The organism is Streptococcus sp. LYSM12, from assembly GCF_004569635.1.
Taxonomy (GTDB): domain Bacteria; phylum Bacillota; class Bacilli; order Lactobacillales; family Streptococcaceae; genus Streptococcus.
Map to the genome: position 1 here is coordinate 1 of NZ_SPOZ01000019.1, position 54,691 is coordinate 54,691.

A 54,691-nucleotide genomic window follows, 5' to 3' on the forward strand; every position below is an offset into this window, starting at 1 on the left:
AGCAGGGGCATAGAATTTTACCACTTCCTCCGTACTCACCTGAGTACAATCCCATCGAGAAAACATGGGCTCACATCAAAAAACACCTCAGAAAAGTATTGCCAAATGCCCATACTTTCATTGAGGCTCTTTTGGCCTGTTCTTGTTTCAGTTGATTATAATAAAAGATAAACTAAATGACTATAAAACAAAAAGGAGCAGCAGTTCATTGCCAACCTTCAACGTCATGATAGCCATTGAAGCAAGCAGCCACTGCGTCAAGGTCATTCGGTTCATAAAGTTAGAAAGCTGGACTTTGTGCTTAGCCTCAGCTCTCTACTGACAAACATCTAAAAATTGGTGTGAAAGCACACACTTCATTAAACTCTTTAGAAAGTTGCATCTAGGCTATTTCTAATACTCATTTAAAATCAAAATTAGCATTTCTTACTACTTCCTTAAGTTGTGCGGACGGATACGGAGTTTCATTCCTAATTTTCGAGCTAAAGGTTTTGAAAATCCCGTCCTCAGCCACAAGGTATTTATTGCCGAGGATTACCACTACGGCGGAAGTAGCCTTTTAGCTCACTACGTTCGCTTTCCCTTGAAAATTAGTTTAAAAATTCTCTATTTTTGAAATTAGTTAAGTATAAGAGTTTTTTTATTCTGAGTGGATTAGAAAAAGGTTGGAGAAAATTGTCCAAAATGGACTTTTTCTTCAACCTTTTTTGGTCTTGATTAACGGGATGATGTCGGTGCAATGACTTCAGCCCCGCCCATATATGGACGAAGGACTTCTGGGATAGTGACAGAACCGTCTTCATTTTGATAGTTTTCAAGGATAGCGGCTACTGTACGTCCTATGGCAAGTCCTGATCCATTCAAGGTATGGAGGAGTTTCACCTTACCGTCTGCTTCATCGCGGTAGCGGATTTGGGCACGGCGTGCTTGGAAGTCTTCTGTATTAGAACAACTAGAGATTTCACGATAGCTATTTTGGGCAGGAATCCAGACTTCTAAATCGTAGGTTTTGGCCGCAGAGAAGCCCATGTCGCCTGTACAAAGAGCAAGAACACGATAAGGAAGTCCCAATTTTTGAAGAATGTTTTCCGCATTAGCTGTCATCTTCTCTAATTCTTCGTAAGATTTTTCTGGTTTGGCAAATTTGACCATTTCAACCTTGTGGAATTGGTGCAAGCGAATTAACCCCCGGGTATCACGACCAGCAGATCCAGCTTCTGAACGGAAAGAGGGACTGAGGGCTGTAAAGTAGATTGGCAAGTCTTTACCGTCTAAAATCTCGTCGCGGTAGTAGTTGGTGAGGGGGACTTCAGCTGTTGGAATGAGAACAAAGTTTGTACCAGCTATCTCAAAAGTATCTTCCTTGAACTTTGGATATTGCCCTGTTCCAAACATGGATTCATGGTTGACCATGTAAGGAGTGATGACTTCTTGATAGCCCTCTGCGATATGTTCATCTAGCATAAAGTTGTAGAGGGCACGTTCCAAGCGAGCACCGAGATTTTTGTAGAAAAGGAAGCGAGCACCAGTTACTTTTGCCCCGCGTTCCCAGTCGAGAATCCCTAAATCTTCCCCAAGATCCCAGTGGGCTTTTGGCTCAAAGTCAAAGTCACGCGGTGTACCCCAACGGCGAACTTCTACATTTTCTTCTTCATCTGTACCAACGGGTACGCTATCATGTGGTGTATTTGGCAAGATGATAAGAATGGCCTGTAATTTCTCGTCAATAGTAAGGAGTTCAGCGTCCAATTCTTTAATGGTTGCAGAGAGTTCCTGCATGGCAGCAATCTTGTCATCTGCATTTTCCTTGTTGCGTTTTGCTTGGGCAATTTCGGCTGAAACGGTGTTGCGTTCTGCTTTTAATTCCTCTACCTTTACCAGAATCTCACGGCGTTTTATATCTAATTCTTTGATATTTATAAGGGGTTCGGTAGCTACACCACGGCTTGCAAGTTGCGCTGCAATTTTATCAAAATCTGCTCGAATACGTTTGATATCTAACATACTTTCCTCCTATAAAAAACGCACCCATGAATCTGTTGGAGTGACAAGAGCCACGGTTCCATCCAACTTCACATGAGTGCACTTAGTTCTGTATAAAAATGTGATAAACGGTAGAATTTCATACCATTTGCCTACCTGCTCGCAACGACCGCAGACTCTCTGAAAGACGCTTGATATTACTTATCCGTTGCGACTATTATACTCGATTTTTTATTTTTTTGCAAATAGATTTTTGAAAAATTGACCGATTGTTTGTAATAATGTCGGTAATTTTACGACTTTTTGATTGCCGAGATGTTCTCTGGCTTCTTTTAAAATCTTCCCGGAATCCTTGGAAGCAAAGAGGAATTTTCCGCTGTCTGTAAAGACTTGGAAATGCCGACTGATATGGTTGCCAGAAACATTGGCACCAATCTTTTGAACATTCTCCCAAGGAATTTGAATGTAATCTTCGACATTGGCATCTGCATAAAATTCCAAAGCCTTGTCACCAATGAGAAACTTTCCGACCTTGCCTCCCATTCCTAAGTAAGAAACCCCGCTTGTTTGTAAATCAACGGTTTTATTTTGTGATTGTACCATAGCCTATCCTTTACTGTTGTTCTCCTTATACTCGTCAAACATCCGCTTTTCGGCTATGATAGTTTTCCTATGTCGTTCCTCGTCTTGCCTAGCTCTCTATAGTGATGTCTGCGATGCGTTATCTAGTACTAAATTGAACCTGAAAGACTATCATAGCTTATCTTGCGGAACTGTTGAGAAAAGTAACTGTTTTCTTGTCTATTTTGAAATAGTTAGTGACTATTTCAACTATCTACGGCTCCGTTGTCTCCTTTTCATCAATCTGCTAACAATGAAGAGGTTGATGTGAATGAACGGTCTTCGAAATGAAGTAGCACACGGGTAGAGTCTTATTCTATCATAAAAAGAAGGTCGAAACCTTCTTTTTGAGAATATGTATTCACAAGTGACTTACTTTGATTTAGGACATCGCTTTTCGATACTTATGAGCACTTTTTTAAAGCATGGGTTGGTTACTTTTAAAAAACGAACGATGAGTAGCGGAAAATCAGACTTGAATCAAAGTGTTGAACTGTAGATACAGATTCTTACATGATACCTGCTACACGAGCAAGGATGCCCACGATAAAGAGTCCAATGATGATGGTAATTGGAGAAACTTTTTTCTTCAACAACCACATACATAAGAAGGTAAGGAGCAGGTTCATAAGACCTGGGATTAAGCCGTTCAAGTTATCTTGGAAAGTTGTGATTTTAGTAGGAGTTTGTGAAAGTCCTTGTCCAACTTGTTCAAAAGCTTGACGGATGCCCTCGCTACCGTTTGCTAGTTTATCCCAGTGGATGTAAGCCTCTTTTGCAAGGGGTACTTCTGATACGTTGAACGTAAAGTTGATGGATACCCAACGTTGTGCCAAGACAGCAAGGATGAACATACCAAGGATAGAAGCACCTTTAGTGATGTCTTGGAGGATACCACCTGACATGTCTTTTGTAATTTCAGAACCAGCCTTGTAGCCAATTTCTTGTGTGTACCATAAGAATGCCATACGGATAAGGTTCCATGCTACGAAGAAGATGATTGGACCAAGGATATTTCCTGAAAGGGCAAGTGAAGCTCCAAGAGAACCAAGAATTGGACGAACAGTAAACCAGAAGACAGGATCACCGATACCAGCAAGAGGCCCCATCATACCGATTTTTACCCCTTGGATAGCTGCGTCATCGATTTCTGCGCCATTTGCACGCTCTTCTTCAAGGGCAAGTGTTACCCCAAGGATAGGAGCAGCCACGTATGGGTGTGTATTAAAGAATTCCATGTGGCGTTTTAGAGCTGCTGCTTGGTCTTCTTTTTTGGTATAGAGTTTTTTAAGAGCAGGTACTAACGAGTAGGCCCAACCCAAGTTTTGCATACGCTCGTAGTTCCAAGAAGCTTGAAGGAATTGAGAACGCCACCATACTTTTTTACGGTCGTTTACGGAAAGTTGTAGTTTTTCTGACATTGTAAATCTCCCTTCTTAGTAGTCTTCTAGGATATCGCCGATTGGGTCATTAGAGGTAGCACCTCCGCCACCATTTCCACCTGTTTTTGAAAGGTGAAGATAGATAAGGGCGATTGAAACACCAAGGGCACCAAATCCAATCAAGGTAATTTGTGTTACGGCAGCAAGTACGAAACCAATCGCAAAAAATGGCCATACTTCGCGTGTTGCCATCATATTGATAACCATGGCAAAACCAACGGCAACAACCATTCCACCACCGACTTGCATACCACCTTTGAGCCATTCAGGCATGAGTTCAAGCATTGCTTGTACAGACTCAGCAGGAATTGCAAGAAGAAGGGCAGCAGGGACAGCGATACGAAGTCCTTGAAGAGAAAGAGCGATTAAGTGGTAGCGCTCAAGAGCAGCGAAATTGCCTTTCTCAGCGGCAGCATCAGCCCCGTGTACAAGAGCGACAGAAGCTGTACGAACAAGCATTGTAAGGAAAAGTCCAGCAATCGCTAGAGGAATAGCAATCCCTTGAGCGACACTGATTGCAGCTGGTGAGAAGTCACCACCTTTAATCAAGATGATAGCCGCAGCAACAGAAGCAAGAGCAGCATCTGGTGCAACAGCAGCTCCGATGTTCGCCCAACCAAGAGCGAGTAATTGAAGCGTACCACCTAGCATAACGCCAGCAGTAAGGTTACCTGTTACAAGACCGATGAGAGTACATGCAACAATTGGTTGGTGAAATTGGAATTGGTCGAGAATTCCTTCCATACCAGCAAGGAATGCGACTAAAACGACCAAAATCATTGAAATGAATGACATGATAGATCCTTTCTTTTTATAACTATACGATAGAGTAGAGATAGAAACGATTGTTTCTACTTCTTTGTGTATGTGGATTGATTTGTTCTTGCAACCAGAGGAGGCTTTCAAGTTGTGATAGGCAACAGCTCGTATGTTTCATCTGATTTGTAGCAATCAATCGTATCACTGTTCTGATTTAGAAATTAGTGAGGCACATTTGCTTTGTTGATTAAGTCAAACAAGTCTTTCTTCGCGTCATTTGGTACTTTACGAACGTCAAATTCAACACCTAAGTCGCGCAATTTTTCAAAGGTTGCGACATCTTCTTTGTCCATAGAAAGTACGTTGTTGATCATGGTTTTACCAGTTGAGTGAGCCATTGATCCAACATTCAGGGTCGTGATTGGCACACCACCTTCAATTGCACGAAGTGCATCTTGAGGTGTTTCAAACAAGATAAGAGCATGTGTATTTCCAAAGCGAGGATCTTTTGCAACATCAATCAATTTCTGAATTGGTACGACATTTGCTTTCACGTTTCCTGGTGCAGCCTGCTTGATCAATTCCTTACGAAGCGCATCAGCAGCTACTGAGTCAGATGCAACGATGATACGGTCTGCTTTTGAGTCTGGTGTCCAAGCGGTTGCGACTTGACCGTGTAAGAGACGCGTGTCAATACGAGCAAGGTTGATTTTTAATTTCCCATCTCCGATGACCGTTCCCTCAGGAATAGCAGCTTGAGCTTTCTCAGCTTGTGGTGCAACAGCTGTTTCTTCCACAGGGTTCAATTCTTCTGGAAGGGCTTTGATTCCGTCTTTTGATTCTTTGATGATGTTGGCAGCAACAGCAGCAACGCCTGCATTTGCATCCATCATTCGTTCAGTGTAGGCTTGAATTAACATTGGCAAGTTCAAACCAGTAATGATAGCGAATGTACGGTCTGGGTTTTCTCCCATTATGCGACTTGCTTGGTTGAATGGTGAACCGCTCCACAAGTCAGCTAGAATTAAGATCTCGTCATCCGCATCAAAAGTTGCCACAGCATTGTTGAATTTGGCGTATAAATCATCTGGCCCCTCGCTTGGCATAAAAGTTACAACTTGAACTTTTTCTTGTTCGCCAAAAATCATTGAACCAGATTGATGAATACCAGCGGCAAATTCACCATGGCTTGCAATAATGATTCCGATACTCATTATGTTTCCTCCTAAAAATTTTGATAGCCAGCAAAATGGCTCTCTCTTTGTAGTGCCTGCCTATCTAGATACTAACTCTCAGTTTGTTTGTCTGGCTAAAGTTCTCCATGTTGCTGTCTATTGAGACAACATTTTAGAACTGTTTTATTATAAAACGTTTTCAAGTTTTCTGTCAAGTAAATATATGCTGTCTATGAGTAAATTTTGTGGAAAAGTTTCTGAAATTGGTCTATACATTTGCATCATAATTTACAAAAATGTCCGATAAATAAAGAATTTTTCTACCCCTCACTATTCGAAAATAAAGATGATAGAAAAATGTATCGTCCGATTGCGTTGAGCCATAAAAACAGCTTCCTCCCAAAGCAGAAGTTACACAGTCTAGTCTAAAAATAGCTTTTGAAGCTCTTTTGCTACTCCGTCTTCCTCATTGGTATAGTCTGTCAGACAGTCAGCGTAGGGGAGGAGAGTATCACTGGCATTTTTCATGGCATATCCCTTACTTGCTAGAGAGAGCATTTGGATGTCATTGTGCTCATCACCAAAGGCAATTAGGTCTGTGGCTTCCATACGGTAGTGGTCCAGCAAATAAGTGAGGGCAGAAGCCTTGGTCACACCTTTGGCACAGGTTTCAAGGATATTGAGTGGTCCTCCCCAGGTGTTGATTTCCAGTTCACCATTGAAATACCGATTGATATCGTCTGCTAGGGCGTATTTGTCATGTGCGCGTGTCTGCATCAAAATGGAGTGTGGATCTGATGTAATCCGTTCAGGCTTCATCAAGGTGTCAGGAGTGATTTGCTCAACACCTAAGAGGGCAGGGCTAAAGTTTTCCAAATAATTTTGGGTGATGAAAAACTTATTTTTATATTCTCCTGCAATAAAGTCTGCTTCAAATCGTTCTTCTTCTTTTAGAAAGTCCATTAAATACTGCTTATCGATAAGGATGTTTTGTTCCCACTCCCAGTTTTGGTCAGGAATATGGATGAGTGAACCATTGAAGTTAATCATGGGGGTAGAGAGTCCTAGTTCCTTATAATAATTGTAGGCCATGCGGTAGGGTCTACCGGTTGCGATAATGATAGTATGGCCAGCTTCTTGAACCTTACGAATCGTTTCAATCGTGTAGGTGCTTAATTGGCTATCTTTGTTTAATAAGGTGCCGTCTAAATCAAGGGCAATCATCTTTTTCGTCATACGTGCTTCACTCCTTTTTTCGTAAACGCATACGTTTAAGTATAGCAGAATCAGCAAGGTTTCGCAAAGTGTAGTTAGAATAGGTTGGCTGTGTTTTTATTGTAAGAATGTGAGGTAGCATTTGTTATCCTAGGGTTGGTTCGACTCGATTGAGTTGAAAAATGTCAGATGAGGGAACTGCATTTTTCTAATGTGTCATCTACCGTGTGTAGCCATTCATATTTTCCAAACGCCTTGACTCTGAGGAAAAGCGCTTCATCTCGTTATATTTTAGAGCTTGACAGAGTCCTTACCTGACTTGTAAAATAGTGGTAAATCAGTCTTTAAGTTAGAGGATGAGATTGGGCAGAAATTCTTGAAATAACCAACAGGCTTGCCAGCGAGTGAGTTAAGTGATGGATTGTCAGTCTTTTCTGCTAAGAGTAGTCACTATCATCTGGTTATAAAATAGAGATTTTCCTCAATCTCTTTATGTTCAATCTCCTACAGTTTTCTATTATATATAGTCTTTTAGCATGAGGCAACGAGCTGCAGGCTGTACCTAGAGTAGGTCAAAGCGAGTGAACGAAGTCATAAAAGATAGACGAAATGACTATATGAAAGTCAGTGCTGAGCCTAGATACTAGGGAGCAAGGGACTGTGTAGACTTGCATCTAGAAGTAATAGAGGAAGATGATTAAGGCGTCGACATCGCAGTTGGGTTCTCTCTTTTTTCTTGTTTTTGCACCAGGCTAAGATAGTCAAGTCAAGAAATGGAGATTGAATGGAGAGTGTCTGAAATTTGTGGTACAATACAATAGCTTGTTAACAATTTAGTAAGGGGAGTATGGAATGAACCATCGAAATTATGGACTCGATTTACTTCGATTCGTTTTAATGTTTATGGTATGTGTATTGCACGTACTAGGACAAGGTGGAATTTTAGAGGCACTGACCGCAGGCTCTTTAAGACATAAAGTTTTTTGGTTATTGGAAATCAGTTCGTACTGTGCAGTTGATTCTTTTGCAATGATAAGCGGCTATACTGCACAGAATCGGAAACAGAGATATGAGAAAATAGTATCTATGTGGTTTCAAGCATTCTTTTACTCCTTTGTTCTCACGATCTTCCTCTCTCTTTTGGGGATAGGAGGAGGATTGGGAATAATCGATATTAAACGCAGTGTCTTTCTGGTTACTTTTGGAACTTTTTGGTATTTTACGGCTTTCGTTGTTTTATTTTTTGCAATGCCACTTCTAAATAAATTTCTATTTTCAATCGATGAAGTGCAAAGTAAGAGAGCATTTCTTGTTCTTATATTCTTGTTTTCAGTGATGGGAAGCTTCGGAGATCCATTTAAGTCACAAATTGGATATTCTGCCATTTGGTTGCTGGTGCTCTATTGTATTGGTGTTCTGATGAAGAGAGTGCATGTGTTTGCACAGAAAAGTTCACTATTTCTTATGATAGTATGGGGATGTTGCATCTTTATCACTTGGTTTACCTATATCAAGAAAGGCGATGTATTCTACGTTAGCTATATTTCCCCTACAATTGTATTATCAGGTATGATAATGGTTATCCTCTTTTCTAGACTCCGACTCAATTCCCGTATTGCTACAGTGGTTTCAAAACTATCTCCGTATGCTTTTGGTATTTATTTGTTTCAATCTAATCCAGTTATTTGGAATACTATCCTTAAAGGAGCTACTGCATTCGTTGTGAATGAAAGGCTTGTTGTTGGGATTTTGTATGTATTCTTTTTTGCATTTTTGATATTTATTTCAGGATTATTTGTAGAGATGATGAGGAGTAAGATTGATAGCTGGTTGAATATCCCATTATTGAGTCAAAAGATTGTGTATGTGTTCGATAAACTGCTGTTACGGTTATTTCGATTCTTCGTATAAGCTCAACTTCAAATAAAACGATGGTCTTAAGGTAGAATGACGTCCAACTTAGCAAGCTTAGTTGGACTGTTTATTTATATGGCAAGTATTGGGGAATCTTCAGCTATATAGTCTTTTTGTTTGCCTAGTACTAAAAATAAACTAAAGGGCTATACTATTCTTACTAAGGAGGTTCTTTTCATAATCATCCAGTTTTTTGGGAGGGGATAGGAAGCCCATGTATACAAACTTCAAGCATGTCATTTGTTTACAGTACGTTGTTGGAATTCTGAACTAGTAGACATATAATCGAACTGGTAGGGAAATAAGGAAAATTCGGACCTTTCCCTATAAAACGATAGGTTTGTATGAGAAAATCAGTGACTTCAGGAACTTTAGGGTTGAAAAGTGAATGTTTTTGGGTTATAATGTGTATATTGTTCGTAAATAAAGGAGATTTTTTTAAAATGGACAAATTTTTTGGTCTAAAAGAACATGGAACGACTGTTTCAACGGAAATCGTGGCAGGTTTGACGACTTTCTTTGCCATGTCTTATATTTTATTTGTTAACCCAAGTATACTGAGCGTTGCGGGTATGCCCTCGCAAGCGGTATTTTTAGCCACCATTATCGCAAGTACCGTGTCAACCCTTATCATGGGCTTGTTTGCCAATGTCCCTTATGCCTTGGCACCAGGGATGGGTTTAAATGCTTTTTTTACTTATACAGTAGTTATCGGACTCAGCTTTAGTTGGCAGGAAGCCTTAGCCATGGTTTTCCTCTGCGGTTTGTTTAACATTTTTATTACAGTTACCAAGGTTCGTAAGAGCATTATCAAGGCGATTCCGATTAGTTTACAGCATGCTATCGGTGGTGGTATCGGAGTTTTTGTTGCCTACCTTGGTTTTAAAAATGCGAATCTTATTACCTTTTTGACATCAGGTTCTGATATTATGACAGTGAATGGAGTAGCTCCTGCAGATGCAACAGCAGATACTTTCTCAAACGGGGTCTTTTCAGTCCTAGCAGGTGGAGGAGTAGTTCCAGCTATTTCAACCTTTACAGATCCAAGTGTTCTCTTGACTCTTTTTGGTTTAATTCTAACCGCTATTTTGGTTATTAAAAATGTCCGCGGTGGTATCTTGATTGGAATTGTGGCAACAACGCTTGCCGGTATACCAGCAGGAGTGGTTGATGTTTCTTCTATTAACTTTGCAGAAAATCATATTGGAAGTGCCTTTGCAGAGCTAGGGACCACTTTCCTTGCAGCCTTTGGAGGGATGTCATCACTCTTTAGCGATACGGAGCGTCTGCCATTGGTACTCATGACGATTTTTGCTTTCAGCTTGTCTGATACCTTTGACACACTTGGTACCTTTATCGGAACAGGTCGTAAGACAGGAATCTTCTCAGCAGAAGATGAAGTGGCACTTGAAAATGGTAAAGGCTTCAACTCAAAAATGGATAAGGCTCTGTTTGCCGATGCTATTGGTACCTCTATCGGTGCGATTTTTGGAACATCAAATACAACGACTTATGTTGAATCTGCTGCTGGTATTTCAGCAGGTGGACGAACAGGCTTGACGGCAGTGACGACAGCTATTTTGTTCTTGCTTTCTATCCTTATTTTACCGTTTGTTGGTATTGTACCTGCAGCAGCGACGGCTCCAGCCTTGATCATCGTTGGGGTTATGATGGTTTCTTCATTCCTTGATGTGGATTGGAGCAACTTTGAGGATGCGCTACCAGCTTTCTTTGCGGCTTTCTTCATGGCACTTTGTTTTTCTATCTCATACGGAATTGCAGCAGCCTTTATCTTTTACTGCTTGGTCAAAGTCTCAACAGGCAAGGCAAAAGAGATTCACCCAATTCTTTGGGGAGCAACAGCTTTGTTCATTCTGAACTTTATCATCTTGGCTATTCTTTAATTGGGTATTTTTGAACCATAGACAGGGTGGGTCAAACGAGATCTCCCTGTTTTTATAGAGTAGGAAATGTAAATCGCTTGAAAATGTCTAAAAGTGCATGTGGCTAGAAAACTAGTTACCTGCATTTTTTTCATGTGCATGTCCGTAGATAAACTGGATTATAAAATGACAAAGGGATATGACTGTGATATAATAGAAAGCATGTATAGTCGTAATGAGGAAGAATTGATAGCAGTTGGACTGACGATTGGTCGGTCACTACAGGCAGGTGATGTGCTGGTTCTGACTGGTGATTTAGGTGCTGGGAAAACCACCCTGACGAAGGGAATTGCGCAAGGTCTTGAGATTAAGCAGATGATAAAGAGTCCGACCTATACGATTGTCCGTGAGTATGAGGGGCGTCTGCCACTCTATCATTTGGATGTTTACCGGATTGGAGATGATCCTGATTCGATTGATTTGGATGATTTTCTCTATGGAGATGGTGTGACTGTAATCGAATGGGGTGAGCTTCTTGACGCCTCGCTATTGGATGATGTTTTAAGGATTGTCATTGAAAAAGTTGGTGACGGTCGTAGGATATCCTTTGCTCCGCAAGGAAAAAGAAGTCAGGCCTTGGTAGAGGAGATTGGACATGGTACAGATTAAAAAAGAGATTTTCTTTGAGGAGGCAGAAAGTGCCCATGCGGTAGCTTTCATTGACTTTATGAATCAAGTGGCAGGAGAAACAGACTTTCTTGTCATGGATGAAACAGGATTTCGGTTTACGTCAGATGAGTTAGCAGCTATTTTTGACAATAGTCTTGGCAGTCCAAACCAACTTCACCTTCTTGCTGTTTGTGGAGATGAGGTCATTGGAGCTGTCACCGTTCGTGCCTCCAACCAGTATCGGATTAGCCATGTTGGCAATATCTTTATTGCCGTACGAAAAGATTATTGGGGTCATGGAATCGGGCAACTTCTCTTACAAGAAGTGGTGGAATGGGCAAGGAGCAATGGTATCATCAAGCGGCTCGAACTGACAGTTCAGATTCGAAATAGCCGTGCGGTTTCCCTGTATCAGAAGCTGGGATTTGCAATAGAAGGCACTCAAAAATGGGGTGCAAGAACAGACGAAGGAGAATGGCTTGACCTATATTACATGGGCAAGCTGATAGACGATAAATGAGTATTGGTAAGAAGATTTTTCTCATGATTCTAGCCATTGTTGGCTTAACCGTTGGGGCTGGTGCACTCTATGCAACAACGGTGTTAAACTATTCAACGGATAGTTTTTCTAAGACTTTCAAATCGATTGAAGGGCAAAGAGAGGACCATGTCATTGAAGCGACAGAACCTCTTACAGTTCTTTTGATGGGAGTGGACATGGATCAGGTGAGCCGTGGTGGTAATTGGGAAGAAGGAAGAAGTGACTCCATGATTTTGGTAACAGTCAATCCTAGAAGCCAAAAAACAACCATGGTCAGCCTAACGCGCGATATAATGGTGGAAATTGCTAATGCTGATGGGAGTTCAAGTGGGACGGTTGAAAAACTCAACCATTCCTACAGTTATGGTCAGGCTCCGATGGCGATTGCAACAGTTGAGAAGATGCTGGACATAGATATCAATCGCTATGTTGAGATTAATATGGATGGCTTGATTGAACTGGTAGATGCCATAGGTGGAATTACCGTGAATAATACCTTAGGCTTTCCGATTTCAATCAGTGAATATGAGCCGGCCTATACAGCAGTAGTTGATCCTGGTGAGCAACATGTCAACGGAAATCAGGCCCTGGTTTATTCTAGGATGCGCTATGATGATCCAGAAGGGGATATTGGTCGCCAAAAACGCCAACGTGAAGTCATCCAGGCTATCGTGAAAAAACTGTTGAATCTAGATGGGATTACCCAATATAAGCCTATTTTAGATGCCATTTCAAACAATATGCGCACGAATGTGTCGATTACACCAGCTTCTTTCCCGGGACTTTTAGGCTATCAAGATTCCTTGAAGACGATTGAAACCTACCAGTTAGTTGGAGAGAGCCAAATGATTGATGGTCTTTCTTATCAAATTCCAACCAGTGAAGAACTACTTAATATTCAAAATACGATTAAGACCTCGCTCGATTTACCGACATCTGCCGAGCTAAAGACCAATGTCAGAGTTTCAATGACTGCTACCCCTATTTCGGTGGTTAACGCCTACACGAATTTGTCAGGGATGACCATTTCAGCTGGGGAGGGAGTGGGCTCGACTGGATTTGATGGTTCACAACAATAGGTTTTCAAGAAGCAATCGATGAATCTTGCTCTTCAGCTACTGGATACGCATCAATCTGTCAAGCTAGAAAATAGAAAAAGATAGATAGTATCTATCGTATATGACATAAAAAAACTCCTAGAAAGGTTATACCATTTCTAGGAGTTTTTTTCGGAGCTGCTTATCAGTTTTTGTCACTATTTTGATGTATAGTCATTTCGTTTATCTTTTATTACTTCGTTCATTCGCTTTGCTGTACTCTAGTACAGCCTGCAGCTCGTTGCCTAGTACTAAAAGTAAACTAAAAGACTATATTACTTCAGAATATAAACAGTCACATTTGATGAGCTTTTATAGTCGTTTCGTTTATCTTTGTTAACTCATTAGCTAGAATGCAGGAAATAAGGTAAAAATCGAACTCTTTTTTGACCTGTCGAGCTCTTTCCCCACTTCCTTTTATTTTTCTTGTTCTGTTACTTGTATCTTTTGAATTTCGTTCAAGTTGCCTGCGATAGCTTGTTGGTAGACCCGCAGTTTGTATTGGAGATCTCTAGCCATTTCTTGGAGTGGCTGTTGATAGCTTTGGATAAAGGCGAGCTGGTCTTGGATAGTTTGATAGCTCTCCTGTATGCGGCGGACGCTATCCATGGCTTCTGTCGTTTCATGTGCGATTTTCTTTCGATTTTGAACAGCGAGATAGGTGATAGTAGCAGCTGTTCCTGCTGCGATTAGGTGTTTTAATTTCATTTTGCCTCCATTCGTAATCGGTCTGCTAATTGTGCCAAGATTGGGAAATCAGGCTCATTGGTATCAAAGGTAATGTGTAGTCCATCGTGATTGTCAAAGCGAGGCAAGAGGTGGATATGGGTATGGAAAACGGTCTGTCCCGCACTTTCTTCCATATTGCTCAGTAGGTTGATACCGCTTGCTCCGAGCTTTTCTTTTAAGTGCTGTGCGATGATTGGGATTTTAGCAAATAATGTCGCGCTCGTTTCTTCGTCCATTTCTAACAGGTTGCGGAAGTGTTCTTTGGGGATGATCAAGGTATGACCTTTTGTGACTTGAGTAATATCTAAAAAAGCAAGGACATGTTCGTCTTCGTATACGGTAGATGAGGGAACATCTCCAGCAACGATGCGACAAAAAATACAATCTGACATAATGCAAACCCCTTTTCCAAAATTCTGTTATAATAAGTATATCAAATTATAGGAAAAAATGTATGTTAGAAGTAAAAAATGTGACGGGTGGTTATGTCAATATTCCTGTTTTAAAAGACGTTTCCTTTCAAGTAGCTGATGGAGAGTTGGTTGGATTGATTGGTCTAAATGGTGCAGGAAAATCAACGACTATAAAAGAAATTATTGGGCTTTTATCGCCCTATCAAGGACAGATTCTGATTGATGGGGAAAGCCTTCAATCAAAACCACAAGACTATCGGAAAAAAATTGGTTTTATTCCAGAAACGCCGAGTCTCTATGAGGAACTGACCCTGAAAGAGCATCTAGAAGTGGTGGCGATGGCCTATGACTTGGACTGGGAACAGGCTTTTGTGCAGGCAGAAAAATTACTCAAAATCTTCCGATTAGATGAAAAATTGGAATGGTTTCCGGTTCATTTTTCAAAAGGAATGAAGCAGAAAGTCATGATTATTTGCGCCTTTATGATCCAGCCGAGCCTGCTGATTGTTGACGAGCCATTTTTGGGGCTAGATCCGGTGGCTATTGATGATTTGCTTCGTCTATTAGAAGAAGAAAAAGCGAAAGGTACTTCTATTTTGATGTCGACCCACGTCTTGGATACAGCTGAGAAAATGTGCGACCGCTTTGTCATTTTACATCGAGGAGAGGTGCGGGCGCAGGGCAATTTGGCAGAACTACAAGCAACATTTGGTCGTGAAGATGCCAGCTTAAATGAGCTTTATCTTGCTCTTACCAGAGAGGGTGCAGGAGTATGAAAGGACTATTTCAGAAACGCCGACTGGCCTTTACCCAGCGCTGTCTCAAGTATCTTCGCTATGTGTTAAATGATCACTTTGTTCTCGTTCTAATGGTGTTGCTCGGCTTTTTGGCTCTGCAATACCGAGCGCTGTTGGAACATTTTCCAACAACTCCTTGGCTTGTCTACCTACTATTAGCTATTGCGACCCTGCTTTTCTTCTTTTCAGGACGAATTGCAACCTATTTAGAATCAGCGGACCGTATCTTCCTCTTACCAAAAGAAGATGAGGTTCTTAGAAATATTCAGCTAGCACGTCTGCGTGCCATTTGGCTCTGGGGGTTTGTCCAAATCTTAGGACAGGTTTTGCTCTTGCCCCTTTACTTGAAATTGGGCTGGACCTTGTTGCTCTTTCTGCTCTATCTCTTGATTTTAACTGTTGGGAAATATGCTTGGTTGGCCTTTCAGACACGTTTTATTGCTCAGTCAGGGCATCTGGATTGGGACAAGGCAGTGCAGTATGAGATGAGGCGCAAGCAGAGTATTTTACAGTTTTATTCCCTCTTTACTCCTGTCAAAGGACTCAGTAGTGATGTCAAGCGGCGTAACTATCTAGATCCTCTGCTAACTCTTGTCAAGAAATGGCAGAATAGGACATGGGATTACCTATTTATTCGTAGCTTTTTGCGTTCGGGAGATTTTTTCTGGATCAGTCTTCGCTTGGTAGCTCTAAGTGTAGCTAGTCTTCTTCTTGTTCAGGAATCTTGGCTTGCAGCGGGTTTGGCGGTCTTATTTGATTATCTGTTACTCTTTCAGTTACTACCGCTCTATCATGCCTACGATTACCAGTATCTGACACATCTTTATCCGGTCAGTCAGCAGGAAAAAGTTGAGAGTTTTAAATGGGTTGTTCAATGCATCATGTATCTGGTTCTTGTTTTGCAGTTGCTTGTAGGGATACTAGTGTTAGAAGATAGAGTGTACCTTGTCGTACTAGCGGGATTAGGAATCATTTTAGCACATCTATATCTCGGATTGAAATCAAAGAAATTGATTGACTAATGAGATGAAAACTAGTAAAATAGTAAAGAATTTTTAAAGGAGAACTGGCATGCAATTTGATACAAGCGGACTTCGTCTGCAATCGATCGCAGGAAATAGTGGTAAAGCATTTAAGGGCATGCGAACAGATGGAACGCCCGTTTTTGTCAAGTATGAAATGCCACCGATTGTTTCTGCTTTGGCGCATGAACAGATTACCCCTCCGGTTCTATCCGCTAATAGGGAGTTGGGGGTTGGTCAGCGTGTCGAGCAGGAATGGTTGAATGGTCATATCCTCACTCGTTCTGAAATGGGGGGCAAACAGGTCCAGCAAATTTTGGTGCGCATGCACTATTCTAAGATGTTGCTCAATCAAGCCTTGCAGCTTAACTACACCTATCAAGAGCCACAGGACTTGGTTCGTAAGTGGCAGCAGGAAGCACCCGCTAGGCTCTCGAAAAATAGCTATCTTCAGTCGGTTTGTAGTGATTTGTTGGCTCATTTACCAACTTTTCGTAAGGATGTGGCGACCTTTGTCCATGGGGATTTACACCATACCAACTGGGTTGAAACAACGAGTGGTTTGATTTATCTGACGGATTGGGAGACGGCTTGTGTAACAGACCGAATGATGGATGTGGCCTATGTATTGACCCACTATATTCCAAGACAGTCATGGGAAGAATGGCTGAGAAGCTATGGTTACAAATACAACCATACGGTGTTAAACAAAATTTACTGGTATGGTCAACTCGGCTATCTGAACCAGATTGCAAAACATGTTGAAAGCTATGATATGGAAGCAGCAAATAAAGAAATTTACGCCTTGCGCTATTTTCGCAAGAGCTATTATAAGGAAGTATGAGAGTAAGAAATCGTAAAGGAGCTAGTGATATGCTCCTAGCATATCCTCAATATGTCATTTTGAATCCTGAGGATTGTAAGGGGAAATGGGCTAGTATGTTTGGCAATAGCAATCCCATTCATATCGAAGTTGGTTCTGGAAAGGGTCGTTTCATCACAGGAATGGCAGCTCAAAATCCAGATATTAACTATATCGGGATTGATATTCAGATGACGGTCTTAAGCTACGCCCTGGATCGTGTGGTGGAGGCAGACTTGCCTAATATTAAGTTATTGCAGGTAGATGGGTCCAGTTTGACCAACTACTTTGCGCCAGCAGAGATTGACCGCCTCTATCTGAACTTTTCGGATCCATGGCCCAAAAAACGCCACGAAAAGCGTCGATTGACCTATAAGAATTTTTTGGATAATTATAAAGAAATTTTACCAGAAAAAGGTGAGATTCATTTTAAAACTGACAATCGCGGACTTTTTGAATACAGTCTTGTCAGCTTTTCTCAGTATGGCATGACCTTAAACGGTGTCTGGCTTGATTTACATGCCAGCGATATGGAAGATAATGTCATGACCGAGTATGAAGAGAAATTTTCGAACAAAGGTCAAGTCATTTATCGTGTAGAAGCAGCATTTTAAAAACCATTCGAAAAATCGCATGTTCAGGTTGAAGAAAAAGTCCGTTTTGGATAAATTTCGCCAACCTTTTTTGTTGCCCGTGCAGAAAAAAATGCTGAGAAATAGCATAAAATCATCCTCCATAAAAATCAACAAAAGAATTGGAGAAAATCCCCAATTCTTTGCTGCAGTACAACTATTGTTGTGACTCCAGACTTGTCTTGGGGATTTTAGATGGTATTGTAAAAGGGGATATTGTATCCAGTTTGTCGTAGCTCTGACATCTATCCCTTTACAGAGCCTTGAAATTATGTTATACTACTAAAAAGTAGAGAAAAGGAGGGTTGGTCTTGTGCCAGCCCTTTCGATATGTCTCTAGAGGGAGGTTTTAAATGGCAACGATTATAGACATTGTCACGCAAGCGATTGCTCCACACATTAAGGCACCTTATGAGCTGGTCGATGTGGAGTATGGCAAAATGGGTGGCGATGATGTTCTATCTATCTTTGTAGATAAGGAGGGAGGTATTTCCCTCAACGATACGGTCGAGTTATCAGAAGTGATTAGTCCACTTTTGGATCACATTCAGCCGGATCCGTTTCCAGCACAGTACATGCTAGAAGTGACTAGCCCTGGTCTTGAGCGGCCGTTAAAAAATGCTGAGGCAGTCGCGAAAGCTGTCGGTCAGTATATCCATGTCAAACTCTATCAAGCAGTTGATAAAAGTAAGGTCTTTGAAGGGACTCTCCTTTCCTTTGAACATCAAGAGTTAGTGATTGAATATCTGGATAAAACAAGAACAAAACAAGTGACCATTCCCTATCAGACGGTCGCCAAAGCACGTCTGGCTGTAAAAATTTAACAGAAAGGACCTTTTGAGAAAAAGGAAAATAAGATGAGTAAAGAAATGCAAGAAGCCTTCCGTATTTTGGAGGAAGACAAGGGGATTAAAAAAGAAGACATCATTGAGGCTGTTATGGAGTCCCTCCGTTCGGCCTACAAACGTCGCTACGGTCAATCTGAATCGGCTGCGATTGAGTTTGATGAGAAAAAAGGAGATTTTCGTGTCTATACTGTCCGCGAGGTAGTAGACGAAGTTTTTGATAGTCGTCTTGAAATTAGCTTGAAAGATGCCTTGGCGATTTCCTCAGCTTATGAATTAGGGGATAAGATTAAATTTGAAGAAGCACCTGCAGAATTTGGTCGTGTAGCAGCTCAGTCTGCCAAGCAGACCATTATGGAAAAAATGCGCAAGCAGACCCGCGCTATTACTTACAATACCTATAAGGGACAGGAAAAAGAAATCATGTCTGGAACAGTTGAGCGCTTTGACAATCGCTTCATCTATGTCAATTTGGGGAATATCGAAGCGCAATTATCAAAACAAGACCAGATTCCTGGGGAAGTCTTCCAATCACATGATCGCATTGAAGTTTACGTGTACAAGGTGGAAGACAATGCGCGTGGTGTCAATGTCTTTGTCAGCCGTAGTCATCCAGAAATGATCAAGCGCTTAATGGAGCAAGAAATCCCAGAAGTCTATGATGGAACAGTAGAAATCATGAGTGTTGCCCGTGAAGCAGGTGATCGGACCAAGGTTGCGGTGCGTAGCCACAATCCAAACGTGGATGCTATCGGAACAATTGTTGGTCGTGGCGGCTCAAATATTAAGAAGATTACAGGGAAATTCCACCCAGCCCGCTATGATGCGAAACAAGATCGCATGGTTCCAATGGAAGAAAATATTGATGTAATTGAATGGGTAGCAGATGAAGCAGAATTTATCTACAATGCCCTTGCCCCAGCAGAAGTTGATCAAGTCATCTTTGATACAGAAGATGGAAAGCATGCGACAGTGGTCGTACCAGATGATAAACTCTCTCTTGCCATTGGTCGTCGCGGACAAAATGTGCGTTTAGCAGCTCATTTGACAGGTTTCCGCATCGATATCAAATCGGCATCAGAATACGAAGCAATGGAAGCTGCGCTTTATGGTGAAGCAGAAGATACTGCAGCTGTAGAAACACAAGAAGCAGGTGAATAAACCTGTTTGGAGGTACTTATGGCAAAGGCTAGAAAAATTCCTTTACGCAAATCGGTTGTTTCTGGAGAGATTATTGACAAGCGGGATTTATTGCGCATTGTAAAAAATAAAGAGGGCCAAGTTTTTATTGATCCGACAGGGAAAGCAAATGGCCGCGGAGCTTATATCAAGCTGGATAATGCTGAAGCAGCTCAAGCTAAGAAAAAACGCGTATTTGACCGTGCCTTTAGCATGGAAGTAGTCGCAGAATTTTATGATGAATTGATTGCCTATGTTGATCACAAGGTCAAAAGGAGAGAACTGGGACTTGAATAACCAGCAAAGAATATTAAACTTACTCGGATTGGCGCAGCGAGCTGGTCGCTTGATTTCAGGCGAAGAACTGGTCGTTGAAAGCATTCAAAAGCAAAAGGCAAAGTTGGTCTTTTTAGCCCATGATGCAGGTCCTAATTTAAGTAAGAAAATTACAGATAAAAGTCGTACCTACCAGGTAGAAGTCGTTACCGCGTTTTCAACGCTGGAATTAAGCTCAGCAGTCGGTAAGCAACGCAAGGTGCTGGCTGTGATAGATGCTGGATTTACTAAGAAAATGAGGTCTATTATGGAATAGAACAGGAGGACAAGATATTGTCTAAGAAGAGATTGTACGAGATTGCCAAGGAATTGGGCAAGGAAAGTAAGGAAGTAGTCGCCAAAGCAAAGGAATTAGGCATTGAGGTGAAAAGCCATTCATCAAGTGTCGAAGCAGAAGAGGCATATCGGATTGCTGCTGGGTTTGCGGAAGTGAAAAAAACATTTGAGAAAGTAATGGAAAAGGTGGAGCAAGCTCCGAGCAAGAAAGGAGAGCAGGCACCACAATCTGTAGCTACAGAAATAAAAGCTACCATTCCAACGCCTCAAGTTGCATCAAATCGCCCAAAAAGCCGTAATTTCAAGGCAGAGCGTGAAGCACGTGCCAAAGAGCAAGCGGCAAGACGCAATCAGAGAAAAGATCAAGGACGTCCGCAAGACAACCGTTCAAACGGACACCAAAAGCAACGTCGTGACTCTAAAGAGCAAGAACGTAGAGATAATCGAACTCAAGGATTTGAGAAGCGCTCAGCTCAAGGGACTACTAAGGGGCAAAATCGTGTTGCACAAGGCTCAAGAGTGGAAGAAACACGTGCCAAAATTGATTTCAAGGCTCGAGCAGCTGCTTTAAAAGCAGAGCAACTGCAGGAATATGCACGTACAAGTGAAGAACGTTTCCGCCAAGCACAAGAAGCCAAGAAGCAGCCCAAAAAGCCAAAAGAAATTAAGTTTGAAGAACCTGTAGTAGAAGCAATACCGAAGAAGGTTGTACCAGCAGCGGTTGAAGCTGTACCTGCTACAGATAAACGTCGGAAAAAACAAGCTCGACCAGATAAACGTCGTGATGATTTTGATCACGAAGAAGATGGTCCAAGAAAACAACAGAAGAATCGAAATAGTCAAAATCAAGTGAGAAATCAAAGAAATAGTAACTGGAATCCAAATAAGAAAACTAAAAAAGGCAAACAGCAACAAGTAGCCAAGCCTATCACTGAACGTAAGTTCCATGAATTGCCAACTGAGTTTGAGTATACAGCGGGCATGACGGTTGCTGAAATCGCAAAACGTATTAAGCGAGAACCAGCTGAAATTGTTAAGAAACTCTTTATGATGGGAGTTATGGCAACTCAAAATCAATCCCTAGATGGAGACACGATTGAATTATTGATGGTGGACTATGGAATTGAAGCCAAAGAAAAAGTAGAAGTGGACAACGCGGATATTGAGCGTTTCTTTGTGGAAGAGGGCTACCTCAATCCAGAAGAAATGGTAGAGCGCCCACCAGTTGTAACCATCATGGGACACGTTGACCACGGGAAAACGACCCTTCTTGACACTCTTCGTCATTCGCGTGTTGCAACAGGTGAAGCAGGAGGTATCACGCAGCATATCGGTGCTTACCAAATTGAAGAAAATGGTAAGAAAATCACTTTCCTTGATACGCCAGGACACGCAGCCTTTACGAGTATGCGTGCGCGTGGAGCATCTGTTACCGACTTGACTATCCTGGTCGTTGCGGCAGATGATGGTGTCATGCCACAGACTATTGAAGCAATCAATCACTCAAAAGCTGCTAATGTTCCAATTATTGTAGCAATCAACAAGATTGATAAGCCGGGAGCGAATCCTGAGCGTGTCATCGGTGAATTGGCAGAGCATGGTGTCATCTCAACCGCTTGGGGTGGAGATTGTGAATTTGTTGAAATCTCCGCTAAGTTCAATCAAAATATTGACGAATTGTTGGAAACAGTGCTTCTGGTTGCTGAAATCCAAGAGTTGAAAGCTGACCCAACAGTTCGTGCGATTGGTACGGTCATAGAAGCGCATTTGGATAAAGGAAAAGGTGCGGTTGCGACCCTCCTTGTCCAACAAGGAACCTTGAATGTGCAAGATCCAATCGTTGCAGGAAATACTTTCGGACGTGTTCGTGCCATGACAAATGACCTCGGTCGCCGTGTCAAGGTGGCAGGACCATCTACACCTGTTTCGATTACTGGTTTGAATGAAGCACCGATGGCAGGTGATCATTTTGCAGTCTATGAAGATGAAAAATCAGCTCGAGCAGCAGGTGAAGAACGTGCTAAACGGGCCCTCTTGAAACAACGTCAGGCAACCCAACGTGTCAGTCTTGAAAACCTCTTTGATACCCTTAAAGCTGGCGAAGTTAAGTCTGTTAATGTTATCATCAAGGCCGATGTACAAGGTTCAGTTGAGGCACTTGCTTCATCCCTTCAAAAGATTGAAGTAGAAGGTGTCCGTGTCAATATCGTCCATTCAGCAGTTGGTGCTATCAATGAGTCTGATGTTACCTTGGCAGAAGCTTCTAATGCTTTCATCATCGGATTTAGTGTACGTCCGACACCGCAGGCACGCCAACAGGCAGAAGCTGATGATGTAGAAATCCGTCTCCACAGTATTATCTATAAAGTAATCGAGGAGATGGAAGATGCCATGAAAGGAATGCTTGATCCTGAATATCAAGAAAAAATCATTGGTGAAGCGCTTATTCGTGAAACCTTTAAGGTTTCAAAAGTGGGAACCATCGGTGGATTTATGGTAATCAATGGAAAAGTTACTCGTGACTCAAGTGTACGTGTCATTCGTGAGGGTGTTGTTATCTTTGATGGTAAACTTGCCAGCCTAAAACATTTCAAAGATGACGTCAAAGAAATCACCAATGGCCGTGAGGGTGGACTCATGATTGAAAACTACAACGACCTCAAAGTTGACGACATCATTGAAGCCTATATTATGGAAGAGATTAAAACGAAGTAGTGAGAGCGTAAAGCAACTTCTGGACAAAATAGGCGGCCGAACAGAAGCGGAACGCTTCGTCTTGAGACCCCTGCGAGGCTAGCTAGGCATGTCACTTTTGACATGCAGAGAATAGCCAGCTAGCTACCGCTAAGCGGTCGACTGGTAGTTTCATAAGGTAGCTCAACCAATCATCCCCTATTGATGCTCTCACCATTCTTCAGCTCTCAGTAGTAGTGTAGCTCCGTTAAATGAAGCTATGAGATAAAAATTGTAGCATTTTGCTTTGATTTTCAATTAGAAAATCCTTTAAATAGGAGGAAAGAAGATGGCGAATCATTTTCGTACAGATCGTGTGGGTATGGAAATCAAACGTGAAATCAATGAGATTTTGCAAAAGAAAGTCCGGGACCCACGTGTTCAAGGTGTAACCATAACAGATGTTCAAATGCTAGGCGATTTGTCGGTGGCTAAAGTCTATTACTCTATCATGAGTGACCTGGCTTCTGACAATCAGAAAGTACAGACAGGGCTTGAAAAGGCAAAAGGAACCATGAAACGGGAACTTGGTCGCAAGCTCACCTTGTATAAAATCCCAGATCTAGTCTTTGAAAAAGACCAATCTATTGAATATGGGAATAAGATTGATCAAATGTTACGCGCATTAGAAACGAAAGAGTAAAAAAACAGCCTCAAGGCTGTTTTTTGAAAAGATTTCATTCATTCTTGAAAAACAGTAGAAAATATGAGAAAATAGTAGCCAACTCAATAAACATTATAGTTTAGTACTAGGCAACGAGCTGCAGGCTGTACTAGAGTACGGCAAAGTGAGTGAACGAAGTAATAAAAGATAAACGAAACGACTATAAAAGTATAGCTATATTCATAACTATCATTTTCTTCTGTCGGTAGTTGACCTTGCTGAATGTTGCTGGAGAGGAGATTAGCTTTGCTATCCTTATCTCCAATCTTTCACGGTTCTCAGATTGTGAAAGCCAGTCAGCTGTCGGTGTTGCAGAGGAACAGATTTCCTTGTCAATTTACCTTACTTCTGCTACGTAGGGCAGTGAATTTCTAGTAGTTGCTTTATTGTTGTTTATGAACGGCCTTTCTGAAAACTTAGGATTAAAATTGAGGAAAGTTATATAGTCGTTCAGTTTTCATTTTTCTGTGGTTATCTGGTCTTGCCTCACTCTAGTTATGCCTACGCGACTCGTTGCCTCGGACTAAATCAAAACTGAAAGTCTATAAAAGAGCTTGTTTGTTTCTGCAGACTTAAAAAGGGGAAGTGTTGATACGGGGTAAAGATTAATAAAAAAACCTGTTGTGGAGTAGAATATGAGAGATGATATTAAAATCAATGACCGTGCCTTGGCGCTTGAGGGTCAGTTAGTTGAGACCTTAGAGAGTATCTATGATCCAGAAATAGAACTTGATATTTACAATTTAGGCTTGATATATGAAATCAATTTGGATGAAAGTGGGTTTTGCAAGGTGATTATGACGTTCACTGATGCAGGCTGTACTTGTTCTGAGACCTTACCAGATGAACTCATTGATGCTTTAAAGAAAATTGCCGGTATTAACAATGCAGGTATTGAAGTCGTTTGGTCGCCGGCTTGGAAGATGACCCGTATCAGCCGTATTGGTCGCATTACCTTAGGAATTAGTCCCAAATAAGCAATCATCAGTGAGCTGTTCCAAGATATCCCCTGTCTAGTGGATAGTGAAAAAACACCCCTTTTTACTAGAAATGATGGGGAGTTTTATAGGGGCTTGCGGTTATGTTTGTTGATTTTAATCTATAGTCTTTTCGTTTATCTTTTATTTTTCGTTCACTCGTCTTGCTGTACTCCAGTACTACCTGCGACTCCTTGCCTAGTACTAAAAATAAATGAAACGGCTATATCACTCAACCCGTATCATGTTTTTGACTTCCCAATTTTTGGGAAAATTTGCTAATTGTTTAGTGAATGCAAAAAGAAACTGGGAAAGCATCTATGATGCTTTCCCAGTTTCTTTCATTTCGTTTTATCGAGCGTCCAGCTGTTCCATCGTTTCTATCAGTGGTTTTTGAATCATCACGACCTGTGTATCCAGGTCTTTAAATCCAGCCTCATCATCAATACATTCTGCCCAATACTCAAGATGTTTTTTATCAATTTCAAAATCGGAGTCTTCAACTGCTCTTCCCCCGACACCTTGGACAGAATACCAGTAGAGGTATTCTTGACCGTCCAGGGTTTCTCTGAAAATGGTCTCAACATACATTTTTTCATTCTCAAGGGTCAGGAGGGTTTCTTCCATATGGCTATTTAAGAATTTCATCCATTCGTCAACGACGGCAGATTTTCCTGCCTTGACCTTGAAGCGGGTTAGTTCAACTGTATAGTTCATTTTTCCCTTTCTAAGCTCCTAGTCGCTTACAAACTGGAGTTTGATTGTTCGGATTTATTTTTTCCTGTTTCCTCCGTCTTCCAGAAGTCTGTTACAGCTCCTGTCGAGGCAGAGGATACGATATGGGCATATTTTCCAAGCACGCCACGTGAATAAAGTGGTGGCAGTGTAGTTTCAGCCTTGCGGCGCTCCATTTCTTCATCAGTCACCGCCATAGTAATTTCTTTGGTATCTTGGTCAACTGTTACTATATCACCTGTGCGGAGATAGGCGATTGGGCCACCCACCTGTGCTTCAGGTGCAACGTGTCCAACTACGAGACCATAAGTGCCACCCGAGAAACGACCGTCTGTGATGAGAGCGACCTTATCTCCTTGCCCTTTACCGACAATCATAGAAGAGAGGGAGAGCATTTCTGGCATACCAGGACCACCTTTTGGCCCGACGAAGCGGACAACAACTACATCGCCATCTACGATTTCGTCAGATAAGACTGCTTCAATCGCTTCTTCCTCAGAGTCAAAGACTTTAGCAGGACCGACATGGCGACGCACTTTTACTCCCGAAACTTTGGCAACGGCTCCGTCAGGTGCTAAGTTTCCTTTCAAGATGATGAGTGGTCCATCTGCACGTTTTGGATGATCAAGGGGCATAATGACTTCTTGACCCGGTGTCAACTCGTCAAAGGCTTCTAAGTTTTCAGCCACGGTCTTGCCAGTACAGGTAATGCGATCTCCATGCAAGAAGCCGTGTTTGAGTAAGTATTTCATGACAGCAGGGACACCGCCAACTTCATAGAGGTCTTGGAAAACATATTTTCCAGACGGTTTCAAATCAGCCAAGTGAGGAACCCGTTCTTGGAAATCATTGAAATCTTCTAAGGTCAGCTCGACATTGGCAGCGTGAGCAATGGCAAGAAGATGTAGCGTTGCATTGGTAGAACCTCCCAGAGCCATCGTGACAGTAATGGCATCTTCAAAGGCTTCACGGGTCATGATGTCAGACGGTTTTAACCCCATTTTTAGCATGTTGACTACTGCGCGACCTGCTTCTTTGATATCAGCTTGCTTTTCTGGTGATTCAGCAGGATGTGAAGACGAACCTGGTAGGCTCATGCCCATGACTTCAATAGCTGTTGCCATGGTATTGGCCGTATACATGCCACCACATCCACCAGGACCAGGGCAGGCATTGCATTCTAAGGCTTTGACTTCTTCAGCAGTCATATCACCATGGTTCCATTTTCCAATTCCCTCAAAGACGGAGACGAGGTCGATGTCTTTTCCGTCTAGGTTTCCAGGAGCGATAGTTCCGCCATAGGCAAAAATTGCCGGAATATCCATGTTGGCAATGGCAATCATAGATCCAGGCATGTTTTTGTCACAGCCTCCAATCGCTACAAAGGCATCTACATTGTGACCGCCCATGGCTGCTTCGATTGAGTCTGCAATAATGTCACGTGAGGTTAATGAGAAGCGCATTCCAGGTGTTCCCATGGCAATTCCGTCTGCAACTGTAATGGTTCCATATTGAACAGGCCAAGCGCCAGCGTCTTTGACCCCAGCTTTGGCTAATTTTCCAAAGTCGTGCAAGTGCATGTTACAGGGCGTGTTTTCAGCCCACGTTGAAATAACACCTACAATCGGGCTGTCGAAGCTCTCATCTGTCATTCCCGTAGCGCGTAGCATGGCGCGGTTGGGGGATTTGACCATGGAATCATAGACTGAGCTACGATGTTTCAACTGGTTGCGAGTGTTTTTTTCTGGCATAGGAAGTCCCTCTTTCGTCAAGTCTTCTTTATATTATAGCATAAATTTTTGTGAAAAAAAGGTGTTTGATTAAAAAATAGGAGCTATAGAAGCGCTTCGTTCGTTTTTATATATATTATTCTACCTATAAAATCTAAAAGGGAGCTAAAATACGGATTAGATAGTCAATAAATTTTGAAATTGTAGGAAATTGTTTAAAGTTAGGAATTTTCAGAAAATTATATTGACTTTATTAATCATTGTGATATGATAGTAGGTAATACTCATCAAAAATCAGTTTCTTCCGCTGTTACCTCCCCTTACTGAGCTACAGTTCTAGCTGTCATTTCTCTGCTAGTCAGAGCTTGATTTTTCATAGAGTATATGCAAATTTATCTAGTATTTTGAGCAAGGATATGGTACCATATTAGATAATATCTGACGATAGATGAGAGGAGGAGGAGAGTTGAATCAAATTCAATTAGAGGAAGCACATTCGGGTTCCTACCTAATATTAGACACTTTGAAAAAGTTAGGTGTTGATGTTATTTTTGGTTATCCAGGTGGGGCTGTCTTACCTCTCTACGATGAGATTTACCGTTTTAAAGGAATCCAGCATATACTGGCCCGTCACGAACAAGGGGCGACCCATGAAGCAGAGGGATATGCTAAATCCACTGGAAAAATAGGCGTCGCACTTGTGACAAGTGGTCCTGGTGCAACCAATGCCATTACAGGGATTGCAGATGCTATGAGCGATAGCGTGCCGATGCTAGTTTTTACAGGACAGGTCGCAACGCGTGGAATCGGAAAAGATGCCTTTCAAGAGGCGGATATTATTGGAATTACCATGCCGATTACCAAGTATAACTATCAGATACGGGATGCGGCAGATATTCCTCGCGTGATTACTGAAGCCATTCATATCGCGACAACAGGTCGTCCAGGTCCAGTCGTTATCGATATTCCAAAGGATATTCAGGAAACGGTGGTTGATTTTTACTACGATGATACGGTGTACTTACCAAGTTATCAGCCAACGATTAACCCGAATGGTTTGCAGGTTAAGAAGATTTTACAACAACTCTCGCTGGCTAAAAAGCCCGTTATTCTAGCAGGGGGAGGAGTCAATTATGCAGATGCTAATAAAGAATTGATTGCCTTTGCAGAGCGTTACAGACTTCCAGTTGTCTCTACCCTTTTAGGTTTAGGAACCATGCCAGTTCAGCACGAGTTATCACTCGGCATGGGAGGGATGCACGGTTCATATGCTTCCAATATGGCCTTGACAGATGCGGATTATATCATTAATATCGGTGCGCGGTTCGATGACCGCTTAACAGGAAATCCAAGCACCTTTGCTGTCCATGCGACTGTTGCGCATATCGATATAGATCCAGCTGAGATAGGCAAGGTTGTCAAGACACAAATTCCTGTCGTTGGAGATGCCAAGGCAACGCTTGAAACCTTATTGGTCTTAGAAACCGTTGAGACCAATTATGAAGCATGGACCAGTCACGTTCTTGACAACAAGCGCCGTGCTCCATTTGGCTATGATGAAGATGAGCAATCAATCAAGCCTCAGAAAGTGATTGAATTGATTGGTGAGATGACAAATGGAGATGCTATTGTGGTGACGGATGTGGGGCAACACCAAATGTGGGCAGCCCAGTTCTACCCCTACAAACACGCTCGTCAGCTCATCACTTCTGGTGGCATGGGAACGATGGGCTTTGGGATTCCGGCCGCTATCGGTGCTAAATTAGCCAATCCAAATCGTGAAGTAGTCCTCTTTGTAGGTGATGGTGGTTTTCAAATGACCAATCAGGAACTTGCAATTCTAAACGGCTACGGTGTGCCAATTAAGGTGATCTTGCTAAACAATCACTCGCTCGGTATGGTGCGCCAATGGCAGGAGTCTTTCTATGACGAACGCCGGAGCCAGTCTGTCTTTGATGCAGAGCCGAATTTCAGACTTCTAGCAGAAGCCTATGGGATTAGTTATGCAAGCTGCACCAGTCCAGCTACATTAGCTGAGGATTTAGGGGTTGTGAAAGAAAATAGACCGATGTTGATTGAAATTCATATTTCCAATAAAGAGCATGTGCAGCCGATGGTTCCAGCAGGTAAGAGTAATGCAGAAATGTTGGGGGTGAAGTTCAATGCGTAGAATGTTGACAGCCAAATTGAGAAATTCATCTGGGGTCCTGAATCGTTTTACGGGCATCTTATCTCGTAGGCAGATTAACATTGAATCAATCTCGGTAGGACCGACTGAAATTGCTGAGATTTCAAGAGTTACGGTCATCATTGATGTCAAAAGCATGGATGAGGTAGAGCAAATTATCAAACAGCTCAATCGCTTGATTGATGTCGTTCGCGTGAGAGATATTACAGATATTCCGCATATGGAGCGTGAGGTGCTCTTGGTCAAAATTGTGGCTCCACCAGCTAAGCGAGCTGAGATTTTGGCTATTATCCAACCGTTTCGGGCGAGTGTTGTTGATGTGGCCCCACATTCGATTACCATTCAAATGACGGGCGACGGTGATAAGATTGAAGCGCTTTTGCGCGTCATCCAACCCTATGGTATCAAAAATATTGCTCGTACAGGAGCAACAGGATTTAGCAGAGATTAAGCACCTGTATTCATCAGTGAGGTGCTTTGATTCAGGAGGGACTGTCATTTCCATTTATCGTTTCATCTAGCATTAAAAGCGAATAAAAGGGAAAGTAAAAGACAATCTCTACAGCTGTGTCTTGTTTTCAATTAGAGCGGATTTTCTTGAACGAATACGAGCGATATGTTGAAAAAGAAGCAATGAATCATAGGAACAGTAGCCTTGTCATGAAAGGCGGAACTGTGAATAGAGATTCTAAGATAAAATAGAAAAGAGAGAAAAACGATGACAGTAAAAATGCAGTACGAAAAAGATGTAACAGTAGCAGCACTTGACGGTAAAAAAATTGCTGTGATTGGATATGGTTCACAAGGACATGCTCATGCGCAAAACTTACGTGACACAGGTCACGATGTCATCATTGGTGTGCGTGCTGGTAAGTCATTTGATAAAGCAAAAGAAGATGGATTTGATACATTTGAAGTAGCGGAAGCTACCAAGCAAGCAGATGTCATCATGATTCTTGCACCAGATGAAATCCAAGCAGACCTCTACACAGAAGAGATTGCTCCAAATTTGGAAGCGGGCAATGCACTCGGCTTTGCTCATGGTTTTAACATTCATTTTGGATTTATTAAGGTTCCTGCAGATGTGGATGTTTTCATGTGTGCACCAAAAGGTCCGGGACACTTGGTTCGTCGTACTTTTGAAGATGGATTTGGTGTGCCAGCTCTTTATGCAGTTTACCAAGATGCGACTGGCAATGCTAAACACATTGCCATGGACTGGGCAAAAGGTGTTGGTTCAGCCCGTGTTGGTCTTCTTGAGACAAGCTTTAAAGAAGAAACTGAAGAAGACTTGTTCGGTGAACAAGCAGTTCTTTGCGGTGGATTGACAGCCCTAATGGAAGCAGGATTTGAAGTGTTGACAGAGGCAGGCTATGCACCAGAACTCGCTTATTTTGAAGTGCTTCATGAAATGAAATTGATTGTGGATTTGATGTATGAGGGTGGTTTTAAGAAAATGCGCCAATCCATCTCAAATACTGCGGAATTTGGAGATTATGTATCAGGACCTCGTGTCATTACCGACCAAGTGAAAGAAAACATGAGAGCAGTTCTTGCAGATATTCAATCTGGTAAATTTGCCAATGATTTTGTCGAAGACTACAAAGCAGGTCGTCCTCGCATGGAAGAATATCGCAAAGCAGCTGCTAATCTTGAAATTGAAAAAGTGGGAGCAGAGCTTCGTAAAGCCATGCCATTTGTCGGTAAAAATGACGATGATGCCTTTAAAATCTACAATTAAGATTAAGGCAAGATAGTTGGATAGTGAAGTAGTTAGCAAATTTGACAAGTATATAGAGGAAGTGAGGGAAATTAGTGCTACAAACGCGATTTTTCTCACTTTATTTTCATGTTAGAATCTGTAGTTATACTCTACACATCTCAACAGCTGACGAGAGGGTAGGGATAGAAAAGCCAGCCTCCTCTAAACGGAGGGGAGAATTGGCATTCAGCAAGGTGAGCCAAGGACGGAAAAAGGTGATGTTTGATGAGAAACACAAGTGAGAGGCTTTTCAATCCCCGAGAGAGTTCTTGAAAGAATATTGGCTGTATGCTGAAAAAGTAGTCTTCATGTAAATAGACAGGATGAGCTATGAATACAGTTTTTAAGACCAGTTTGTGTAAAAAGGAGAAGTTATGTTAACAGCAAAAGACATTGTTCGTGCTCATAAGGTATTGAAAGATGTCGTGGTTTACACACCACTAGATTATGATCGTTATCTATCAGAAAAGTATGGGGCAAAGATTTATCTCAAACGTGAAAATGCTCAACGCGTGCGCTCATTTAAGATTCGTGGGGCCTATTACGCGATTTCGCAGTTGAATGAAGAAGAACGGAAACGAGGTGTTGTTTGTGCGAGTGCGGGTAATCATGCTCAGGGGGTAGCCTTTACCTGTAATGAATTAAAGATTCCTGCGACGATTTTCATGCCGATTACCACACCGCAGCAAAAAATTGGGCAAGTCCGTTTCTTTGGCGGTGATATGGTGGACATCAAGCTGGTCGGAGATACTTTTGATGCATCTGCCAAAGCAGCTCAAGACTTTACCGAGCGTGAAATGCGTACCTTTATTGCGCCTTTTGATGATCGAAATGTGCAAGCAGGTCAAGGAACGGTCGCCTATGAAATCATGGAAGAAGCAGAGCGTGAATCCATCGCCTTTGATACGATGTTGGTACCAGTTGGTGGAGGTGGTCTGATTGCAGGTGTGGCAACCTATGTTAAGGAAAAAAATCCTGACATTGAAGTGATTGGTGTGGAAGCTGAGGGGGCACGCAGTATGAAAGCGGCTTTCGAAGCAGGTGGTCCTGTTCGGCTGAAAGAGATTGATAAGTTTGCTGACGGAATTGCGGTCCAAAAGGTAGGGCAGTTGACCTATGAAGTCACTCGTCAGCATGTGGAAAATCTCATTGGTGTCAATGAGGGCTTGATTTCTGAAACCTTGATTGATCTGTATTCTAAGCAAGGTATAGTAGCAGAGCCGGCAGGTGCAGCCAGTATTGCAGCTCTTGAAGTTTTGAGTGAATACATCAAAGGTAAGACGGTTTGTTGTATTATTTCAGGAGGCAACAACGATATCAACCGCATGCCAGAAATGGAAGAGCGGGCACTCATTTATGACGGTATCAAGCATTACTTTGTTGTGAATTTTCCACAACGTCCAGGAGCTTTACGAGAATTTGTAACGGACATCTTGGGACCAAATGATGATATCACACGTTTTGAGTACATCAAACGAGCGAGCAAGGGAACAGGTCCAGTTCTCATCGGGGTGGCTCTCGCAGATAAGCACGGCTATGCAGGCTTGATTGAGCGCATGGAAAAATTTGACCCCTCCTTTATCAATCTGAGAGGTAATGAGACACTTTATAGTTTGCTCGTGTAAGCGTTCAACTATTTTGTGAAAACTGCCTATTTTTGCTTGTCAGCTCTTAAATAAAACAGTATAATATTATCCAAAGAAAGGGAGGATACCATATGGTTATCAGTATTCTTAGTATTGTACTGGCTATCATTGTCTTTTTGGCCGTAGTACTTGCCTTGAGTTCGCTCTATGTCGTTCGTCAACAATCGGTTGTCATTATTGAACGATTTGGTAAATACCAGAAGTTAAGCACGAGTGGGATTCACTTACGGCTTCCATTTGGAATTGACAATATTGCAGCGCGCATTCAACTGCGTCTACTCCAAAGTGAGATTGTGGTTGAAACCAAGACTCAGGATAATGTCTTTGTGACCATGAACGTGGCTACTCAGTACCGCGTCAACGAGAACAATGTCACAGATGCCTACTACAAGCTCATGCGTCCAGAGGCGCAGATTAAGTCCTATATAGAAGATGCTCTTCGTTCATCTGTTCCGAAGTTGACCTTGGATGAATTGTTCGAGAAAAAAGACGAAATTGCCCTTGAAGTCCAAAAGCAAGTGGCAGAAGAAATGTCTACGTACGGATATATTATTGTGAAAACATTAATTACCAAGGTAGAGCCTGATGCAGAAGTCAAGCAGTCTATGAATGAAATCAACGCTGCTCAACGTAAACGTGCAGCCGCTCAAGAACTAGCAGAAGCGGATAAAATCAAGATTGTGACAGCTGCTGAAGCAGAGGCTGAAAAAGATCGTTTGCATGGTGTCGGAATCGCACAACAACGCAAGGCTATTGTGGATGGCTTGGCTGATTCCATCAAAGAATTGAAGGAATCAGAAATCGGCTTGACAGAGGAGCAAATTATGTCCATCCTCTTGACGAACCAATATCTTGATACCTTGAATAATTTTTCATATACAGGAAATAGCACCATCTTCCTACCCGCAAGTCCTGAGGGAATGGAAGACATTCGCACACAAATCTTATCTGCTCTAAAAGCAAAATAATACCGATTTTACACATTTTACTTGACAAGTTATCAAGGATATAATAAACTGAATTGAACGAATAAAAAGAAAGGGGTTTCTCATGACTAGTTATGAAAAAGTGGCCGCAGTTGTCGGTTGGGTACGCGATAAGAAAATCACAGGGTATCGTATCAGTAAAGAGACAAATGCACGTGAGATGTCAGTTATTGCTCTTGCACAGGGTCGTGCAAAAATTGACAACATTTCATTTGCTACCGCTTTGGGGCTTATTGATTTTTATGACAAAAATCATAAAAAATTTGAGAACTAATTTTAAGTGTGAGAGGGGAGTGTATGCTCCTCTTTTACTCTTTTTAAAAATACCAGCTAGTTTTTCTAGCTGGTATTTTTAGTCTTGTTCAAGGAAAATCTGCTACCTCATACTCGTCAAAGACCAACTTCTGCCTTGGATTTTCCTGCCTAGTCAAGAGTGTGATAGAGTATGAATAGAACCATTTTAACAATCTCTTATGCTTCAAAGAACATGACCGATAGAGGAAGCTTGGTTTTCATTTTTTAAGGGGTATGACCTAGGAAACGCTGCAAGAATTCTTTCGTTCTTGCTTTTTGCGGATTTTCAAAAATTTGCTGTGGGCTACCTTCTTCAGCAATCAGTCCCTTGTCCATAAAGATAACGCGGTCTGAAACATCACGGGCAAACTCCATTTCATGGGTAACGATAATCATGGTCAAGCCTGATTTGGCAAGGTCTTGCATCGTTTTTAAGACTTCACCCACCATTTCAGGGTCAAGAGCAGAAGTTGGTTCATCAAAGAGGATTACTTCTGGATGGACAGAAAGGGCGCGAGCTATTGCTACTCGCTGTTTTTGTCCACCGGATAGCTGGCTTGGTTTGGCAGTCCAGTATTGTTCAGTCATACCGACCTTGTTGAGATTTTCTTTTGCGATTTGTTCTGCCTCAGTACGGCTGCGTTTTAAGACAGTCGTTTGGGCAACAATAGCATTTTCTAAGACGTTTAGGTTATCAAAAAGATTGAAAGACTGAAAGACCATCCCTAACTTTTCGCGATAAGTTGTCAAATCATAGCCTTTTGTCAATACGTTTTTACCATGGTAGAGAATCTCCCCCTCGCTTGGTATTTCTAAGAGATTGATTGAACGCAAGAAAGTTGATTTTCCAGAACCAGAAGAGCCGATAATGGAGATAACTTCTCCTTTTTTGACAGTCATAGAAATGTCTTTTAGGACTAGATTTTGGCCAAAAGCTTTTTTCAGATGCTTGATTTCTAAAATCGTATTAGTCATGGAGGACCTCCGTTTGCATTTGGTTTGCACCAGTCGTATAGGTATCAGTATCAAAGTGTTTTTCAATCCTACGTAAGATGCGAGTGACCGTAAAGGTCAAGATAAAGTAGATGATAGCGATAAGGGTAAAGGTTTGGAAATATTGGTAGGTTTGAGTTGCTACGGTATTTCCAGAGAAGTAAAGCTCTACTACCGAGATAACATTCAATACAGATGTATCTTTGATATTGATGACAAATTCATTACCTGTCGCAGGTAAGATGTTGCGGACAACTTGTGGTAAGACAATCTTTCGCATGGTTTGGTTATGGGTAAAACCAAGAGCGGTTGCCGCTTCAAATTGACCTTTATCCACGGCGAAAATTCCTCCGCGAACGATTTCGCTCATGTAGGCACCGGTATTGATAGATACGATGAAAATTGCAGCTAAGGTTCGATCCAGATTCAATCCAAAGGCTTGAGCTGTTCCGTAGTAGATAACCATGGATTGGACAATCATCGGTGTGCCACGGAAGATTTCAATATAGACATTGATAAGAACAGCAAGAACCTTTTGGAAGAAAGCAAGAGCTTTACTGTCTGCCTTAGGAGCAGAGCGGAAGACACCGATCAATAAACCGATAGCAGTCCCAATCACCGTTCCAAGAATGGAAATGAGCAAGGTCATACCTGTTCCGCGTAGAAGTTGTTGCCAGTTATTGACGAAGATATGCCATACTTGGACTGGGAAAGACGGCTTTACTTCTTCAGTAGTCGCTTCAACTGGCTGATGCTCAATCATGTTATCCATGAGAGCTAGCTGGTCTTTTTCTGTAAGGATTTCTAAAACTTGATTGACTGTTGCAATGCGCCTATCGTCTTTACGCATACCAACCGCAATAGTCGTATCTTCTACACCGGTTTCAAACCCATTTGTCAACTCCACCATATGAAAGGCAGGATTGGCTTCTTGAGCTGTTCGAGCTTCGGGACGCTCTGAAACATAGGCATCAACGATACCAGCTTCGAGAGCCTGACGAATCTGGGAGAAGTCCCCCATAGCTGTTTGTTTGTCGACGCCAGGGATTTGGTCGATTAGATCATAGAGGTAGACCCCTTGTTGGGCAGTAATCTTTGCTCCTGTGAAGTCTTGAATACTACGCGCGTCTGCCCATTTGCTATCTGAGCGTACGACAAGCGTTGGAATGGACGTGTAATAACTAGAGGAAAAGGCAATTTCTTTCTTCCGTTCTTCTGTTGGGCTCATGCCTGCGATAATCATATCAATTTTGCCAGAGGTGAGAGCCGGGACAAGTCCCTCCCATTTTGTCTTTACAACGAGGACTTTTTTGTCCATTTTTTCTGCAATCTTCTTTGCGATTTGGACATCGTACCCATTAGCGAATTGGTTGGTTCCCTCAATCGGAACAGCCTCATTTTCATCTGTTTCTTGTGTCCAGTTAAAAGGTGCATAAGCAGCTTCCATGCCGACACGTAGGTATTCATCTGCCTGGACTCTTGTACTGATACAAAAAGCAGTCATGAGTGCTACAAGCAGCATCAACAATCGTTTTTTCATAGTCTCTCCTTTTTTAAAAGTAGTTATATTGTATAAAAAATTCTGACAAATTGCAAACTAATCGAAAAAGATACGTTTTCATTCTGGTTTATGATATAATGAGAAAAGATGAATAAGGAGTAAGCTATGTTTGTTGAGATTATAAAAGCGATTTTCTTTGGAATTGTAGAGGGAATAACGGAGTGGTTACCTATATCCAGTACAGGGCATCTGATTTTGGTACAGGAATTTGTTGCCTTTAAAAATGTGAGCGCTGACTTTATCTCTATGTTTAATGTTGTTATCCAGCTAGGGGCGATCTTAGCTGTTATGGTGATTTACTTCGACCGACTTAATCCCTTTCAGGCTGGGAAATCAAGTAGGGATGTTCAACTGACTTGGCAATTATGGGCAAAAGTGGTAATCGCTGCTCTGCCGGCAGCTATTTTAGGACTTTTATTTGACGATTGGTTGGATAATCATCTGTATAACTTTATTGTCGTTGCCTTGATGCTGATAGCTTATGGTGTAGCCTTTATCTATGTCGAAAAATGGCAGAAGAATCGTCAACCACAAGTGACATCTCTCCACAAGATGTCCTATCAGACGGCTCTCTATATTGGTCTGTTTCAAGTTCTTGCCTTGATTCCTGGAACTAGCCGTTCAGGAGCAACAATTCTAGGAGGAATTCTCCTTGGGACGAGCCGTGAGGTGGCAACAGAGTTTACTTTCTTTTTAGGTATTCCTATTATGTTTGGTGCTAGTCTGTTGAAAGTTCTAAAACTTCTTGTTAAAGGTTTGAGTGTAACGGCAGGTCAGTGGTTGCTCTTGTTACTTGCGATGGTGACTGCCTTTGGTGTGTCTTTGGTTGTGATTCGCTTCTTGACGGACTATGTGAAGAAACATGACTTTACTTTCTTTGGGAAATACCGAATTGTTTTAGGGACATTGTTGGTGCTTTACTATTTGATGACACTTATTTTTTAAGAAAACCAAGGCTGGGGCGAGGAGCTTCAGCCTTGACTTTATGCTTTTTAGCTTGTTTTATAGTCATTTCGTTTCTATTTTTATTACTTCGTTCACTCGTCTTGCTGTACCATTGAGAAAAGTTACACTTTTTTTATCTGTCACTTGAAATAGTTATCAACTATTTCAACTACCTGCGACTCCTTGCCTAGTACTAAAAAGAAACGAAACGGCTATAGCATAAGGAGTAAGTCACAGGAGGTTAGGAAAAAGTTTATCTCTATTTCTCAGAGTTGGCTTTACTATCTCAGGTCGGTGCTTGCCGAACCTAGAAAGTGTTGATAACTCAACATTTTCTAGGTTCGCTAACTTTGGAGAGGCAGGGAGAGGGCAATACTCCAGTCGATTTATTGTAGTTCCAATCTAGAAATAAGGAAGTGAGGAAAGCCGTTTGCTCTGAAAGAAAAACCTTGTCTGACTTCCTCTCTTTTCTTTTGTAAAAGAGGCTATTTTTTTGTATAATGTATGACATACGGGTTCTCAATAGTGGTTTGAGAAGGAACGAAGAGTATGAGGTAGCGAAATGAAGATGAAACAAATTAGTGATTCCACCTTGAAAATCACAATAAAAATGGAAGACTTGGAAGACCGTGGAATGGAAATTGCAGATTTTCTAGTGCCACAGGAAAAGACAGAGGAGTTTTTCTACACGGTTTTAGATGAATTGGATTTACCAGTAACTTTCCGCGAAAGCGGTATGTTGAGTTTCCGTGTGACACCAAAGCCAGACAAGGTGGATATCTTTGTCACCAAGTCAGATATTGATCAACATTTAAACTTCGATGATTTTACGGAGATGGCAGATTTGGATGAGCTTTCGCAAATGACACCAGATGAACTGTTAAAGACACTTGAAAAGACTATACGAGAAAAGAGTGTGGGGGACGAAAAAGCTGTCCAACAGTTGGAACAAGTTGAAGCAGATGAAGTAGAAGTGGAAGAAGTGGATAGAGAAGATCGCCAGTACATTTACTATATTCTGGATTTTGCAAGTTTACAGGAGGCAGTTCAATTTGTTTCGCTGGTTGATTTTACCATTGAAGAATCGGAACTCTACAAGATGAACGGTCGATATTATATGACTGTCTTAATCAATATTGAAAATCGTTCCACATACTATCCAGATTATATCTTATCACGGATGCTAGAACATGCAGATGATACGCCTATCTCGCGTGCAGTTCTTCAAGAACACGGAGTTCTCTTGTTGCCGGTCGGGGCGATTGATGAGCTTGGGAAGGTGAGCTTGGTATGATTCCCTTTGCTTTACAATACATCATTGTCGTCGTGCTTACAATGATGGTTTCTGTTATTGCAACCCCCTTGGTTCGTTTTTTAGCGCTTAGGATTGGAGCAGTAGACAATCCAAATGCACGGCGCATTAACAAGATTCCTATGCCCACTGCTGGTGGTTTGGCGATTTTTGTAGCATTCTTGTTAGCGACCATGTGCTTCCTACCCTCTGTGGTGACACATATTTCTCCGAGAGGGACATATGTTGAATATATTTGGCCTTTGGCTATTGCTAGTAGTATCATTATCATCACTGGCTTGCTTGATGACATCAAGGAGCTACGTCCTATGCCTAAGCTGGTAGGAATGTTGCTTGCGGCTGCCATTATTTGGATTTTTACTGAATTCCGCTTTGATAATTTCAAGATTCCTTTCGGTGGACCCATGCTTCACTTTCCAATCTGGCTTTCTTTTTGTTTGACCATTCTTTGGATTGTAGCGATTACCAATGCGGTCAATCTGATTGATGGTCTCGATGGTCTAGTGTCGGGTGTGTCTATTATCTCCCTTACAACTATGGGAATTGTATCCTACTTTTTCCTCCACGACAGCAATCTCTACCTGACGTTGACAATCTTTGTTCTGGTTGCTGCAATCATTGGTTTTCTTCCTTATAATTACCATCCAGCTATCATCTATCTGGGAGATACAGGAGCCTTGTTTATAGGCTTTATGATTGGGGTCTTATCTCTCCAAGGTCTGAAAAATTCCACGGCTGTTGCCGTGGTGACACCAATCATTATTCTAGGAGTACCGATTACCGATATTCTAGTAGCCATTATCCGTAGAACCTTGTCAGGACAAAAAATTTATGAAGCAGATCGCATGCATCTGCATCATCGTCTCTTGTCACTTGGATTGACCCATCGAGGGACAGTACTCGTCATTTATGCGATTTCCTTTATCTTTTCCCTTATTTCCTTACTTTTAAATGTATCGAGTCGCTTAGGTGGTGTTCTCCTAATAGTAGCTCTTTTACTGGGAGTAGAAATTCTCAGTGAGTTGATTGGGATTTTTGGAGAAAACAGGACCCCCATTTTAAAGCTGTTGCGCTTCATTGGTAATAGTGATGCACGACAGGAATATTTGACCCGAAAACGAATGAAGAGGGCAGAAAAGCAGAAAACACGAAGATAAGAATGTTTCTAAACAAAGAAAGAGCCTAATTGGTTCTTTTTTGATATAATACATCAGATAATACTCTTTGATACTCAAGGAAGATTAAAAATATAGTCATTTTGTTTATCTTTTATTCCTTCGTTCACTCGCTTTGCCGGACTCTAAGTATAGCCTGCAGCTCATTGCCTAGTACTAAAAGTAAACTAAAAGACTATAATAGACGAGAAAATGTAATCGAAAGTAGAACACTGTTTCTTTTTGTTTCAAGGGAACAGGCTGAAAACCTCCACTGGAGCTTTTCATTCATCGAGATAAATTGACAACGTATCGTTTTGATTTTCAAAGAGTAGGAGTATCAAAACTGAATGGAGGTAGGTATGTCAGTACTAGAAATTAAAGATCTTCACGTGGAGATTGAGGGCAAGAAAATCTTAAAAGGAGTAAACTTGACCCTAAAAACAGGGGAAGTGGCGGCCATTATGGGACCAAATGGGACAGGGAAATCAACCCTTTCAGCGGCTATCATGGGAAATCCAAACTATGAAGTGACCCGAGGTGAGGTCTTATTTGACGGTGTCAACGTCTTGGAGTTAGAAGTTGATGAACGTGCCCGTATGGGACTGTTCCTTGCCATGCAGTATCCAAGTGAAATTCCGGGAATCACCAATGCAGAATTTTTACGTGCAGCCATGAATGCTGGAAAAGAAGAGGATGAAAAAATTTCTGTCCGTGATTTCATTACGAAACTCGATGAAAAAATGGAATTGCTCAATATGAAAGAGGAAATGGCAGAGCGTTACCTCAATGAGGGCTTTTCAGGTGGTGAGAAAAAACGCAATGAAATCTTGCAACTATTGATGCTGGAGCCGACCTTTGCTCTTCTTGATGAGATTGATTCTGGTCTCGATATTGATGCTCTTAAAGTGGTTTCAAAAGGAGTGAATGCGATGCGTGGTCAAGGCTTTGGAGCGATGATTATTACCCACTACCAACGCCTCTTGAACTACATCACACCAGACGTGGTTCACATCATGATGGAAGGCCGGGTGGTCCTATCAGGTGGCCCAGAACTTGCGATTCGTCTTGAAAAAGAGGGGTATGCGAAAATTGCAGAAGAATTAGGCTTGACTTACGAAGAGGAAGTTTAAGGCGAAACTTGTTCAGAAAGGAGAAAACGATGACCAAAGAAGCCATTAAACTTTTTTCACAAGCACACGCAGAACCCGCTTGGTTGAGCGCTCTTCGTCAAGCAGCTTTTGAAAAGATTGAAACACTAGCCCTGCCAACTATTGAACGGGTGAAGTTCCACCGTTGGAATTTTGGAAGCGGTACGATTGCAGAATCAGAAGCAATGAGTAAGGTTCCTGATTTTACAGCTTTAGGGGACAATCCCAAGTTGGTGCAAGTAGGTACACAGACCGTTTTTGAACAACTGTCACCAGAATTAGCAGCAGCAGGCGTGGTCTTCACAGATTTCTATACAGCCTTAGAGGAAATTCCAGAGGTTATGGAGCAGTATTTCACCAAGGCAGTTGCGTATGATACGGACAAATTAGCAGCCTATCATACAGCTTATTTCAATAGCGGCGTGGTCTTATATGTTCCTGATGATGTTGAAATTGACCTACCTGTTGAGGGGATTTTCTACCAAGACAGTGACAGTACGGTGCCCTTTAACAAGCACATTCTCGTGATTACAGGAAAAAACGCTACATTAAACTATCTGGAATGTTTTGAAAGCATTGGAGAGGGTTGTGAAAAAGCAACGGCCAATATCACGGTAGAAGTAATTGCAGGACCAGGTAGTCAGATTAAGTTTGCAGCTATTGATCGCCTAGGTCAGCATGTGACAACCTACATGCGTCGCTGTGGAAAACTGAGCAATCATGCCAGCATTGATTGGGCGATTGGTGTTATGAACGAGGGTGATGTCGTAGCGGATTTTGATAGTGACTTGTACGGTGACGGTAGCCATGCGGATATGAAAGTGGTTGCATTATCAAGCGGCAAGCAAGTACAGGGGATTGATACGCGTGTCACTAACTACGGTCGCCATTCGATTGGCAATATCCTCCAGCACGGGGTTATCCTTGAAAAAGGAACGCTTACTTTCAATGGAATCGGTCACATTATCAAAGGGGCTAAGGGAGCGGATGCCCAGCAAGAAAGCCGCGTTTTGATGTTGTCTGATAAGGCTCGAAGCGATGCCAACCCAATCCTTTTGATTGATGAAAATGATGTCACAGCAGGACATGCGGCCTCTATCGGGCAGGTAGATCCAGAAGATATGTACTATCTCATGAGTCGTGGATTGGACAAGGCGACAGCAGAACGATTGGTTGTGCGTGGGTTCTTGGGAGCAGTGCTTACGGAAATCCCTGTTAAGGAAGCCCGCGATGAGATGATTGACGGGATTGAAGAAAAGTTAAACAAGAGGTAAGAAGCGATGCCAGTAGATAGCCATGCCATCAAGAAAGAATATCCGATTTTAGACCAGCTGGTCCATGATGAGCCGTTAGTCTATCTCGATAGTGCAGCAACGACCCAGAAACCACAAGCTGTCTTAGAGGAAATAGTGAATTATTACCAGACAGACAATGCCAATGTTCACCGAGGTGTTCATACCTTGGCAGAGCGGGCAACCAGTCGCTATGAAGCAGCGCGTGAACGTGTGAGAGAGTTTATCTGTGCTAAGTCAATCAAGGAAGTGCTCTTTACCAAAGGAACCACAGCCAGCCTCAACTGGGTAGCTCGTTTTGCGACTCAGATGCTGAAGCCAGGAGATGAGGTCTTGATTTCGATTATGGAACACCATGCCAACATCATTCCGTGGCAACAGGCTTGTCAACAGTCGGGAGCTAAGTTAGTCTATGTCTATCTCAAAGACGGTTGCTTGGATATGGAGGATTTGCGAGCCAAGCTATCACCTAAGACGAAATTCGTTTCTCTTGCCCATGTGTCAAATGTCCTTGGTGTGGTCAATCCGATTAAGGAAATTACCCAGTTCGCGCATGAAGTAGGTGCTATCATGGTGGTGGATGGAGCCCAATCAACTCCCCACATGGCGATTGATGTGATAGATTTAGACGTGGATTTCTTTGCCTTTTCAGGCCATAAGATGTTGGGACCGACCGGGATTGGTGTTCTCTATGGTAAGGAGAAATGGTTGTCACAGATGAATCCGGTGGAGTTTGGCGGTGAGATGATTGATTTCGTCTATGAGCAGTCTGCGACCTGGAAAGAATTGCCTTGGAAGTTTGAGGCAGGAACGCCCAATGTAGCAGGTGCGATTGGACTCGCTAAAGCCATTGATCTATTGGCAGAAACGGGTATGGAGCATGTTGCTCAACACGAGGCAGAATTGATGGCTTACCTCTTTCCTCGATTGCAGGCCATGGACGGTATTGTCATTTATGGACCGCAAGAGGTGGCAGAGCGCTCAGGTGTGATTTCCTTTAACATGCAAGATTTACATTCTCATGATGTAGCGACAGCACTTGATTATGAGGGGATAGCTGTTCGAGCAGGGCATCACTGTGCTCAACCGCTGCTGGCTTATTTGGGAGTACAGTCCACTGTCCGTGCTAGCTTTTACCTTTACAATACCAAGGAAGACTGTGATAAATTGATTGATGCATTAGAGAAAACAAAGGAGTTTTTTAATGGCGCTTTCTAAACTAGAAAGTCTTTATCTGACAGTAGTGACAGAACATTCCAAGTATCCTCACCACCAAGGAACCCTTGACGGAGCAGAGCAGGTGAATTTGAACAATCCAACTTGTGGCGATGTGATTAACCTATCTTTAAAGTTAGATGAAGCAGGAGAAACGATTGAAGATATTGCCTTTCTGAATGCAGGTTGTACCATTTCGACAGCCTCAGCTAGCATGATGACTGACCTCGTTCTTGGTCGAAATAAGGCAGAAGTACTTGAGCTAGCAGGGGTCTTTTCTGAAATGGTCCAAGGACAGTCAGATGAGCGCCAAAAAGAATTGGGCGATGCCGCTTTTCTAGCGGGTGTTGCCAAATTCCCTCAGCGTGTCAAGTGCGCAATGCTGGCTTGGAATGCACTAAAAAAAGGTTTAGGGGAAGAGTAAGTAAGATACAAAGCGAGAAATAAATAAACGAGTATAGAGGAGGAAAGAATGACAGAAGAGAGGGTAGAACCAAAGCCGATTGACCTCGGTGAATATAAATTTGGTTTTCATGATGACGTAGAGCCGATTATGTCTACAGGAAAAGGCTTGAACGAAGACGTAATCCGGTCCCTATCGGCAGCTAAAAATGAACCAGAATGGATGTTGGAGTTCCGCCTCAAATCCTACGAGGCTTTTAAAAAGATGCCCCTTGAAACATGGGGAGCAGACCTGTCAGAAATTGATTTTGATGATTTAATTTATTACCAAAAAGCGTCTGACAAACCTGCACGTTCTTGGGATGATGTACCTGAGAAAATTAAAGAAACCTTTGAGCGAATCGGAATTCCAGAAGCAGAACGCGCTTATCTTGCAGGAGCTGCTGCCCAGTATGAGTCAGAAGTGGTTTACCACAACATGAAAGAAGAGTTTGAAAAATTAGGGATTGTGTTTACCGACACAGACTCTGCCTTAAAAGAGTATCCAGAACTTTTCAAACAGTATTTTGCAAAACTTGTTCCGCCAACGGATAATAAATTGGCAGCTTTGAATAGTGCAGTCTGGTCGGGTGGTACTTTTATCTATGTACCAAAAGGGGTCAAATGTGATATTCCCTTGCAGACGTATTTCCGGATTAACAACGAAAGTACAGGACAGTTTGAGCGAACCTTGATTATCGTGGATGAGGGTGCAAGCGTGCATTACGTTGAAGGCTGTACAGCACCGACCTACTCGAGCGATAGTCTACATGCAGCGATTGTAGAAATCTTTGCTCTTGACGGTGCTTATATGCGGTATACAACGATTCAGAACTGGTCTGACAATGTCTATAACCTTGTTACCAAACGTGCCCGTGCTATGAAAGATGCGACCGTTGAATGGATTGACGGAAACTTAGGTGCAAAGACCACTATGAAATATCCGTCTGTGTATCTAGATGGTGCAGGTGCCCGTGGGACCATGTTGTCTATTGCTTTTGCAAATACAGGTCAACACCAAGATACAGGTGCCAAGATGATTCACAATGCACCGCATACCAGCTCATCTATTGTATCGAAATCCATTGCCAAGGGTGGTGGAGCAGTAAACTATCGTGGTCAGGTAACCTTTTCTCGTAATTCTAAGAAATCCGTCAGTCACATCGAGTGTGATACGATTATTATGGATGACTTGTCCAAGTCCGATACAATTCCATTTAACGAAATCCACAATTCGCAAGTTGCCTTGGAGCATGAGGCGAAAGTATCTAAGATTTCAGAAGAACAGCTGTATTATCTCATGAGTCGTGGTTTGTCAGAAAGTGAAGCTACTGAGATGATTGTTATGGGATTTGTCGAACCATTCACCAAAGAACTTCCGATGGAATATGCTGTTGAGCTTAATCGCTTGATTTCTTATGAGATGGAGGGTTCAGTTGGATAGAATGATTAGACACGAACAGCTAACATGCTGTTTGTGACAATCATCTACCAACTGAAGCTGGAAATAAGGAGATGCGGAAGCATTCTACAGGTTTGCTTTATCTATACTTGACCAATTGAAATGGTAGATAAAGAGCAATAATAAGCGCTCTACCTACTAAATGCAAGTAACCAATAAGCACATGCTTATTGGTTACCGTCATTTTTACCGACAAAAGTTGGAAATAAAGAAGACGGGAGTATTTCTACAAATTGTTCTATTTAGTCAGTTCTATCTCTAGCTGCGGTTACAAGGGAGTGGGAAAGAACTCAAAACACATAAGAACGAATTCGGTTTTTACCTTATTTCCTGCATTCTAGCTTCGGGCTGAAACGGTCTGGGAATAGACCGTTTCGCTCCCCCCATAGCTCCAACAGCTAGAGTCGTGACTGTTGGATCTTGGAAATGAAGCCAACGAGTTTGCATCAGTCGTAGAGGTCAGATGTGGAGTGTGAAACACGAACAAATATGAGTAAAGTCGTTTCGTTTATCTTTCACTCACGTTGCCGTACTTTAGTACAGCCTGCAGCTCCTTGCCTAGTACTCTAGTCATTTCGTTTATATTTTTATTACTTCGTTCACTCGTCTTGCTGTACCATTGAGAAAAGTTACACTTTTCTTATCTGTCACTTGAAATAGTTATCAACTATTTCAACTACCTGCGACTCCTTGCCTAGTACAAAAATAAACGAAACGGCTATAAAAGCAAACGAAAAGACTATCAAAAGCTCCAGTGGGGCTGTTGAGCCTGCTCCCTGAAAAAAGAGCAGCAGTTCATTTCCAACCTCAACGGCATGATATGATAGCCATTGAAACAATTAACCACTGCGCTGAGAAGTGGAGAGGGGGCTTTTTGTTCAGCGTCCCTCTAATTGAAGTTTAACAAGATAAGCTTATGACGGAAGAAGTTATAGTCATTTAGTTTATCTTTTATTACTTCGTTAACTCGCTTTGCCGTACTCCAGTACAGCCTGCAGCTCCTTGCCTAGTACTAAAAGCAAACTAAAAGACTATAGTACAAAGAGGAGTTGGAAAAAGACATTCTCTGCCATATAAAAAAAGGAAATTTAGAACAATTTCCTTTTTTAGATCTATAAATTTTCGTTGACATACCGTACAAAGTGGTTCCACCAAGAAAAGGGCCAGCTTGCAGGAGGAGTATTCTCTCCAATCATCAGTTCAATACTCGGCTGTTTGTCAACGTAGCCGTGCCCAATCAAGTCTGTATCTGCTAAGGTTAAGGTACCAACGATTGTTCCCTTGGCAAGTGGTGCATCAAACACAGTGTCCAGTCCTGTTGCTTTTGCAAGTGTTTCTTCATTATGTCGCACCCTTTTTGCATACATGAGCTCTTCTTTAGCAACGACCGGAGTGCTTGCATGTTTACCATTAAAGATAGATACCTTACTGTCGTGATAGGATTCGCCTGCTTTTACAATAGGGGTCCATTTAAAATAGGTATAAGAATAATTCATCAGGTTCATTGTTTCAATAAAGCGTTTTTCAGGATAGATGTCTCCGTCTTTGGTATGTAAGATAACGGTGATGATTCGCATATTATTTTCTAGACTGGTTGCGACGATAGACGTGCCGGAAGCTGTTTTGAGACCGTCTACTCCCTCTTTTTCATAAGCGCCTCCTCTTAGCATGGGATTTGTTCCATAATAAGTCGCCCCATTCAGTTTAAAGTGGGATCGGGAGGTAACCTCTAGCACTTGCGGATAATCGAGAATCAGTCGGCGGGCGATGATAGCAACATCAAGGGCAGATAAGCGGTTTTCTCTAGCCTGTTTCTCGTCTGAAACTTGAGTATCTTCATTTTCTAGAAGGTCTGTGCTTACACCAGTTGAATTGATAATGGTTGCGTCAGAAATTCCCCAAGATGCCAATTTTTCTTTCATTAAGTCCACAAAGGCAGATTCGCTACCAGCTACTTGCTCAGCTAGAGCAATCGTTGCGCTATTAGCCGAAGCGATTAAGGATGCATCAATGAGTTCCTGAACAGAGTAGGAACGTTTGTCCAAAGGAACGTTGGTCATAGGAGATGCAATCGTCAAGTGATAGGCGTAATCTGAAATGGGAACTTGGGTGTTAAGAGTCAATTTTTTCTGTTCAATCGCTTCATAGACCAAATAGACGGTTAGCAGATTTGAAATCGAGGCGATACTGGCCGGAGTAGTCGCATTTTGTTCGTAGAGAACTTTTCCTGTCTGTGCTTCAATCGCAATGGAGTGCTCAGCATCTGTGCTATATTTATCTAGGGCGTGGACAGAAAAGGGGAAGAGTGTTGCACACAAGCAAGCGATTAGGAATTTATACAATCGTTTCATATCAATGCCTCCCTCATTTTATAGTAGTCATATTATAACATAAAAGTAGGGGAGACTTCAGCTGAAATTTTCACAAGAAAATAGTCTGAAAATAATGAAAATTGTTTCTTTTGCAACATTTTCTGATAAAAGCCTTTTTTAAAAGGAAATTTTATGATATAATATCTCCCATAGACATAAAGTCTTTACTATATAGATATAAAGAGGTGTTTTATGAAGAAGTCTACCAAAAAGCTCGCTTTTGCAAGCGTGACATTGTTATCTGTGGCAACACTTGTAGCTTGCGGAGCGAAAGGTTCATCAAATGCAGCAAATGCTGAGTTGAGTTTTCCTACTGAAGTTACCCATGACGGCTCCGTCATTAAGGATGGGCAGTTTAAGTATGCAGTTGTATCACCAGCTGCTGCGACAGGTCTTCTGATTGATGAGTTAACCCAACAGCTTACCGATTCTACTTTTGGATCAATGGTTGATAACAGTATGTTTGGCTACGATGGAAACCGTAAGCTAGACGATTCAGGTCTTGCGAAAGTAGACTTTGATACGAAAGAAAAGACCATTACAGTTAGCTTGACAGGCAAAGACTACAAGTGGTCAGACGGTAAGCCATTCACGATTGACGATTACCTCTTTACAATTGAAAAAATGGCGGATAAAGGCTATACGGGTGTCCGTTTTGACGACAAATTCACAAATATCGTTGGCATGGACGAGTTTGTCGCAGGTACAGCAGATACAATCTCAGGTATTGAAAAAGTCGACGACTATACAGCGGTTTTGACTGTAAAAGAAATGGAGCCATCTATGATGTATGCGGGTGGGTCTGTACCAGCTTATGTCATGCCAAAACACATCTTTAAAGATATCCCAGTAGCAGATTGGGAAAAGAGTGAGTATGCACGTGCGACAACAAAAATTGTCGGTATGGGACCATTCAAGGTCAAAGAAGTAGTCAATGGTGAGTCGATTACTTTTGAACCGAATGAGTACTACTTCAAGGGGAAACCAAAAGTGGGCTTGAAGATGGACATCGTTTCTCCAGATACCATTGTATCAGAGATGAAAGCTGGCCACTATGATGCTGCAGAAATGCCTGTAGACCAAATAGATTCTTACAAGGATTTATCTAATGTAACCCTTCTTGGTAATCTAGAGTCATCTTATGAATACCTTTCATTTAACTTCGGTAAATATGATGAAGCAGCTAAGAAAAATGTCATGAATCCTGACGCTAAGATGAGTGATGTGAAGTTGCGCCAAGCTATGGGATATGCTCTTGATACTAAGACTGCGGGAGAAAAACTCTATAATGGCTTATACCATCCAGCAAACTCTCTGATTATCTCATTCTTTGGTGAACTCCACGATTCAGACTTGGAAGGTTTTGCTTACAATCCAGAAAAAGCAAAAGAATTGCTTGATGAAGCGGGCTACAAAGATGTAGATGGAGATGGTATCCGTGAAGGTAAAGATGGAAAAGCATTCAAGATTAGCCTTGCTGCACGTAAACGTACAGAAGCAAACGAAGCTCTTGTACAACAGTACCTTGCTTGGTGGAAAGAAATTGGCTTGAACGTTGAGCTTTACACAGGTCGGACCATTGAGATAAACTCATTCTACGAAATGGTTCAGGCTAATGATGCAAATATTGATGCTTATCTTGGCGGCTGGTCGACTGGTTATGACCCAATGCCAAATGTGTGGGGACCTACGAATAAATTCAATATGTCACGCTTTGTATCAGAAGAAAACAGTAAATTGCTTGAAGCGATTGGTTCTGTTGAATCATTCGATGAGAAGAAAAATCTTGAAAACTACAAGAAATGGCAAGAAAATGCCTTCAATGAAGCATTTGCTATCCCGTTATTTGAGTCAGAAGCTGTAACAGCGGTTAATAAGCGTGTGAAAAATTGGGATACTTACTACGGTTCAGCTTCCAAAGCCTCAGCTACAGCTTGGGAAAAGGTTGAATTGACTGCTGATAAAGGCATTGCGGAGTAATGTTCCTATCGAAAAATCTCTCATGACGGAATGTTATAGATAGATTTTGAAAAAGCCAACTAAGTTGGCTTTTTCAAATAATCGTGTAAAAAATACTGACAAAGAACGAGAGTTTTTCGGAAATTTTAAAAGAATTTTTACCTTGCTGATAGCTGAAATAGTTGGCAGAGGAGGAAAAATTGTGATAGAATAGAATGAATATTCTATTTTTTTATTGACAGGCAGCTCGGCTGTTGACGAAGGAGGAAAAGCGTGACAAATGAAAAACCGCTTTTAGAGATTAATGATCTACACGTCGGTTTCCGTATTGGCGATGAATTTTATGATGCTGTTGACGGTGTGTCCATTCATCTGCAAAAAAATGAAATTTTGGCGATTGTAGGGGAATCAGGATGTGGGAAGTCAACCTTGGCGACAACGATTATGGGACTTCATAATCCATTAAATACAAAGATTCAAGGCGCAATTCAATACAAGGATAAAGAATTGGTTGGAATGAGTGAAGCGGGTTACAATAAGATTCGTGGAAACGATATCGGGATGATTTTCCAAGACCCATTGGCTTCTTTGAATCCTTTGATGACCATTGGTGCACAAATCGATGAAGCGCTTTATTATCATACAGATATGAATGCAGAAGAGCGTACAGCTCGTGTCTTGGAATTGCTGGATCAAGTCGGTATTCCAAATCCAAAACGCACCTTTAAACAATACCCGCATGAACTATCAGGCGGTATGCGCCAACGGATCGTGATTGCTATTGCTTTGTCATGTAAACCACCGATTATTATTGCAGACGAACCCACAACTGCTTTGGATGTGACGATTCAGGCTCAAATTTTGGACTTGTTAAATGAAATCCAAGCAGAGACTGGCTCAGGGATTATCTTGATTACACACGACCTCGGTGTGGTAGCAGAAACGGCTGACCGTGTAGCGGTCATGTATGGTGGCCAATTTGTGGAAGTAGCACCTGTTGAAGAGCTCTTTACCAATCCAAAACACCCATACACTCGTTCTTTATTGAAATCAAATCCACAATCAAGTGACGAGGGTGGTGATTTGCATGTGATTGACGGAACTGTGCCACCATTGACAAAAATGCCTCGGACAGGTTGCCGTTTTGCATCACGTATTCCTTGGATTGATGCAGGTGCCCATGAAGAAAATCCAATCATGCATGAAGTATCAGCAGGTCATTTTGTACGCTGTACTTGTCATGAAACATTCTACTTTGAAGGAGAGACGAACTAATGGGATTTATTGAAGTAAAAGATTTAAAAGTTCATTACCCAATTCGTAGTGGCTTCTTCAATCGCATTACAGACTATGTTTACGCTGTTGATGGAGTTAATCTTCATTTTGAAGAAGGAAAGACCTATGGTCTTGTAGGAGAGTCTGGTTCTGGTAAGTCAACGATTGGAAAAACAATTATCGGCTTAGAACGCACAACATCTGGAGAAATCATCTATGAGGGACAAAATGTCACCAACAAATCCCGTCGTAAAAAAGGGAATTTTAACCGTGATGTCCAAATGATTTTCCAAGACTCTCTCTCAAGTTTTAATCCTAAAAAACGGATTTTAGATATTATCGCAGAACCTATCCGCAATTTTGACCGCCTATCACCAGACGAAGAGAAGAAACGAGTTCTTCGCTTATTGGATACTATTGGCTTGACAGAAGAAGCGCTTGTGAAATATCCACATGAGTTTTCAGGTGGTCAGCGTCAGCGTATCGGTGTTGCCCGCGCTTTGGCAAGCAATCCTCGCTTGATTATTGCAGATGAACCAGTATCTGCTCTAGACTTGTCTGTACAAGCGCAAGTATTGAATTACATGAAACGCATTCAAGATGAATATAAATTAAGCTATCTTTTTATTTCTCATGACCTTGGTGTTGTTCAACATATGTGTGATGAATTGTACATCATGTATCGTGGTCGCTTTGTTGAAACGGGAAGTAAAGAAGATATTTACAATCATCCACAACATATCTATACCAAGCGCCTATTATCAGCGATTCCAAGTATTGACCCCATCAATCGTGCACAAAACAAAGCACACCGCTTGGCAGCTGAGCAGGAATATCTTGAAAAACAAAGCATCTTCTATGATGAAAATGGACGTGTGTTTGACTTGAAACGATTTACAGATACTCATCAAGTTGCTCTACCAGAAACGAAAGGAGGTATCTAAGTATGTGGAAAACAGTATTGCGTCGATTCTTACTGATGATACCCCAGCTCATTCTTCTTAGTATTATCGCTTTCGCATTTGCGAAGTTGATGCCGGGTGATCCGTTTACAGGACAGGTCGATCCAAATATCGATCCTGAAGCGATTGAGCGCTTGCGTATCCAATACGGTTACTATGACCCGCTTCATGTGCAATATTTCCGGTGGATTGGAAATATCTTACAGGGGGACTTTGGTCAGAGTGTCTTCTTCAAACAGCCTGTTAGCACTATTATCATGCAACGCTTGAACAATACTATCTGGTTGTCTGTGTTGACCATGGTCATTACTTATGTGATTGCCTTACCACTTGGTATGATTGCAGGGCGCTATCAAAATTCTGTAGCAGATAAAATTATCAACGTTTATAACTTTTTAACCTTTTCAACGCCAGTCTTTATCTTTGCAATCTTGCTCTTGTGGCTATTTGGTTTCTCTCTTGGTTGGTTCCCAACGCGCGGATCGATAGCCTCAGGAGTTACTGGTGTAGAAGCTATCTTCAGTCGTTTACAACATATGATTTTACCAGCCCTGACACTGGCCATTCTATCAACAACGAGTACGATTCAGTATTTGCGAACGGGTGTGATTGATGCTAAGGCTCAGGACTATGTTCGTACAGCTCGTGCCAAAGGGGTACCAGAAAAGGTGGTTTATAACCGACACATTTTCCGAAACTCTATTTTACCAATCGCCGCTTTCTTAGGATATGAATTGACTGGCTTGGTTACAGGTTCAGTCTTTGTCGAGAATATCTTCACTTATCCGGGGATTGGGCAATTATTCATCATCTCTCTTTCCGGTCGTGACTATAGTGTTATTTTAGCACTTCTATTGATGTTTGGATTTGGAACCCTACTTGGGACCTTGTTGTCTGATATCATTATGAGTATTGTGGATCCGCGGATTCGAGTTAAGTAAGGAGGAGAAACGTGAGTAAAGATAAAACATTAGATAAAAACACGGCATCTACTCCTCCCGGAGGACTGCGTGTCATTGCTAGAGAGTTTACAAAAGATAAGGTTGCTCTAGTGTCCCTATTCCTTTTGGTTATTATTTTAGTGAGCGTCTTTGCTGGTGCTATTATTATGAACCAAGAAGAAGTGATGAAAGTTAATTTGCTTGGACGCTACCTTGCACCAGGCGTTGATGGACATATCTTAGGAACAGATGAAGGTGGACGAGATATCTTCGGTCAGCTGATTATTGGAGCTCGTAACTCGATTGTCATTGGTTTTTCAATTACCATTTTGACCAGTCTTGTCGGTGTATCCTTAGGAATCGTTGCAGGATATTACGGAGGTAAGTTTGATGGTTTCTTGATGCGAATCGTGGACTTCATCTTAATCTTGCCAACCTTAATGATGATTATCGTCTTTGTTACAATTGTTAAAAACTATACGATTTATCACTTTATCTTCATCATGAGTTTGTTTGGTTGGACCTACAAAGCACGTCTGTTTAGAACACGAACCTTGTCTGAAGCTAGTTTAGACTATGTAAATGCTTCGAAAACACTCGGTACAAGTGACTTTATGATTATGTTCCGCGAGATTTTACCCAATTTGAGTTCTTTGGTGATTGTGAATTTAACCTTGAATTTTGCAGGAAATATTGGGATTGAAACCTCTCTCACCTATCTTGGATTCGGTCTTCCAGCAACAGTCCCAAGTTTGGGAACTTTGATTGCCAATGCCAGAAGTGCCGAAGTTTTAGAAAATAAAACTTGGATTTGGTTACCAGCAGCAGTATTTATCTTGGTAATGATGTTGTGTATCAATTATATCGGACAAGCTTTCCAACGTGCAGCGGATGCAAAACAACGTTTAGGCTAACTCTGAACGGATAGAAAACAAGAGGCTGGGACTTATGTCCCAGCCTTCTAACGTTATGAACCGAATGATGTTGACGCAGTGATTGATTGCTTTAAGGGCTATCATACTGTTGAAGGTTGGAAATGAAATACTGCTCTTTTTTCAGGGAGCAGGCTCAAAAGCTCCACTGGAGCTTTTTACTTATTATTTGTTCGTGTTTCCCACTCCACATCTGAGCTTTAGGACTGATGCGAATGCGTTTACTTCATTTCCAACCTCCAACAGTCACTACTCTGACTGTTGGAGCTATGCGGAGTGGAGTGAAACGGTCTGGAATAGACTAAGCTAGAATGCAGGAAATAAGGAAAATCCAACTTTTTCTTATGTGTTTTGAGTTCTTTCCCACTCCCATTTTTAATTTCAGGGGCTTCTGGCCAACTAACCCTTGGTCTAGAGGGGCAGTAACTAGGGGGGGAGAACTCCTTTACGTTTCAAGATTTAAGCAAAAACGAAAAAAAGTAGAAAAAAAGAAAAAAAGTTATTGACAAAGCGAAATAGAGGTGATATACTGATATAGTTGTCGCTTGAGAGAGCAGACAGGAAAGACCTTTGAAAATTAAAGAAGACGAACCAAACGTGCAGGGGTAGTTTGTAGTTG

At 41.8% G+C, this 54,691-nt stretch carries 50 protein-coding genes; 37 read left to right on the forward strand and 13 right to left on the reverse strand.

Annotated features, from left to right (window positions below; genetic code table 11):
- A partial coding sequence (locus E4T79_RS07175; RefSeq protein WP_194183804.1) for a transposase occupies positions 1–155 on the forward strand: 155 nt, incomplete at its 5' end.
- Between the two features lie 562 nt (positions 156–717).
- On the opposite strand, the gene serS is transcribed toward E4T79_RS07175, so the two are convergent.
- The 6 genes from serS to E4T79_RS07205 form a co-directional block, all read right to left on the reverse strand.
- Positions 718–2,004 carry a serine--tRNA ligase gene (gene serS / locus E4T79_RS07180; protein ID WP_135029027.1) on the reverse strand — a complete coding sequence of 429 codons (1,287 nt, stop codon included), beginning with the start codon at positions 2,002–2,004 and terminating at the stop codon, positions 718–720.
- Between the two features lie 210 nt (positions 2,005–2,214).
- The gene (locus E4T79_RS07185; RefSeq protein WP_135029029.1) at positions 2,215–2,586 is read right to left on the reverse strand and encodes a DUF956 family protein; all 372 of its coding nucleotides are present in this window, start codon (positions 2,584–2,586) and stop codon (positions 2,215–2,217) included.
- 527 nt (positions 2,587–3,113) lie between these two features.
- Positions 3,114–4,025, reverse strand: a complete 912-nt coding sequence (locus E4T79_RS07190; protein WP_135029031.1) for a PTS system mannose/fructose/sorbose family transporter subunit IID — start codon at positions 4,023–4,025, stop codon at positions 3,114–3,116.
- 15 nt (positions 4,026–4,040) lie between these two features.
- Positions 4,041–4,841, reverse strand: coding sequence for a PTS mannose/fructose/sorbose transporter subunit IIC (locus E4T79_RS07195; RefSeq protein ID WP_076995097.1), 801 nt, complete (start codon positions 4,839–4,841; stop codon positions 4,041–4,043).
- A 185-nt stretch (positions 4,842–5,026) separates the two neighbouring features.
- Positions 5,027–6,019, reverse strand: a complete 993-nt coding sequence (locus tag E4T79_RS07200) for a PTS sugar transporter subunit IIB (protein ID WP_135029033.1) — start codon at positions 6,017–6,019, stop codon at positions 5,027–5,029.
- Positions 6,020–6,400: 381 nt separating this feature from the next.
- Complete coding sequence (locus tag E4T79_RS07205) at positions 6,401–7,216, reverse strand: Cof-type HAD-IIB family hydrolase (protein WP_135029035.1); 816 nt, start codon at positions 7,214–7,216, stop codon at positions 6,401–6,403.
- An 831-nt stretch (positions 7,217–8,047) separates the two neighbouring features.
- Between E4T79_RS07205 and E4T79_RS07210 the strand changes: the two genes are divergently transcribed.
- The 5 genes from E4T79_RS07210 to E4T79_RS07230 all read left to right on the forward strand — a co-directional run bounded on the left by E4T79_RS07210 (position 8,048) and on the right by E4T79_RS07230 (position 13,281).
- Positions 8,048–9,106, forward strand: a complete 1,059-nt coding sequence (locus E4T79_RS07210; protein ID WP_135029037.1) for an acyltransferase family protein — start codon at positions 8,048–8,050, stop codon at positions 9,104–9,106.
- A 446-nt stretch (positions 9,107–9,552) separates the two neighbouring features.
- Entirely contained in the window at positions 9,553–11,013 is a 1,461-nt protein-coding gene (locus E4T79_RS07215) for an NCS2 family permease (RefSeq protein WP_135029039.1), read from the forward strand.
- A 201-nt stretch (positions 11,014–11,214) separates the two neighbouring features.
- On the forward strand, positions 11,215–11,661 hold the full coding sequence (gene tsaE, locus E4T79_RS07220; protein WP_135029116.1) for a tRNA (adenosine(37)-N6)-threonylcarbamoyltransferase complex ATPase subunit type 1 TsaE: 447 nt from the start codon (positions 11,215–11,217) through the stop codon (positions 11,659–11,661).
- Positions 11,648–12,181 carry a GNAT family N-acetyltransferase gene (locus tag E4T79_RS07225; RefSeq protein ID WP_135029040.1) on the forward strand — a complete coding sequence of 178 codons (534 nt, stop codon included), beginning with the start codon at positions 11,648–11,650 and terminating at the stop codon, positions 12,179–12,181. The genes tsaE and E4T79_RS07225 overlap by 14 nt, the downstream gene beginning before the upstream one ends.
- The gene (locus E4T79_RS07230) at positions 12,178–13,281 is read left to right on the forward strand and encodes an LCP family protein (RefSeq protein ID WP_135029042.1); all 1,104 of its coding nucleotides are present in this window, start codon (positions 12,178–12,180) and stop codon (positions 13,279–13,281) included. The genes E4T79_RS07225 and E4T79_RS07230 overlap by 4 nt, the downstream gene beginning before the upstream one ends.
- Before the next feature lie 435 nt (positions 13,282–13,716).
- On the opposite strand, the gene E4T79_RS07235 is transcribed toward E4T79_RS07230, so the two are convergent.
- Together E4T79_RS07235 and E4T79_RS07240 are read right to left on the reverse strand one after the other, a co-directional pair.
- Positions 13,717–14,007, reverse strand: coding sequence for a chemotaxis protein (locus E4T79_RS07235; RefSeq protein ID WP_135029044.1), 291 nt, complete (start codon positions 14,005–14,007; stop codon positions 13,717–13,719).
- Complete coding sequence (locus E4T79_RS07240; protein WP_135029046.1) at positions 14,004–14,420, reverse strand: HIT family protein; 417 nt, start codon at positions 14,418–14,420, stop codon at positions 14,004–14,006. Before E4T79_RS07240 ends, E4T79_RS07235 begins: the two co-directional genes overlap by 4 nt.
- Positions 14,421–14,482: 62 nt before the next feature.
- Here E4T79_RS07240 and E4T79_RS07245 point away from each other — a divergent pair, with 62 nt between their 5' ends.
- The 11 genes from E4T79_RS07245 to E4T79_RS07295 all read left to right on the forward strand — a co-directional run bounded on the left by E4T79_RS07245 (position 14,483) and on the right by E4T79_RS07295 (position 24,764).
- Positions 14,483–15,217, forward strand: a complete 735-nt coding sequence (locus tag E4T79_RS07245) for an ABC transporter ATP-binding protein (protein WP_135029047.1) — start codon at positions 14,483–14,485, stop codon at positions 15,215–15,217.
- Entirely contained in the window at positions 15,214–16,260 is a 1,047-nt protein-coding gene (locus E4T79_RS07250; protein ID WP_135029049.1) for an ABC transporter permease, read from the forward strand. The genes E4T79_RS07245 and E4T79_RS07250 overlap by 4 nt, the downstream gene beginning before the upstream one ends.
- A gap of 49 nt (positions 16,261–16,309) precedes the next feature.
- Positions 16,310–17,104 carry a phosphotransferase family protein gene (locus E4T79_RS07255; RefSeq protein ID WP_135029051.1) on the forward strand — a complete coding sequence of 265 codons (795 nt, stop codon included), beginning with the start codon at positions 16,310–16,312 and terminating at the stop codon, positions 17,102–17,104.
- On the forward strand, positions 17,101–17,736 hold the full coding sequence (trmB, locus tag E4T79_RS07260; protein ID WP_135029053.1) for a tRNA (guanosine(46)-N7)-methyltransferase TrmB: 636 nt from the start codon (positions 17,101–17,103) through the stop codon (positions 17,734–17,736). The genes E4T79_RS07255 and trmB overlap by 4 nt, the downstream gene beginning before the upstream one ends.
- Before the next feature lie 371 nt (positions 17,737–18,107).
- The gene (gene rimP, locus E4T79_RS07265; RefSeq protein ID WP_135029055.1) at positions 18,108–18,578 is read left to right on the forward strand and encodes a ribosome maturation factor RimP; all 471 of its coding nucleotides are present in this window, start codon (positions 18,108–18,110) and stop codon (positions 18,576–18,578) included.
- A 33-nt stretch (positions 18,579–18,611) separates the two neighbouring features.
- Entirely contained in the window at positions 18,612–19,760 is a 1,149-nt protein-coding gene (nusA, locus tag E4T79_RS07270; protein ID WP_135029056.1) for a transcription termination factor NusA, read from the forward strand.
- An 18-nt stretch (positions 19,761–19,778) separates the two neighbouring features.
- Complete coding sequence (locus tag E4T79_RS07275) at positions 19,779–20,075, forward strand: YlxR family protein (protein WP_135029059.1); 297 nt, start codon at positions 19,779–19,781, stop codon at positions 20,073–20,075.
- Positions 20,032–20,370 carry a YlxQ-related RNA-binding protein gene (locus E4T79_RS07280; RefSeq protein ID WP_135029061.1) on the forward strand — a complete coding sequence of 113 codons (339 nt, stop codon included), beginning with the start codon at positions 20,032–20,034 and terminating at the stop codon, positions 20,368–20,370. Before E4T79_RS07275 ends, E4T79_RS07280 begins: the two co-directional genes overlap by 44 nt.
- 17 nt (positions 20,371–20,387) lie before the next feature.
- Positions 20,388–23,105 (forward strand): translation initiation factor IF-2, encoded by a 2,718-nt coding sequence (gene infB / locus E4T79_RS07285; RefSeq protein WP_135029063.1) that lies wholly within the window; start codon positions 20,388–20,390, stop codon positions 23,103–23,105.
- A 307-nt stretch (positions 23,106–23,412) separates the two neighbouring features.
- Positions 23,413–23,766: a 30S ribosome-binding factor RbfA gene (rbfA, locus tag E4T79_RS07290; RefSeq protein ID WP_135029065.1), complete on the forward strand. Its 354-nt coding sequence runs from the start codon at positions 23,413–23,415 to the stop codon at positions 23,764–23,766.
- A gap of 656 nt (positions 23,767–24,422) precedes the next feature.
- A complete protein-coding gene (locus tag E4T79_RS07295; protein ID WP_135029067.1) occupies positions 24,423–24,764 on the forward strand; it encodes a metal-sulfur cluster assembly factor in 342 nt (113 codons plus the stop codon).
- 351 nt (positions 24,765–25,115) lie between these two features.
- Here the strand turns inward: E4T79_RS07295 and E4T79_RS07300 are convergent, their stop codons facing one another.
- Together E4T79_RS07300 and ilvD are read right to left on the reverse strand one after the other, a co-directional pair.
- Entirely contained in the window at positions 25,116–25,481 is a 366-nt protein-coding gene (locus E4T79_RS07300) for a DUF6176 family protein (protein WP_135029069.1), read from the reverse strand.
- Positions 25,482–25,507: 26 nt separating this feature from the next.
- Entirely contained in the window at positions 25,508–27,250 is a 1,743-nt protein-coding gene (gene ilvD / locus E4T79_RS07305; RefSeq protein ID WP_135029071.1) for a dihydroxy-acid dehydratase, read from the reverse strand.
- 445 nt (positions 27,251–27,695) lie between these two features.
- Here ilvD and E4T79_RS07310 point away from each other — a divergent pair, with 445 nt between their 5' ends.
- The 6 genes from E4T79_RS07310 (at position 27,696) to E4T79_RS07335 (ending at position 34,085) form a co-directional block, all read left to right on the forward strand.
- Entirely contained in the window at positions 27,696–29,399 is a 1,704-nt protein-coding gene (locus tag E4T79_RS07310; protein ID WP_135029073.1) for an acetolactate synthase large subunit, read from the forward strand.
- Positions 29,392–29,868, forward strand: coding sequence for an acetolactate synthase small subunit (gene ilvN / locus E4T79_RS07315; RefSeq protein ID WP_135029076.1), 477 nt, complete (start codon positions 29,392–29,394; stop codon positions 29,866–29,868). The genes E4T79_RS07310 and ilvN overlap by 8 nt, the downstream gene beginning before the upstream one ends.
- 267 nt (positions 29,869–30,135) lie before the next feature.
- The gene (gene ilvC / locus E4T79_RS07320) at positions 30,136–31,158 is read left to right on the forward strand and encodes a ketol-acid reductoisomerase (RefSeq protein ID WP_135029077.1); all 1,023 of its coding nucleotides are present in this window, start codon (positions 30,136–30,138) and stop codon (positions 31,156–31,158) included.
- Between the two features lie 395 nt (positions 31,159–31,553).
- Positions 31,554–32,804 (forward strand): threonine ammonia-lyase IlvA, encoded by a 1,251-nt coding sequence (ilvA, locus tag E4T79_RS07325; protein ID WP_135029079.1) that lies wholly within the window; start codon positions 31,554–31,556, stop codon positions 32,802–32,804.
- Between the two features lie 92 nt (positions 32,805–32,896).
- Positions 32,897–33,793, forward strand: a complete 897-nt coding sequence (locus E4T79_RS07330) for an SPFH domain-containing protein (RefSeq protein WP_135029081.1) — start codon at positions 32,897–32,899, stop codon at positions 33,791–33,793.
- 82 nt (positions 33,794–33,875) lie between these two features.
- Positions 33,876–34,085 (forward strand): hypothetical protein, encoded by a 210-nt coding sequence (locus E4T79_RS07335; protein WP_075098784.1) that lies wholly within the window; start codon positions 33,876–33,878, stop codon positions 34,083–34,085.
- Positions 34,086–34,330: 245 nt separating this feature from the next.
- Here the strand turns inward: E4T79_RS07335 and E4T79_RS07340 are convergent, their stop codons facing one another.
- Together E4T79_RS07340 and E4T79_RS07345 are read right to left on the reverse strand one after the other, a co-directional pair.
- Positions 34,331–35,080, reverse strand: coding sequence for an amino acid ABC transporter ATP-binding protein (locus tag E4T79_RS07340; protein ID WP_135029083.1), 750 nt, complete (start codon positions 35,078–35,080; stop codon positions 34,331–34,333).
- Complete coding sequence (locus E4T79_RS07345; protein WP_135029085.1) at positions 35,073–36,638, reverse strand: ABC transporter substrate-binding protein/permease; 1,566 nt, start codon at positions 36,636–36,638, stop codon at positions 35,073–35,075. Before E4T79_RS07345 ends, E4T79_RS07340 begins: the two co-directional genes overlap by 8 nt.
- Before the next feature lie 126 nt (positions 36,639–36,764).
- Here E4T79_RS07345 and E4T79_RS07350 point away from each other — a divergent pair, with 126 nt between their 5' ends.
- From E4T79_RS07350 to sufB, 8 genes are all read left to right on the forward strand, one after another.
- Positions 36,765–37,604 (forward strand): undecaprenyl-diphosphate phosphatase, encoded by an 840-nt coding sequence (locus E4T79_RS07350; protein ID WP_135029088.1) that lies wholly within the window; start codon positions 36,765–36,767, stop codon positions 37,602–37,604.
- A gap of 562 nt (positions 37,605–38,166) precedes the next feature.
- The gene (gene mecA, locus E4T79_RS07355) at positions 38,167–38,898 is read left to right on the forward strand and encodes an adaptor protein MecA (protein ID WP_135029090.1); all 732 of its coding nucleotides are present in this window, start codon (positions 38,167–38,169) and stop codon (positions 38,896–38,898) included.
- On the forward strand, positions 38,895–40,073 hold the full coding sequence (locus E4T79_RS07360; protein ID WP_135029092.1) for an MraY family glycosyltransferase: 1,179 nt from the start codon (positions 38,895–38,897) through the stop codon (positions 40,071–40,073). Before mecA ends, E4T79_RS07360 begins: the two co-directional genes overlap by 4 nt.
- 359 nt (positions 40,074–40,432) lie before the next feature.
- On the forward strand, positions 40,433–41,203 hold the full coding sequence (sufC, locus tag E4T79_RS07365; protein ID WP_135029094.1) for a Fe-S cluster assembly ATPase SufC: 771 nt from the start codon (positions 40,433–40,435) through the stop codon (positions 41,201–41,203).
- A gap of 29 nt (positions 41,204–41,232) precedes the next feature.
- Positions 41,233–42,495, forward strand: a complete 1,263-nt coding sequence (gene sufD, locus E4T79_RS07370; protein ID WP_135029096.1) for a Fe-S cluster assembly protein SufD — start codon at positions 41,233–41,235, stop codon at positions 42,493–42,495.
- Positions 42,496–42,501: 6 nt separating this feature from the next.
- Complete coding sequence (locus E4T79_RS07375) at positions 42,502–43,731, forward strand: cysteine desulfurase (RefSeq protein ID WP_135029098.1); 1,230 nt, start codon at positions 42,502–42,504, stop codon at positions 43,729–43,731.
- Entirely contained in the window at positions 43,718–44,152 is a 435-nt protein-coding gene (gene sufU, locus E4T79_RS07380) for a Fe-S cluster assembly sulfur transfer protein SufU (RefSeq protein ID WP_135029100.1), read from the forward strand. The genes E4T79_RS07375 and sufU overlap by 14 nt, the downstream gene beginning before the upstream one ends.
- A 48-nt stretch (positions 44,153–44,200) precedes the next feature.
- Positions 44,201–45,613, forward strand: a complete 1,413-nt coding sequence (sufB, locus tag E4T79_RS07385) for a Fe-S cluster assembly protein SufB (RefSeq protein WP_135029102.1) — start codon at positions 44,201–44,203, stop codon at positions 45,611–45,613.
- 1,130 nt (positions 45,614–46,743) lie between these two features.
- Here sufB and E4T79_RS07390 read toward each other — a convergent pair.
- Positions 46,744–47,982 (reverse strand): serine hydrolase, encoded by a 1,239-nt coding sequence (locus E4T79_RS07390; RefSeq protein WP_135029104.1) that lies wholly within the window; start codon positions 47,980–47,982, stop codon positions 46,744–46,746.
- 213 nt (positions 47,983–48,195) lie between these two features.
- On the opposite strand from E4T79_RS07390, the gene E4T79_RS07395 reads away from it, so the two are divergent.
- The 6 genes from E4T79_RS07395 to E4T79_RS07415 are packed head-to-tail and all read left to right on the forward strand — an operon-like array spanning position 48,196 to position 54,054.
- Positions 48,196–49,983, forward strand: coding sequence for an oligopeptide ABC transporter substrate-binding protein (locus tag E4T79_RS07395; protein WP_135029106.1), 1,788 nt, complete (start codon positions 48,196–48,198; stop codon positions 49,981–49,983).
- 46 nt (positions 49,984–50,029) lie between these two features.
- A complete protein-coding gene (locus tag E4T79_RS11070; RefSeq protein ID WP_167752650.1) occupies positions 50,030–50,176 on the forward strand; it encodes a hypothetical protein in 147 nt (48 codons plus the stop codon).
- Between the two features lie 59 nt (positions 50,177–50,235).
- A complete protein-coding gene (locus tag E4T79_RS07400; RefSeq protein WP_135029108.1) occupies positions 50,236–51,237 on the forward strand; it encodes an ABC transporter ATP-binding protein in 1,002 nt (333 codons plus the stop codon).
- Positions 51,237–52,181 (forward strand): ATP-binding cassette domain-containing protein, encoded by a 945-nt coding sequence (locus E4T79_RS07405; RefSeq protein WP_135029110.1) that lies wholly within the window; start codon positions 51,237–51,239, stop codon positions 52,179–52,181. Before E4T79_RS07400 ends, E4T79_RS07405 begins: the two co-directional genes overlap by 1 nt.
- 2 nt (positions 52,182–52,183) lie before the next feature.
- The gene (opp4B, locus tag E4T79_RS07410; RefSeq protein ID WP_135029112.1) at positions 52,184–53,140 is read left to right on the forward strand and encodes an oligopeptide ABC transporter permease; all 957 of its coding nucleotides are present in this window, start codon (positions 52,184–52,186) and stop codon (positions 53,138–53,140) included.
- 11 nt (positions 53,141–53,151) lie between these two features.
- Positions 53,152–54,054 (forward strand): ABC transporter permease, encoded by a 903-nt coding sequence (locus E4T79_RS07415; protein WP_135029114.1) that lies wholly within the window; start codon positions 53,152–53,154, stop codon positions 54,052–54,054.
- Positions 54,055–54,691 lie beyond the last annotated feature (637 nt).

Bases quoted from the DNA above. Each gene is read 5' to 3' on its own strand.
- serS (WP_135029027.1), bottom strand. From the start codon at position 2,004: ATGTTAGATATCAAACGTATTCGAGCAGATTTTGATAAAATTGCAGCG.
- E4T79_RS07185 (WP_135029029.1), bottom strand. From the start codon at position 2,586: ATGGTACAATCACAAAATAAAACCGTTGATTTACAAACAAGCGGGGTT.
- E4T79_RS07190 (WP_135029031.1), bottom strand. From the start codon at position 4,025: ATGTCAGAAAAACTACAACTTTCCGTAAACGACCGTAAAAAAGTATGG.
- E4T79_RS07195 (WP_076995097.1), bottom strand. From the start codon at position 4,841: ATGTCATTCATTTCAATGATTTTGGTCGTTTTAGTCGCATTCCTTGCT.
- E4T79_RS07200 (WP_135029033.1), bottom strand. From the start codon at position 6,019: ATGAGTATCGGAATCATTATTGCAAGCCATGGTGAATTTGCCGCTGGT.
- E4T79_RS07205 (WP_135029035.1), bottom strand. From the start codon at position 7,216: ATGACGAAAAAGATGATTGCCCTTGATTTAGACGGCACCTTATTAAAC.
- E4T79_RS07210 (WP_135029037.1), top strand. From the start codon at position 8,048: ATGAACCATCGAAATTATGGACTCGATTTACTTCGATTCGTTTTAATG.
- E4T79_RS07215 (WP_135029039.1), top strand. From the start codon at position 9,553: ATGGACAAATTTTTTGGTCTAAAAGAACATGGAACGACTGTTTCAACG.
- tsaE (WP_135029116.1), top strand. From the start codon at position 11,215: ATGTATAGTCGTAATGAGGAAGAATTGATAGCAGTTGGACTGACGATT.
- E4T79_RS07225 (WP_135029040.1), top strand. From the start codon at position 11,648: ATGGTACAGATTAAAAAAGAGATTTTCTTTGAGGAGGCAGAAAGTGCC.
- E4T79_RS07230 (WP_135029042.1), top strand. From the start codon at position 12,178: ATGAGTATTGGTAAGAAGATTTTTCTCATGATTCTAGCCATTGTTGGC.
- E4T79_RS07235 (WP_135029044.1), bottom strand. From the start codon at position 14,007: ATGAAATTAAAACACCTAATCGCAGCAGGAACAGCTGCTACTATCACC.
- E4T79_RS07240 (WP_135029046.1), bottom strand. From the start codon at position 14,420: ATGTCAGATTGTATTTTTTGTCGCATCGTTGCTGGAGATGTTCCCTCA.
- E4T79_RS07245 (WP_135029047.1), top strand. From the start codon at position 14,483: ATGTTAGAAGTAAAAAATGTGACGGGTGGTTATGTCAATATTCCTGTT.
- E4T79_RS07250 (WP_135029049.1), top strand. From the start codon at position 15,214: ATGAAAGGACTATTTCAGAAACGCCGACTGGCCTTTACCCAGCGCTGT.
- E4T79_RS07255 (WP_135029051.1), top strand. From the start codon at position 16,310: ATGCAATTTGATACAAGCGGACTTCGTCTGCAATCGATCGCAGGAAAT.
- trmB (WP_135029053.1), top strand. From the start codon at position 17,101: ATGAGAGTAAGAAATCGTAAAGGAGCTAGTGATATGCTCCTAGCATAT.
- rimP (WP_135029055.1), top strand. From the start codon at position 18,108: ATGGCAACGATTATAGACATTGTCACGCAAGCGATTGCTCCACACATT.
- nusA (WP_135029056.1), top strand. From the start codon at position 18,612: ATGAGTAAAGAAATGCAAGAAGCCTTCCGTATTTTGGAGGAAGACAAG.
- E4T79_RS07275 (WP_135029059.1), top strand. From the start codon at position 19,779: ATGGCAAAGGCTAGAAAAATTCCTTTACGCAAATCGGTTGTTTCTGGA.
- E4T79_RS07280 (WP_135029061.1), top strand. From the start codon at position 20,032: ATGTTGATCACAAGGTCAAAAGGAGAGAACTGGGACTTGAATAACCAG.
- rbfA (WP_135029065.1), top strand. From the start codon at position 23,413: ATGGCGAATCATTTTCGTACAGATCGTGTGGGTATGGAAATCAAACGT.
- E4T79_RS07295 (WP_135029067.1), top strand. From the start codon at position 24,423: ATGAGAGATGATATTAAAATCAATGACCGTGCCTTGGCGCTTGAGGGT.
- E4T79_RS07300 (WP_135029069.1), bottom strand. From the start codon at position 25,481: ATGAACTATACAGTTGAACTAACCCGCTTCAAGGTCAAGGCAGGAAAA.
- ilvD (WP_135029071.1), bottom strand. From the start codon at position 27,250: ATGCCAGAAAAAAACACTCGCAACCAGTTGAAACATCGTAGCTCAGTC.
- ilvN (WP_135029076.1), top strand. From the start codon at position 29,392: ATGCGTAGAATGTTGACAGCCAAATTGAGAAATTCATCTGGGGTCCTG.
- ilvC (WP_135029077.1), top strand. From the start codon at position 30,136: ATGACAGTAAAAATGCAGTACGAAAAAGATGTAACAGTAGCAGCACTT.
- ilvA (WP_135029079.1), top strand. From the start codon at position 31,554: ATGTTAACAGCAAAAGACATTGTTCGTGCTCATAAGGTATTGAAAGAT.
- E4T79_RS07330 (WP_135029081.1), top strand. From the start codon at position 32,897: ATGGTTATCAGTATTCTTAGTATTGTACTGGCTATCATTGTCTTTTTG.
- E4T79_RS07335 (WP_075098784.1), top strand. From the start codon at position 33,876: ATGACTAGTTATGAAAAAGTGGCCGCAGTTGTCGGTTGGGTACGCGAT.
- E4T79_RS07340 (WP_135029083.1), bottom strand. From the start codon at position 35,080: ATGACTAATACGATTTTAGAAATCAAGCATCTGAAAAAAGCTTTTGGC.
- E4T79_RS07345 (WP_135029085.1), bottom strand. From the start codon at position 36,638: ATGAAAAAACGATTGTTGATGCTGCTTGTAGCACTCATGACTGCTTTT.
- E4T79_RS07350 (WP_135029088.1), top strand. From the start codon at position 36,765: ATGTTTGTTGAGATTATAAAAGCGATTTTCTTTGGAATTGTAGAGGGA.
- mecA (WP_135029090.1), top strand. From the start codon at position 38,167: ATGAAGATGAAACAAATTAGTGATTCCACCTTGAAAATCACAATAAAA.
- E4T79_RS07360 (WP_135029092.1), top strand. From the start codon at position 38,895: ATGATTCCCTTTGCTTTACAATACATCATTGTCGTCGTGCTTACAATG.
- sufC (WP_135029094.1), top strand. From the start codon at position 40,433: ATGTCAGTACTAGAAATTAAAGATCTTCACGTGGAGATTGAGGGCAAG.
- sufD (WP_135029096.1), top strand. From the start codon at position 41,233: ATGACCAAAGAAGCCATTAAACTTTTTTCACAAGCACACGCAGAACCC.
- E4T79_RS07375 (WP_135029098.1), top strand. From the start codon at position 42,502: ATGCCAGTAGATAGCCATGCCATCAAGAAAGAATATCCGATTTTAGAC.
- sufU (WP_135029100.1), top strand. From the start codon at position 43,718: ATGGCGCTTTCTAAACTAGAAAGTCTTTATCTGACAGTAGTGACAGAA.
- sufB (WP_135029102.1), top strand. From the start codon at position 44,201: ATGACAGAAGAGAGGGTAGAACCAAAGCCGATTGACCTCGGTGAATAT.
- E4T79_RS07390 (WP_135029104.1), bottom strand. From the start codon at position 47,982: ATGAAACGATTGTATAAATTCCTAATCGCTTGCTTGTGTGCAACACTC.
- E4T79_RS07395 (WP_135029106.1), top strand. From the start codon at position 48,196: ATGAAGAAGTCTACCAAAAAGCTCGCTTTTGCAAGCGTGACATTGTTA.
- E4T79_RS07405 (WP_135029110.1), top strand. From the start codon at position 51,237: ATGGGATTTATTGAAGTAAAAGATTTAAAAGTTCATTACCCAATTCGT.
- opp4B (WP_135029112.1), top strand. From the start codon at position 52,184: ATGTGGAAAACAGTATTGCGTCGATTCTTACTGATGATACCCCAGCTC.